The 44,181-nt window shown below is 61.1% G+C and carries 43 protein-coding genes and 2 tRNA genes (1 of these 45 only partly in view); 28 read left to right on the forward strand and 17 right to left on the reverse strand.

Annotated elements, in window-relative coordinates:
• The 3 genes in view from yaaA to PRZ03_RS18970 are tightly spaced (at most 29 nt apart) and all read left to right on the forward strand, a layout consistent with a single transcriptional unit that may run on beyond the window.
• Positions 1-153, forward strand: partial view of a peroxide stress protein YaaA gene (gene yaaA / locus PRZ03_RS18960; RefSeq protein WP_273601825.1) — the 3' end only. The gene continues 642 nt to the left of window position 1, outside the view; only the last 153 of its 795 coding nucleotides appear in the window; its start codon lies beyond the left edge, outside the window; it ends in the stop codon at positions 151-153.
• Positions 150-1,019 carry a 2OG-Fe(II) oxygenase gene (locus PRZ03_RS18965; protein WP_273601826.1) on the forward strand — a complete coding sequence of 290 codons (870 nt, stop codon included), beginning with the start codon at positions 150-152 and terminating at the stop codon, positions 1,017-1,019. Before yaaA ends, PRZ03_RS18965 begins: the two co-directional genes overlap by 4 nt.
• A gap of 29 nt (positions 1,020-1,048) precedes the next feature.
• The gene (locus PRZ03_RS18970) at positions 1,049-1,351 is read left to right on the forward strand and encodes a hypothetical protein (RefSeq protein WP_263532231.1); all 303 of its coding nucleotides are present in this window, start codon (positions 1,049-1,051) and stop codon (positions 1,349-1,351) included.
• A gap of 38 nt (positions 1,352-1,389) precedes the next feature.
• Here PRZ03_RS18970 and PRZ03_RS18975 read toward each other — a convergent pair whose 3' ends face one another.
• A complete protein-coding gene (locus PRZ03_RS18975) occupies positions 1,390-1,851 on the reverse strand; it encodes an Lrp/AsnC family transcriptional regulator (RefSeq protein WP_273601827.1) in 462 nt (153 codons plus the stop codon).
• 99 nt (positions 1,852-1,950) lie between these two features.
• On the opposite strand from PRZ03_RS18975, the gene ilvB reads away from it, so the two are divergent.
• Positions 1,951-3,759, forward strand: a complete 1,809-nt coding sequence (gene ilvB / locus PRZ03_RS18980; protein ID WP_273601828.1) for a biosynthetic-type acetolactate synthase large subunit — start codon at positions 1,951-1,953, stop codon at positions 3,757-3,759.
• Positions 3,760-3,840: 81 nt separating this feature from the next.
• Here ilvB and efp read toward each other — a convergent pair whose 3' ends face one another.
• Both efp and earP read right to left on the reverse strand, forming a co-directional pair.
• Positions 3,841-4,395, reverse strand: coding sequence for an elongation factor P (efp, locus tag PRZ03_RS18985; RefSeq protein ID WP_273601829.1), 555 nt, complete (start codon positions 4,393-4,395; stop codon positions 3,841-3,843).
• Between the two features lie 241 nt (positions 4,396-4,636).
• Positions 4,637-5,707, reverse strand: coding sequence for an elongation factor P maturation arginine rhamnosyltransferase EarP (earP, locus tag PRZ03_RS18990; RefSeq protein WP_273601830.1), 1,071 nt, complete (start codon positions 5,705-5,707; stop codon positions 4,637-4,639).
• Between the two features lie 34 nt (positions 5,708-5,741).
• On the opposite strand from earP, the gene uvrC reads away from it, so the two are divergent.
• From uvrC to PRZ03_RS19025, 7 genes are all read left to right on the forward strand, one after another.
• Positions 5,742-7,802, forward strand: coding sequence for an excinuclease ABC subunit UvrC (gene uvrC / locus PRZ03_RS18995; protein WP_273601831.1), 2,061 nt, complete (start codon positions 5,742-5,744; stop codon positions 7,800-7,802).
• The gene (locus PRZ03_RS19000) at positions 7,789-8,409 is read left to right on the forward strand and encodes a hypothetical protein (protein ID WP_273601832.1); all 621 of its coding nucleotides are present in this window, start codon (positions 7,789-7,791) and stop codon (positions 8,407-8,409) included. The genes uvrC and PRZ03_RS19000 overlap by 14 nt, the downstream gene beginning before the upstream one ends.
• 87 nt (positions 8,410-8,496) lie before the next feature.
• Complete coding sequence (gene pgsA / locus PRZ03_RS19005; RefSeq protein ID WP_273601833.1) at positions 8,497-9,063, forward strand: CDP-diacylglycerol--glycerol-3-phosphate 3-phosphatidyltransferase; 567 nt, start codon at positions 8,497-8,499, stop codon at positions 9,061-9,063.
• Positions 9,064-9,311: 248 nt separating this feature from the next.
• Positions 9,312-9,599: an HU family DNA-binding protein gene (locus PRZ03_RS19010; protein WP_263532307.1), complete on the forward strand. Its 288-nt coding sequence runs from the start codon at positions 9,312-9,314 to the stop codon at positions 9,597-9,599.
• Positions 9,600-9,629: 30 nt separating this feature from the next.
• Positions 9,630-9,705, forward strand: a tRNA-Val gene (locus PRZ03_RS19015).
• A 126-nt stretch (positions 9,706-9,831) separates the two neighbouring features.
• Positions 9,832-11,742 (forward strand): SurA N-terminal domain-containing protein, encoded by a 1,911-nt coding sequence (locus PRZ03_RS19020; protein ID WP_273601834.1) that lies wholly within the window; start codon positions 9,832-9,834, stop codon positions 11,740-11,742.
• Between the two features lie 142 nt (positions 11,743-11,884).
• A tRNA-His gene (locus tag PRZ03_RS19025) sits at positions 11,885-11,960 on the forward strand.
• 118 nt (positions 11,961-12,078) lie between these two features.
• Here PRZ03_RS19025 and PRZ03_RS19030 read toward each other — a convergent pair.
• Positions 12,079-12,540, reverse strand: a complete 462-nt coding sequence (locus PRZ03_RS19030) for a CYTH domain-containing protein (RefSeq protein WP_273601835.1) — start codon at positions 12,538-12,540, stop codon at positions 12,079-12,081.
• A gap of 22 nt (positions 12,541-12,562) precedes the next feature.
• The gene (locus PRZ03_RS19035) at positions 12,563-13,603 is read right to left on the reverse strand and encodes a quinone-dependent dihydroorotate dehydrogenase (RefSeq protein WP_273601836.1); all 1,041 of its coding nucleotides are present in this window, start codon (positions 13,601-13,603) and stop codon (positions 12,563-12,565) included.
• A gap of 83 nt (positions 13,604-13,686) precedes the next feature.
• Here PRZ03_RS19035 and PRZ03_RS19040 point away from each other — a divergent pair, with 83 nt between their 5' ends.
• From PRZ03_RS19040 to PRZ03_RS19050, 3 genes are all read left to right on the forward strand, one after another.
• Entirely contained in the window at positions 13,687-14,811 is a 1,125-nt protein-coding gene (locus tag PRZ03_RS19040; protein WP_263532242.1) for a 3-deoxy-7-phosphoheptulonate synthase, read from the forward strand.
• A gap of 148 nt (positions 14,812-14,959) precedes the next feature.
• Positions 14,960-15,406, forward strand: coding sequence for a DUF2141 domain-containing protein (locus PRZ03_RS19045; protein WP_273601837.1), 447 nt, complete (start codon positions 14,960-14,962; stop codon positions 15,404-15,406).
• 15 nt (positions 15,407-15,421) lie between these two features.
• On the forward strand, positions 15,422-16,975 hold the full coding sequence (locus tag PRZ03_RS19050; protein WP_273601838.1) for a carotenoid oxygenase family protein: 1,554 nt from the start codon (positions 15,422-15,424) through the stop codon (positions 16,973-16,975).
• A 63-nt stretch (positions 16,976-17,038) separates the two neighbouring features.
• On the opposite strand, the gene PRZ03_RS19055 is transcribed toward PRZ03_RS19050, so the two are convergent.
• Positions 17,039-17,284: a hypothetical protein gene (locus PRZ03_RS19055; RefSeq protein ID WP_273601839.1), complete on the reverse strand. Its 246-nt coding sequence runs from the start codon at positions 17,282-17,284 to the stop codon at positions 17,039-17,041.
• A gap of 167 nt (positions 17,285-17,451) precedes the next feature.
• Here PRZ03_RS19055 and rpiA point away from each other — a divergent pair, with 167 nt between their 5' ends.
• Complete coding sequence (gene rpiA / locus PRZ03_RS19060) at positions 17,452-18,114, forward strand: ribose-5-phosphate isomerase RpiA (protein WP_273601840.1); 663 nt, start codon at positions 17,452-17,454, stop codon at positions 18,112-18,114.
• A gap of 29 nt (positions 18,115-18,143) precedes the next feature.
• On the opposite strand, the gene mnmC is transcribed toward rpiA, so the two are convergent.
• The 5 genes from mnmC to PRZ03_RS19085 all read right to left on the reverse strand — a co-directional run bounded on the left by mnmC (position 18,144) and on the right by PRZ03_RS19085 (position 25,186).
• The gene (gene mnmC, locus PRZ03_RS19065; protein WP_273601841.1) at positions 18,144-20,066 is read right to left on the reverse strand and encodes an FAD-dependent 5-carboxymethylaminomethyl-2-thiouridine(34) oxidoreductase MnmC; all 1,923 of its coding nucleotides are present in this window, start codon (positions 20,064-20,066) and stop codon (positions 18,144-18,146) included.
• Positions 20,063-21,316 carry an MgtC/SapB family protein gene (locus PRZ03_RS19070; RefSeq protein WP_273601842.1) on the reverse strand — a complete coding sequence of 418 codons (1,254 nt, stop codon included), beginning with the start codon at positions 21,314-21,316 and terminating at the stop codon, positions 20,063-20,065. Before PRZ03_RS19070 ends, mnmC begins: the two co-directional genes overlap by 4 nt.
• A gap of 41 nt (positions 21,317-21,357) precedes the next feature.
• On the reverse strand, positions 21,358-22,740 hold the full coding sequence (locus PRZ03_RS19075; protein WP_273601843.1) for an MBL fold metallo-hydrolase RNA specificity domain-containing protein: 1,383 nt from the start codon (positions 22,738-22,740) through the stop codon (positions 21,358-21,360).
• A complete protein-coding gene (locus PRZ03_RS19080) occupies positions 22,737-23,423 on the reverse strand; it encodes an NAD(P)H-binding protein (protein WP_273601844.1) in 687 nt (228 codons plus the stop codon). The genes PRZ03_RS19075 and PRZ03_RS19080 overlap by 4 nt, the downstream gene beginning before the upstream one ends.
• Positions 23,424-23,713: 290 nt before the next feature.
• Complete coding sequence (locus PRZ03_RS19085; RefSeq protein WP_273601845.1) at positions 23,714-25,186, reverse strand: DEAD/DEAH box helicase; 1,473 nt, start codon at positions 25,184-25,186, stop codon at positions 23,714-23,716.
• Positions 25,187-25,520: 334 nt separating this feature from the next.
• On the opposite strand from PRZ03_RS19085, the gene ettA reads away from it, so the two are divergent.
• The 4 genes from ettA (at position 25,521) to PRZ03_RS19105 (ending at position 30,139) form a co-directional block, all read left to right on the forward strand.
• Positions 25,521-27,185, forward strand: a complete 1,665-nt coding sequence (gene ettA, locus PRZ03_RS19090) for an energy-dependent translational throttle protein EttA (RefSeq protein ID WP_263532251.1) — start codon at positions 25,521-25,523, stop codon at positions 27,183-27,185.
• 147 nt (positions 27,186-27,332) lie between these two features.
• A complete protein-coding gene (locus PRZ03_RS19095; RefSeq protein WP_273601846.1) occupies positions 27,333-27,896 on the forward strand; it encodes a Spy/CpxP family protein refolding chaperone in 564 nt (187 codons plus the stop codon).
• A 104-nt stretch (positions 27,897-28,000) separates the two neighbouring features.
• Positions 28,001-28,711 carry a response regulator gene (locus PRZ03_RS19100; protein ID WP_263532253.1) on the forward strand — a complete coding sequence of 237 codons (711 nt, stop codon included), beginning with the start codon at positions 28,001-28,003 and terminating at the stop codon, positions 28,709-28,711.
• A 24-nt stretch (positions 28,712-28,735) separates the two neighbouring features.
• Entirely contained in the window at positions 28,736-30,139 is a 1,404-nt protein-coding gene (locus PRZ03_RS19105; RefSeq protein ID WP_273601847.1) for a sensor histidine kinase, read from the forward strand.
• Here PRZ03_RS19105 and PRZ03_RS19110 read toward each other — a convergent pair.
• Both PRZ03_RS19110 and trpS read right to left on the reverse strand, forming a co-directional pair.
• Positions 30,113-30,586 (reverse strand): DUF3717 domain-containing protein, encoded by a 474-nt coding sequence (locus PRZ03_RS19110; protein ID WP_273601848.1) that lies wholly within the window; start codon positions 30,584-30,586, stop codon positions 30,113-30,115. The two genes, PRZ03_RS19105 and PRZ03_RS19110, sit on opposite strands and share 27 nt — an antisense overlap.
• A gap of 97 nt (positions 30,587-30,683) precedes the next feature.
• Positions 30,684-31,727, reverse strand: a complete 1,044-nt coding sequence (gene trpS, locus PRZ03_RS19115; protein WP_273601849.1) for a tryptophan--tRNA ligase — start codon at positions 31,725-31,727, stop codon at positions 30,684-30,686.
• Positions 31,728-31,777: 50 nt separating this feature from the next.
• On the opposite strand from trpS, the gene purN reads away from it, so the two are divergent.
• Positions 31,778-32,404, forward strand: a complete 627-nt coding sequence (gene purN, locus PRZ03_RS19120) for a phosphoribosylglycinamide formyltransferase (protein WP_273601850.1) — start codon at positions 31,778-31,780, stop codon at positions 32,402-32,404.
• On the opposite strand, the gene PRZ03_RS19125 is transcribed toward purN, so the two are convergent.
• Complete coding sequence (locus tag PRZ03_RS19125; protein ID WP_273601851.1) at positions 32,405-32,647, reverse strand: DUF1653 domain-containing protein; 243 nt, start codon at positions 32,645-32,647, stop codon at positions 32,405-32,407. It lies immediately after the preceding gene.
• Between the two features lie 59 nt (positions 32,648-32,706).
• On the opposite strand from PRZ03_RS19125, the gene PRZ03_RS19130 reads away from it, so the two are divergent.
• Together PRZ03_RS19130 and PRZ03_RS19135 are read left to right on the forward strand one after the other, a co-directional pair.
• A complete protein-coding gene (locus PRZ03_RS19130; protein WP_273601852.1) occupies positions 32,707-33,966 on the forward strand; it encodes an RsmB/NOP family class I SAM-dependent RNA methyltransferase in 1,260 nt (419 codons plus the stop codon).
• Between the two features lie 136 nt (positions 33,967-34,102).
• A complete protein-coding gene (locus tag PRZ03_RS19135) occupies positions 34,103-35,314 on the forward strand; it encodes a DesA family fatty acid desaturase (protein WP_263558646.1) in 1,212 nt (403 codons plus the stop codon).
• 257 nt (positions 35,315-35,571) lie between these two features.
• Here the strand turns inward: PRZ03_RS19135 and rpmG are convergent, their stop codons facing one another.
• The 3 genes from rpmG to trxB all read right to left on the reverse strand — a co-directional run bounded on the left by rpmG (position 35,572) and on the right by trxB (position 37,255).
• Complete coding sequence (rpmG, locus tag PRZ03_RS19140; RefSeq protein ID WP_263532261.1) at positions 35,572-35,739, reverse strand: 50S ribosomal protein L33; 168 nt, start codon at positions 35,737-35,739, stop codon at positions 35,572-35,574.
• A 29-nt stretch (positions 35,740-35,768) separates the two neighbouring features.
• Complete coding sequence (gene rpmB, locus PRZ03_RS19145) at positions 35,769-36,002, reverse strand: 50S ribosomal protein L28 (RefSeq protein WP_263532262.1); 234 nt, start codon at positions 36,000-36,002, stop codon at positions 35,769-35,771.
• 293 nt (positions 36,003-36,295) lie between these two features.
• The gene (gene trxB / locus PRZ03_RS19150; protein ID WP_273601853.1) at positions 36,296-37,255 is read right to left on the reverse strand and encodes a thioredoxin-disulfide reductase; all 960 of its coding nucleotides are present in this window, start codon (positions 37,253-37,255) and stop codon (positions 36,296-36,298) included.
• A gap of 169 nt (positions 37,256-37,424) precedes the next feature.
• Between trxB and PRZ03_RS19155 the strand changes: the two genes are divergently transcribed.
• The 6 genes from PRZ03_RS19155 to PRZ03_RS19180 form a co-directional block, all read left to right on the forward strand.
• Positions 37,425-38,090, forward strand: coding sequence for a Crp/Fnr family transcriptional regulator (locus PRZ03_RS19155; RefSeq protein WP_263532264.1), 666 nt, complete (start codon positions 37,425-37,427; stop codon positions 38,088-38,090).
• 119 nt (positions 38,091-38,209) lie between these two features.
• Complete coding sequence (locus PRZ03_RS19160; protein ID WP_273601854.1) at positions 38,210-40,570, forward strand: DNA translocase FtsK; 2,361 nt, start codon at positions 38,210-38,212, stop codon at positions 40,568-40,570.
• Positions 40,570-41,181: an outer membrane lipoprotein chaperone LolA gene (gene lolA, locus PRZ03_RS19165; protein ID WP_273601855.1), complete on the forward strand. Its 612-nt coding sequence runs from the start codon at positions 40,570-40,572 to the stop codon at positions 41,179-41,181. The genes PRZ03_RS19160 and lolA overlap by 1 nt, the downstream gene beginning before the upstream one ends.
• Positions 41,182-41,192: 11 nt before the next feature.
• Positions 41,193-42,524 carry a replication-associated recombination protein A gene (locus tag PRZ03_RS19170; protein WP_273601856.1) on the forward strand — a complete coding sequence of 444 codons (1,332 nt, stop codon included), beginning with the start codon at positions 41,193-41,195 and terminating at the stop codon, positions 42,522-42,524.
• Positions 42,525-42,728: 204 nt separating this feature from the next.
• A complete protein-coding gene (locus PRZ03_RS19175; RefSeq protein WP_263532268.1) occupies positions 42,729-43,652 on the forward strand; it encodes a branched-chain amino acid ABC transporter permease in 924 nt (307 codons plus the stop codon).
• 19 nt (positions 43,653-43,671) lie between these two features.
• Positions 43,672-44,181, forward strand: a 510-nt coding sequence (locus PRZ03_RS19180) for an ABC transporter permease subunit (RefSeq protein ID WP_409993979.1), incomplete at its 3' end; no start/stop codon positions are given.

Here is a 44,181-nt window from a genome sequence, read left to right on the forward strand (position 1 = left end):
CGTGGCCTGATGGCCCGTTACGCCATCACCGAGCGGATTGATACGCCCGCCGGCCTGCAGGATTTTGCGGCCGAGGGTTATGCTTTCCAGTCGGCCCTGTCGGAGCCCGGACGTTTGGTGTTTAGACGCAAGCTGGAGCCATCTAATTTATGAGCGCCCATCAAAACCAATCAATTCAACAGCAAGCAATCAGCCCCGAACTGCGGGTTTGGATTCAAGAGCAATTGGCGCAGGGTTTTACGCGCGCGCAATTGCTGGACGCCATGAAAAGCAGCGGCTGGCAAGAGGACTTGGCCGCCCGGGCGCTGGATGAGTCGCGCACCGACTCCGACGCGCAAACGCCGGCAGAGCTACAAATTGCAAGCAAAGTGCCCGAGCTCGATCTCAGCGGCGGACAGCCCACCTTGTGGATTGATGGGCACGAGGTCAAGGTTTTGATGAGCATCACTCAGCCGCGTGTCGTGGTGCTGGGCGGGCTCTTGTCCGATGCGGAGTGCGATGCCATGGTCGCGGCGGCGAGCGCGCGTTTGGCTCGCTCAGAGACGGTTGCGACTACGCCGGGCGGCAGCGAAATCAACCCTGCGCGCACCAGCGACGGCATGTTTTTCGAGCGCGGCGAGAGTGAGCTGATTCGCACCATCGAGTCGCGCCTGGCCAAGCTATTGAATTGGCCTATCGACCATGGCGAAGGCCTGCAAGTGCTGCGTTACCGCCCCGGTGCGGAGTATCTGCCGCACTATGACTACTTCGATCCGACGATGGACGGCGCGGCGGCCATTTTGAAGCGCGGCGGGCAGCGCGTCGGCACGCTCGTGATGTACCTCAATACGCCGCAGGCCGGCGGCGCGACAATCTTCCCGGACATCAAGCTGGACGTTTCGCCGGTTAAAGGCAATGCGGTCTTCTTCAGCTACGACAGACCGCACCCCCAAACGCAAAGCCTGCACGGCGGTGCGCCGGTGCGCGAGGGAGAAAAGTGGGTGGCAACCAAATGGTTGCGTGCGGGTGTGTTTGTTTAGTTTTTGTCTCAATCGTTGAAAGTTATTCCATGAAGAAAATCATTGCTCTGGCGCTGGCCGGTTTCGTTTCCAGCATGGCCCTGGCGCAGTCGCTGCCGAGCCAGTCCGGTGCGGTGCAAGCGCAGCGTTATGCGGTGCCTGCAGCAAAGGCTTCGACCGGCGGCCACACGGCATCGGCCAAGAAATCAAAGAGCGGCAAGCATGCCGCCAAGAGCACATCCTCTGCCAAGGGCAGCAAGCATGCCAAGAAGACCGGCAAAGGCAAGACCAAGAGCGCTCAGGTCAAGGCCAAGGGCAAGGTCCAGGCCAAGAGCGGACATAAAGTTCACTGAGTGTCTTTGGCGCCTCAGGGTCAGAGCGATGTAAGACCTTAGCGCCTCAGCGGCAATTGGCTTTGCTTCAATTGCCGCAACACAAAGCTTGATTTGCTGTGGCGTATGCCGGGAATCTTGTATAGGCGCTCGCGCAGCAGGCGCTCGTAGTCGCGTGTGTCGGCGACGGCAATGCGGACGTAATAGTCGTAGTCCCCCGAGACCAAAAAAGCCTCCAGCACTTCCGGTATTTGCTCCAAGGCCTGGCCAAACTCGAACAGCGCTTCGTCCGAGTGATTGTCCAAGGTGACTTGCACGATCACCGTGTCGGCCAAGCCAATCTTGGCGGCGTTGACCCGCACCGAGTAGCCCTCGATCACGCCGGCTTCTTCCATGCGCTTGATGCGGCTCCAGCAGGGCGAGCCGGTCAGGCCGACCTTTTGGCTGAGCTCGGCCAAGCTGATGCGCGCATCCTGCTGCAGTGCAGCCAGAATTGAAAAATCGAATTTATCCAGGTTCATGCTGCCGTATTGTAGATTTGCAGCAAGATTTCCTGAATTCCTCCAAGTATCCTGAAAATACAGCAGCCTTTGCTGAGTCTGTTTGGGCAAAGTGTTGATATGGACACCTTGCTTGAAAAAACATTCTCCGCTGCAGCTTGCAATGCAGCGGCCCAGCCGGCTCCTCTGCTCAATGGTGCGCAAACCTTGATTGCGACGCTCTTGAGTCTGGGGGTGGATACCGTCTTCGGCTACCCAGGCGGGGCTGTGCTGCCGCTCTATGACGCTTTGCATGCCGAGCCGCGCCTGCGCCATGTTTTAGTGAGGCATGAGCAGGCGGCAGTCCATGCGGCGGAAGGTTATGCGCGCAGCAGCGGCCGCGTCGGGGTGGTGTTTGTCACTTCGGGGCCGGGCATGAGCAACACCACCACCGGCTTGTTGGATGCCTTGTGTGACTCGGTGCCGGTGTTGTGCATCAGCGGGCAAGTGGCCACTGGCGCAATCGGCACCGATGCGTTTCAGGAGTGCGACGCGCTTGGCATTTCCAAGCCGGTGACCAAATGGAATGTGCAGATCCGCTCGGCCGCCGAGGTGGCGGCGGTCGTTGCCAAAGCCCATGCCTGCGCGGCTGGCGGCCGGCCGGGGCCGGTGTTGGTGGATTTCCCCAAAGACCTGCAGTTGGCCAAGAGCGAAACGCGAAGAGAAGCCGAACCCTATTGCGCAGGAGTAGGTGAACTTGAGTCAGTGGCACTCAAGGCTGAGTGCAATGCCGAAACCTTGAAGCGAGCCATCGCCTTGCTGAGCGAGGCCAAGCGGCCGATTTTTTATGGCGGTGGCGGTTTGATCAATGCCGGTGCTTTGGCCTGCGCTGCGTTCAAACGCCTGGTCCACCTGACCGGGGCGCCTTGCACACTGACCTTGCTGGGTCTGGGCGCCTTGCCGGCCTCCGACGCTCAGTTCCTCGGCATGCTGGGTATGCACGGCACTTTGGAGGCGAATTTGGCCATGCATGAGGCGGATCTGATCGTCTGTGTCGGCGCGCGCTTTGATGACCGCGTGACCGGTCGGCTGGATAGCTTTTGCCCGCATGCGCGGGTGATTCACCTGGATATCGATGCCCGCTCGATCGGCAAAGTGGTGCGAACCGAGCTTGGCTTGCTGGGCGACTGTACGGACAGCCTGCTGGCGCTGGAGCGACTGTGGGCCGAAGGAGGCTGTCGCGCGGTGGATTTGAGCGATTGGTGGCAGCGCATTGAGCGCTGGCGTGCCGAGCGGTCGCTGAGCTTCGTCGATGCCAACGAGGGTCAGATCTTGCCGCAGGCCTTGATGACGCGCTTGCAACAAGCCATAGGTCAACGCGACGCGGTGGTCTCCACCGATGTGGGCCAGCATCAGATGTGGGCCGCGCAATACCTGAAGATTGAGCGACCCGGGCGCTGGCTGACCTCAGGCGGGGCCGGCACCATGGGCTATGGCTTGCCTGCCGCGATCGGCGCGCAAATCGCGCACCCGGACAAACTGGTTGTCTGCGTCAGCGGCGATGCCTCGGTGCTGATGAATATTCAGGAACTGTCGACCGCCGTCCAGCACCGTACCCCGGTCAAATTGGTGCTGTGCAATAACGGCCGCATGGGTATGGTGCGGCAGTGGCAGGAGTTGATCCACGGCGGGCGTTACAGCCACAGCTACAACGAGGCGCTGCCGGACTTTGTGGCGCTGGCCAAGGCCTTCGGCTGGCAGGCGCTAAGGGTCGAGCGGCGCGAGGATCTGGACGCTGCTCTGCTTGAATGCTTGGCGGCGGACGGGCCATTCTTCCTCGATGTGGTGGTGGCGGCCGAGGAAAACTGCTTTCCCATGATCCCGGCCGGCGCCGGCCATCATGAGGTGTGGCTGGGCAAGGGCAGGGGCTACCAGCCCAGCGAGGCTTGAGACAAAGCAAAAAGGCACCCGAGGGTGCCTTTCTTATACCTTGCGCAAACTGCAAGCGCTTGAGTTAAGCGCCAGACAGCATTAGACGCGCTTGCGGTACTCGTGTGTACGCGTGTCGATTTCGATCTTGTCGCCTTGGGCGACGAAGATTGGCACCGAGATTTCGAAACCGGTGGCCAGCTTGGCAGGCTTCAAGACCTTGCCCGATGTGTCGCCCTTGACGGCCGGCTCGGTCCAGATCACTTCGCGCACAACGGAGGTCGGCACTTCAACAGAAATAGCCTTGCCGTCGTAGAACACCACTTCGACGGGCATCGAATCTTCCAGATACTGGATCGCGTCGCCCATGTTCTCGGCCTCGACCTCGAACTGGTTGTATTCCTCGTCCATGAACACATACATCGGGTCAGCGAAGTAGGTGTAGGTGCAGTCCTTCTTTTCCAGCATCACTTGGTCGAGCTTGTCGTCGGCCTTGAACACCACTTCGGTGCCCGAGTTGTTCAGCAGGCTTTTGAGCTTCATGCGCACAGTGGCTGCATTGCGGCCGCCGCGGCTGTATTCGGTCTTCAGCACGACCATGGGGTCCTTGCCGTGCATGATCACGTTACCGGCGCGAAATTCTTGTGCAATCTTCATGAGTGTTCCGATGTTTGGGAAGAAGTTTTTGAGGCAACCTTGCGATTGAAATGCTGGTTTCAGCGCCAGCCTCGAAACCCAGGGTTCAAGGCCGACTGGGCTTCAACCGGAGCAGACATTCAATGCAGAGGGTCTGTCCAAATCAACCTGTGTCGACATGCTCTCGGTGCATGCTCTCAATGCATGCTCGCGCCATCAGTTCCCCTCAAGAGGCGCAAACGACGCAGCAAAGCCGCTGATTTTAGCCTGTTTTGTGAGTCAAGCCGAGGAGCTGGCTGACCAAGTCGGTTTGAGACGTCAAATCTTCACGCCACTTGAGGGCGTGAGCGCGGTCGGCGACTTGGCTCAACAGGCCCGGTTGCCAGGCTTGCAGACCGTTCCAGCTGCGCCAAATTGCGCGGGTTTGCTGGGCGAGATGCGCGTCGCTGCCCCTCAGATACAGGTCCATGAACGCCTCCAGCTTGGCCGCATGCGCTCCGTCGTGCTGGTAGTAGATTTGCCAAACGAAGGGCTTGCCGGCCCATTGGGCGCGCACAAAAGAGTCCTCGCCGCGCACAAAGTTCAAGTCAGAGGCCCAGAGCAAGCGGTCATAGCCGTCCTGGCTCAGATAGGGCAGGGCCTGCCAGCGCAAGCCGGCTGTTGGCAAGGCTTGCTGCGCCTGCAATACAAGCATCTGGGTCTGTGCGGCACCGGGGCAGACCAAAAGCAGGGTCGGCTCGCAAGCCATATCCTCCAACAACTGCGGCAGGGCCGCGTTGGCATAGGCAAACAGGCTGACGATGCGCTCATTGGGCCGCCGCTCCAAGCCCTGGCTTGCCAACCAAGCCTGCGCGTCAAAGTCGATCTGTTTGGCCAGCAGGCCCGTCTCACGCAGCAAACCGCCGGTGCGCGCGCTGAAACCGGGGTAGAAAAACTGTTTGTGCAGGCCACGGCCGGGGCCGCTGAACTGCGGCGAGCTCAGGCCATGGCTGCGTTCGACATAGGGCTCGGCGCTGAGGTATTCGAGGTTGATCCACAGCGGCGGCTTGGCGCGCTCCGCCATGCGGCGAACAAAGGCCTCGGGCAGCTCGCAGCCGAAGGTCTCGATGACCACGTCACCGGCCTCTTGTGCGCTCGAACTTTGATTCCAAGGCAGCACGTTGATGCCGGGTGGAAGGCCGCCAGGAGCCATCCAGGCCAAGGCGCTGGCATCGTCCAGCCATAGCCTGACCGACTGCCCGCGTGCGGCCAAGTCGCGGGCCAGCCGCCAGCTGACGCCGATGTCGCCGTAGTTGTCGATGACGCGGCAGAAAATGTCCCAATGCTGTCCCATGCCGGAATTATCGGCTGCGGCACAATCGCGCCCCATGCAAGCGCCCGATCCCATCAAGCCTGAATTGAGTCCATCCGACCCTGAAAAACTGAGCGCCGCCGAACTTGGCGCGCAAAAACAGGCGCAGTGGACGGCCGAGCGCAAGCTGATCGAGGCTGCCGAAGCTCAACAGGTGACCGTGGCGGAGCAAGCCGCCAGCGATGGTCGCGCCCGCTTGCTGCTGGAGGTGGCAGCTTTACCGGGTTTGCCGGGCGTTTATCGCTATTTCGACGTGCAAGGGCAGGTGCTCTATGTCGGCAAGGCCAAGCACCTGAAAAAGCGTGTCTCCAGCTATTTTCAGAAGGACCATGGCGGTACCCGCATCGGCATGATGGTGGCCCGCATCGCCCGGCTGGAAACAACGGTGGTGCGTACCGAGTCAGAAGCCCTCCTGTTGGAAAACAATCTGATCAAGACCTTGAACCCCAAGTTCAATATCTTGTTCCGGGATGACAAAAGCTACCCCTATCTGAAGCTCAGCGCGCATGAGTTCCCTCGCCTCAGCTATTACCGCGGCGCGGTGGATCGGCGTCACCGCTACTTCGGCCCCTTCCCGAGTGCCTGGGCGGTCAAGGAGTCGATTCAGCTGATTCAAAAAGTCTTCAAGCTGCGCACCTGTGAAGACACCGTTTTCAATAACCGCAGTCGGCCCTGCTTGCTGTATCAAATTCGCCGCTGTTCGGGGCCTTGTGTGCCCGATTTGACCGCTCAAGGCCATGACGGGGATTACGCCCGCAACGTCAGCAATGCAGAGCGGTTTTTGCTTGGAGAAACCGAAGAAGTGATGGACGGCTTGCAGGCGCAGATGATGGCTTTTGCCGAGCGGCTGCAGTTTGAGTCGGCGGCCGAGGTGCGCAACCAGATTTCGGCCTTGGCGCGGGTGTTGCAACAGCAGTCGGTCGACGAGAACAGCGCCACCGGGCGCGACCGCGATGTCGATATTTTGGCCGCCAAGGTCCACGGCGGCCGGGCCTGCGTGAACTTGGCCATGGTGCGCGGTGGCCGCCATCTGGGCGATCGGGCCTTCTTCCCCAAGCATGTTGAAGAGGCGACCGCCGTCTTGCTGTCCGAGGAAGAGCAGGCCGAGAGCGTGTCGGCCGAGCGCTTGGTGCTCGAGGCCTTTATGGCCCAGCATTATCTGGACGCCCATGTGCCATCTTTGATCATCGTGAGCGAGGCGGTCGATGAGTCGCTTGGCATCATCTTGAGCGAGCAGGCTGGTTACAAGGTGACGACGCAGGCGCAGCCCAGGGCGCAGCGGCGGATCTGGCAGGAAATGTGCGTCAAGGGCGCGGAGCTGGCACTCGCGCGTTTGCTGTCCGAAGAGGGCTCGCAGCAAGCGCGCACGCGGGCGCTGGTGGACGCTTTGGATCTGCCTGCGCAGGACTTGGAGAGCTTTCGTATCGAGTGTTTCGATATCAGCCACACCGCGGGTGAGGCGACAGTGGCATCTTGCGTGGTGTTCGAAGTGCATCAAATGCAAAGCGCCCAATACCGGCGCTACAACATCGACGGCATCACTGGCGGCGATGACTATGCAGCGATGCGCCAGGTCTTAACTCGGCGCTACAGCAAAATGGCCGAGGCCGCGCAGATGGGCAACGCGCGGCTGCCCGACCTCGTGCTGGTGGACGGTGGGCGCGGTCAGGTGTCTATGGCCCGAGAGGTTTTCGAAGAGCTTGGCCTGGATCTGAGCCTGATCGTCGGCGTGGAGAAGGGCGAAGGCCGCAAAGTGGGGTTGGAGGAGTTGGTGTTTGCCGATGGTCGGGCCAAGGTATATCTGGGGCGAGATTCGGCGGCGCTGATGTTGGTGGCGCAGATTCGCGACGAGGCGCACCGGTTTGCCATCACCGGCATGCGGGCCAAGCGCGCGGCGGTGCGTACCGGCGGCTCGCGGCTGGAAGACATCGACGGTATAGGCCCGAAAAAGCGCGCGCAGTTGCTGCAGAGATTCGGCGGCGTGCGCGGCGTGACCGAGGCGAGCGTGGATGAAATTGCCACCGTCAAAGGTATTTCGAAAGAACTGGCAGAGGAGATCTATCGTGTCTTGCATTGATAAACCCAAGTTCAACTCGGCTTCAACAGACGCTAGGGGAGCCTCGGGTGGGCAGGGCCGCTCCTTGGCGCGCCCGCTGATGGCTAGCGCCGGTCTCGGCTTGATCGTGCTCATGGCGGGCTGCTCGGACAGTCCGCGCGCGCCGGCTTCGGTGACTACGGTAACCAGTGCCAACACGCCAGCAAGCACGGATGCCCAGCAAAGTTCAACGCCCGCCGGTTCCGGCTCGCAAGCCCCGACGACGGCGCCAAAAGCGGGAGTTGCTTTGGCGCCCCCGAAGCCGCCGCGCAGCCATGATGAGTTGCGTCTGCAGGCGGCTCATCGCTTGGTGGAGGCCAATCCGCAGCAAAGCTACACCGGCAAAGTGCCAGATATTTTGCTGGCGATTCCGGTCCTTGAGGTCACTTTGAACCGGGACGGCTCGATCAAGCGCATCATGGTGCTTCGCAAGCCGCATGCAGAGCCGGGCACCATACAGCTGGCAATAGACGCGCTGCACCGCGCTGCGCCCTATGGCGACCTGTCGCGCCTGCCTTCGCCGTGGAAATTCACCGAGACTTTTTTGTTCAATGACGAGCGACGCTTCAAACCGCGCACGCTGGACTGAGCGCCTGCCCGCGCTGCTTGCGACATTCACGCCACATTGTTCTTGGGCGGGCGCTGGCGCCCGCACTTTGCCGTGCACAATCGCCGCATGTTCCTGACACTGCCAACACTCTTCACCTGGGCTCGCATCGTAGCCATCCCCTTGATCGTCGGGGTGTTCTACCTGGACCTCGCGCCGGCCACCCAAAACCTTTTTGCCACGGTTTTGTTTGTGCTGATGGCACTGACCGATTGGCTGGATGGTTACCTGGCGCGCAAGCTCAATCAGACCTCGGCCTTCGGGGCTTTTTTAGACCCCGTCGCGGACAAAATCCTGGTTTGTGCGGCCTTGCTGGTCTTGCTGGAGCTTGGTCGTGTCAATGCGTTGGTCGCGCTGGTCATCATTGGCCGCGAGTTGGCGATTTCTGCGCTGCGTGAGTGGATGGCGCAGATCGGCGCCTCGGGCAGCGTGGCCGTTCATATGGTGGGGAAGTTGAAAACCACCGTGCAAATGATCGCGATCCCCTTTCTGCTTTTTGACGGCACGCTGTTTGGCCTCTTGCACACCCGGCCATGGGGCACGGGGATGATGTATGTGGCAGTGGTGCTGACCATTTGGTCGATGGTTTACTACCTCAGGAAGGCCTTGCCGGAGATCCGGGCCAAGGCGAAATAAGCCCTTTGATAAGCCCTTTGGATAAGCCCGCGCTGCACGCGTGAGTCGCGCTGTTTGTCTGCGCCTTTCGTATCAGGGCATTCACTTGTCTGGTGCGAAGCAAAAATGCGCATAGAATGCGCTTCCCCGCAAATTTTGACCAAGGGTTCGGCGGCTTGAGCGCTGCAGCGAACTCAAGTTAAGTTGGTCAGAGCTGGGGTCTGTTTTGCTACAGCGTTTTATTGGTTTTGCAAGCGTGCTCAAGATTTTTGAGAGGTAATGAAGTGAACAAGTCCGAACTGATTGAGCACATCGCCACACAGGCTGATATTTCTAAAGCTGCGGCTGGCCGTGCTTTGGAAGCGCTGATCGGTGGCGTCAAGACCACGCTCAAGAAGAATGGTTCGGTTTCTCTGGTAGGCTTCGGCACCTTCAGCGTGACCAAGCGAGCAGCCCGGGCAGGCCGCAACCCTCGCACCGGCGACGCGATCAAGATCAAGTCGGCCAAGGTGCCAAAGTTCCGCCCTGGTAAGGCGCTCAAAGACGCTGTCAACTGAAGGTCTAGATTTCGATTTTTCCGGTTTTCCGGGTGCTTAGCTCAGTTGGTAGAGCATCGCCTTTACACGGCGCAGGTCGGCGGTTCGAGCCCGTCAGCACCCACCAAAATTGCCCTGACCCAGAACAGTTCTGGGCGAGGGCTGTGGCTGAATTGCCATCCCCCGCAAAGGCGAACCCCGGTTCGCCTTTGTCGTGTCTGCCCGTATGCATGCATGTTTGAGGTTTTGACTGATGTTTGAATTTGTCCGTAAGCACACGCGCTTGTTTCAGTTCATCTTGCTGATTCTGATCTTGCCGTCCTTTGTTCTGGTGGGCATGCAGGGCTATACCAGTTTCATGGATGGCTCCAATACGGGCGTGGCGACCGTCAACGGCCGCAAGATCACGCAGGCCGAGGCCGACGCCGCTCACCGTGAGCAGGTGGAACGCATGCGCCGTCAAATGCCCAACCTGGATGCCAAGTTGCTGGACTCGCCCGAAGTGCGGCGCGAATCGCTGGACGGTCTGGTGCGTGAGCGTGTGATGCAGGCCGCCGCAGAGAAGCAACACTTGGTGGTGTCCGACGAGCGTTTGCAGTCGATGTTCTTGAATGACCCGCAGTTCGCCTTTTTGCGCAATGCTGATGGCTCGATCAACAAGAGCGTAATTGCAGCCCAAGGCATGAGCTCGCAAATGTTTGTGGAGCGCTTGCGGCAAGACCTGACCCTGCGTCAAGTTTCCGCCGGCGTGGGCGGCATGACGGTGTCGGCCGAGGCCAACGCCACGGTTGCCTTTGACGCCTTGCTGCAGCAGCGTGAAGTGCAGCTGCAGCGCTTTGATGCCAAGGACTTTGCTGCCCGCATCGAGCCGACAGATGCGCAAATTGAGGCCTTCTACAAGGACCCGACCAATGCCGCGCAGTTCCAAATGGCGGAGAGCGCGCAGATCCAATATCTGGTCTTGGACCTGGAGGTTCTGAAGGCCGGCGTCAGCGTCAACGAAGAAGACTTGCGCAAGTATTTTGAGGAAAACGCCGCGCGCTTTTCGGTCGCCGAAGAGCGCCGCGCCAGCCATATCTTGATCAAGTCTGAGAAGGGCGCCTCCGCCGCCGATCGCGCCAAGGCCAAGGCACAGGCCGAGGAACTGCTGGCGCAAGTGCGCAAGACGCCAGCCTCGTTTGCTGAAGTAGCCAAGAAGAACTCGCAGGATGAGGGCTCCGCGCCCAATGGTGGAGACTTGGACTTCTTCGGGCGCGGCGCCATGGTCAAACCTTTCGAAGATGCCGCTTATGCCTTGAAGAAAGGTGAAATCAGCAATATCGTCGAATCCGATTTCGGCTTCCACGTCATTCAGTTGACCGGTGTTCGCGGCGGCGACAAAAAGAGCTTTGAGTCCGTGCGCGGCGATATTGAGGCCGATGTGCGCAAGCAACTGGCACAAAAACGTTTCTCCGAAGCGGCCGAGCAGTTCAGCAATATGGTTTATGAGCAGTCAGACAGTCTGCAGCCGGCTGCCGACAAGTTCAAGCTGACCCTTTCGACCGCCACCGTGCAGCGCAACCCTGCGCCCGGCGCGACCGGCCCATTGGCTTCAGCCAAATTGCTGGATGCGGTGTTCGGCAATGAAGCCTTGCGCAACAAGCGCAACACCGAGGCGGTGGAAACGGGTTCGAATCAGCTGGCTGCGGCCCGCGTTGTCCAGCACAACCCTTCGCATCTGCAGCCGCTTGCCGACGTCAAGGTGCAGGTGCGTGCGCAGCTGGTGCGCAAGCTCGCGATCGCTGAAGCGGTCAAGGCCGGGGAAGCCCGACTGGCAGCGCTGAAGAAGGATGGCGACTTGGCCGGGCTGAGCGCGCCCGTGATTGTTTCTCGGGCTTTGCCGCGCGATTTGCCGCGCAAAGTCTTGGACGGCATTCTGTCCGTTGATGCGAGCAAGCTGCCCGCAGTGCTTGGCGTCGATGCGGGCGAGGGCGTGTTTGTTGTGGCCAGCCTGAGCAAGGTCTTGCCGCGTGACCCGGCCGTGGTGGATGCCAAGCGTGCAGCGCAGCAATATGCTCAGGCATGGAATGCCGCCGAGTCCGAAGCCTTTTTTGACGCGATGAAGACGCGCTTCAAGGTCAATGTCAAGGCGCCGGCAGCGGCAGCTTCGGGGGCGACACGCTGAACTTAGGGGAGAGGGCGGGCGTTTTTGCCTCGCTAGCCGGCCCGATCTTTGTAGAGTTTCAGTGCAAATCGCCGAATAAAGAAAATTTCAGTAGAACGCTTGCATTCAAACCGAGAATCGTTCTATAATCTTAAGCTCTGCGGTGGTTGTAGCTCAGTTGGTAGAGTCCAGGATTGTGATTCCTGTTGTCGTGGGTTCGAGCCCCATCAGCCACCCCAAAATTATCTAGGTGAGTCAATTACCTAGAAGAAAAGCCACCCTAGCGGTGGCTTTTTGTTTTTCTGCTGCGTTCTTTTGCTTGAGTCGAAGCAGCCCCGTCAGGGCCGGCCGCTGAGATCACCAGCTCGAAAACGGGTGCGTGGCCAACTGCGAGTTGAAGTAACGCGTTTCTTCGGTGACTTCTTGGCCCAACCAGGGCGGCAGATCAAACTGTTGGTCGGGTGAGCTCAGTTCAATCTCGGCCACGACCAAACCAGCGTTGTCACCCAGGAATTCATCCAACTCCCAGTTCATGCCCCCAAAGGGGACTTGGCGACGAATCTTCTCGACGCGAGGGCCGTCGCACAAGGCCAGCATTTGTTCGGCATCGCGCAAGGGCACTTCATACTCAAATTCGGCACGGCTTGCGCCAATACTCTGGCCCTTGACGGTGAGCCAGGCTTGTTCGCCCTTGATCCGAACCCGAACCGTGCGGGCTGGGTCGCGGTTCAGATAGCCCTGGCTGATGTACTCGCCGGCGTCGTGCAGTTTCCAGGCTTCACCAATGACAAGAAATTTGCGCTCGATTTCGATGCCCATGACTGCAGACTCCAGCGGCGACTCAGACGCGCGCCAGCGCAGCCGCGCATTCGCTGACCAGGGCAGGTCCCTTGTAAATCAAGCCTGTATAGAGTTGCACCACGTCGGCGCCGGCTTGAATCTTTGCGCGTGCATCGGCACCGCTCAATACGCCACCGACACCAATGATGGGATAGTTGCTCCCCAGCGCTGAGCGCAAGAGTCGAATCACTCGGTTGCTGGACTCGAACACGGGCCTGCCGGACAAGCCTCCGGCCTCATCGGCATGGGCCAATCCCTTGACCGCATCGCGAGAGATGGTGGTGTTGGTGGCGATGACACCGTCGATGCCGTTGTTTTGCAGGGTTTGGGCAATCACCGCAACTTGTGCTTCGTCCAGGTCGGGTGCGATCTTGACGAACATGGGCACTTTGCGCTTGCCTGCCGCCTCCAACTTCAGCTTTTTTTCTTGCAGCGTGGACAGCAAGGCATCCAGCGCCTCGTCACTTTGCAAGGCCCGCAGGTTTTTGGTGTTAGGACTGGAGATATTGACGGTGATGTAGTCGGCATGAGGGAACACGCCTTCCAATCCGATCAAATAGTCATCGGCCGCGTTCTCGATCGGGGTCGCCGCGTTTTTGCCGATGTTCAAGCCAATCAAGCCGCCAGCGGCGCGAAAGCTGTGAGCACGCTGCACATTGCTTAGAAAGCTGGCCAGGCCTTCGTTGTTGAAGCCAAGGCGGTTGATCAGGGCATCGGCCTGGGGCAGGCGAAACATGCGTGGTTTGTCGTTGCCGGGCTGGCCTTTGGGCGTCACAGTGCCGACCTCAATGAAGCCGAAACCCATGGCGCCGAGCCCGTCGATGCAGCGGCCGTTTTTGTCCAAACCGGCGGCGAGGCCTATGCGATTGGGGAACTTCAGGCCGGCCAGCATCAGCGGGTCTTGCACGCGGGTTTGGGACCATAGGCATTGCGCTGGCGTGTTCTGCATCTTGGCGATGGCGCCGAGGGTGAGTTCATGCGCGTGCTCAGGGTCGAGGCCGAACAGGAAGGGGCGGGTGAGGGCGTAGGGGATCAGAGACATGGGAGGAATTGTCGCATTCCGTGTTGACGGGCTGGCCTTTTTGAGCGGCATAGATAATCGAAACAACTGAAAGGCTGTTGCTGATGAAATTCCTTGATAACCCCGCTCAAGATCGTGAAGTAGGCTCGCGTGATGAGACCCGTGATACCACGCGTACCGACGACACCCGCATCGGTGCAGTGCGCCCATTGATCTCGCCGGCCTTGCTGCTGGATCAGCTGCCGCTGCCCGATGCATCGCTCGAGTTGGTCGAAAAAGCGCGCCAAGACATCAGTGCGATTCTGCATGGGCGCGATGACCGCTTGTTGGTGGTGGTGGGGCCTTGCTCCATCCATGATCATGACCAAGCGATGGACTACGCGCGCCTTCTTAAGAGCCTGAATGATGAGTTGAAGCAGGACTTGCTGATCGTGATGCGGGTCTATTTTGAAAAGCCGCGCACGACGGTTGGGTGGAAGGGCTATATCAATGACCCGCGCCTGGACGGCAGCTTCCACATGAACGAAGGCCTGCGCTTGGCGCGCCAATTGTTGTTGGATGTGACGGCGCTGGGTTTGCCGGCCGGCACAGAATTCTTGGACCTGCTGTCGCCCCAATACATCAGCGACTTGATCGCGTGGGGCGCGATTGGCGCGCGCACGACCGAGAGCCAGAGCCATAGGCAGTTGGCTTCCGGCCTGAGTTGCCCGGTCGGCTTCAAGAATGGCACCGACGGGGGCATCAAGGTGGCCTCGGATGCGGTGTTGGCAGCGTCGGCTGCACATGCATTCATCGGCATGACCAAGATGGGCGCAGCAGCGATTTTTGAAACCCGCGGCAATCAAGACTGCCACATCATTTTGCGCGGCGGCAAGGCGCCCAATTTCGATGCGGCCTCGGTGGCTGCGGCCTGTGAAGCCATGCGCGCGGCAGGCTTGCGCGAGCAGGTGATGGTGGATTTTTCGCATGCCAATTCGAGCAAAAAGTATGAGCGGCAGATTGATGTGGGCCAAGACGTTGCCCAGCAAATTGCCGGCGGCGATGCCCGCATCACCGGCGTGATGATCGAGTCGCATCTGCAGGCAGGCCGGCAAGACCTGGCCCCAGGTCAGAGCTCGGCTGACTTGAAACCGGGCGTGTCGATCACCGATGCTTGCCTGGGGTGGACACAGACCGAGCCGCTCTTGCGTGACCTGAGTAGAGCGGTGAGGCAGCGCCGCGGCCAGTAAATTTCCTGAGCAAGCAGGCGAGCGCGCCACCGTTGGCGCCGGGTATCTGCACTTGGCGCGTCTGCCTAGCCACACATCGCATCCCGCTGTCGGGCGTAATTCAGGGTCCTTAGAGTTCAGTCATCTTCACTGTTCTCAAGGATTCCAGATGAATGCCAGCAAACGCTTTGCAGCCCATAGTGCTGTTTTCTTGATCCTGGCTTGCGCCATGGCAGTTGCCGCGCCGGCGCATGCGGTTGACGTGGAGGTCGAGGTCAGCGGGCTGACTCAGACCGAGGGGCGTGTGATGGTTGGCGTCTTCACCGATGCGGGCACTTGGTTAAAGAAGGCCGCTACCGGCGCGTCCGCCGAGGCGAATCAACAAAAAGACGGCAAGTTGTTGATCAAGCTGCAAAACCTGCCCGAAGGCAGCCTGGCCCTGAGTGTTTTTCATGATGTCAATGGCAATGGCCAGTTAGACAGCAATGCCATGGGCATGCCCAAAGAGCCTTACGGCTTTTCAAACAATGCGGCCGGTATGTTCGGCCCGCCAAAATTTGAGAAAGCAGTGTTTGAAGCCAAGGCCGGCGCGCGCCTCAATGTGCAGTTGAACTGAGGGGAGGGCACCGTGATGCAAAGACGAGATTTCATCAAAAACGGGATGCTGGGACTGGCCGGTGTTGGCAATCTCAGCCTGCTGCAAGAAGCTCTTGCGGTCGGCGCTACGGCGGCCCGATTCTCGACGGCGGCCCCCGAGCTGGCGCCATTTCAGGGCTTCACCGGTAGCGAAGCCTTTGACGCCAGCGATCTGCGCGTTGAAGGCCGCTTGCCAGCCGGCTTGCGTGGTGTCTATTACCGCAACGGGCCCGGCTTGATGGCTCGCGGCGGTGAGCGCTACAGGCATTGGTTTGATGGCGATGGCTTGGTGCAGGCTTGGAGCTTTGGCGAAGCCGGCGTGCAGCACAAAGCTCGCTTTGTAAAGACCCAGAAATTTCGCGCGGAAACTCAAGCAGGGCGTTTTTTGCTGCCGGCCTTTGGCACCAGTTTTGCCGATCAGGAGTCTCGCTTGCCGGTGCGCAGCGCTGATGACGTCAACACCGCCAACACCAGCGTGATGAAGATGGACGATGGCCGGCTCTACGCCTTGTGGGAGGGCGGTAGTGCCTATGAGTTGGACCCGCAAACGCTGACCACAAAAGGCGTGCGGGCCTGGTCCAAGGAACTCGCCGGCATGCCGTTTTCGGCCCACCCCAAGGTCGAGGCGGACGGTACGGTCTGGAATTTCGGCACGCAGTCGGGCCGGATGGTGGTGTATCAGATCTCCCCACAGGGTCAGGTCTTGCGCAGCGAGGTCTTTGCTGCGCCCGGCCCGAGTGCCATGGTGCATGACTTTGCTGTGTCGCAGCGTTACTTGGTGTTTTTGCTGTCGCCCATAGGCATGGACATGAACGCGCTGCGAGGTGGGGAGAGCATGTTGGATGCCATGCGCTGGTTGGGCAATGAATCGACGCTTGTGTTGGTCATAGACAAGGCCGACTTCAAGCGCCGCTGGGTGCTGGAAACGCCGGCCGCGATGGTCTTCCATTTTGGCAATGCCTGGGACGATGGCAAGCAGATTCATCTGGACTATGTCGAGGCGCCTGCGTTGCCGGCCGTCAATGAGAGGCTGCGAATGATCATGGCGGGCCAGCGCCCCCCGGCGCAAAACCACCCGCCCTCAGAGCCACGTTTCATGCGCATTCGCCTGGGCTCCGATGGCGCGGGCGCTGGCGGCCTGGGGCGCGGGCATATCGAGCTGCAGGCGCGTGACGAATCGGTCGAGTTTCCGGTGGTGGACCCGCGTGTGGTCGCGCAGCGCTATCGCCATGTCTATTACCCAACCGCCATCGACCTTGGAGACCGTTGGGGCTTCAATGGCCTGATGCATCTGGATATCGAATCTGGCCGGCGCGAACGCTTCTCTTTTGGCAGCGATGTCGTGGTGGAAGAGCATGTCCTGGTGCCCAAGCCTGGCAGCAGCAAGGAGGGCGAGGGCTGGTTGCTGGGCCTGGGCTATGACTGCAAGGCGCGTCGGTCCTTCGCCTCGGTGTTTGATGCGCAGGCGCTCAGTGCGGGTCCGCTAGCGAGGGTGTGGCTGCCGTACTGGGTGACTTACGGTTTCCACGGCAAGTTCTACGCGGCCTAGGTTTGACTCGACTTGACTTGGCCAACCTTGGCTTCGCCTGGCGCTGCTCTGGGGGCTTGGTGCTCAGAGTTTGCTCGTGTCCAGGCTGGCCACTTGTTCATCAGGCCCGGCGACGGGCTGGCTTGGCGCCGGCCCGGCCGTCTGCCTGTATTGCATGGCCGCGTCGGCCGGGTGGTCTGCCGTCTCCAGGGCACCACTGCTGACGCCCAGCACAGTCAACACCGCCAACATCGAGATCCAGCACTGGGGATCTCGACCCAGATTGAGCAGGGTTTTCAGTGCGTTGGCTAGTTTGTTCGTGCTTGTCATGTTCATCACTCCCGGCAATTCGTCGAAGTGATTTAACTGTATATCTGAACAGCTGTAAATGCAACCAGTTGTTTCGCCTGGCTTGAACGGCAGCCTCACCGAAGGCCTGGCCCGGGCTTGCCCGATAATCCAAGCTCTGCTCCACGAGCTTCAGTTTTCAAATCAGCATGACCCAAGACGAACTCAAAACCCTGGTCGGCCAGGCCGCGCTTCACTATGTCGAGGCTGGCAGCATCGTCGGCGTTGGCACCGGCTCAACGGTCGATAAATTCATTGACGCGCTGGCCGCCAGCGGCATCAAGGTGGCCGGTGCCGTATCCAGCTCGGTGCGCTCAACCGAGCGCATGAAGGGTTTGGGCATCCCGGTGCTGGACGCTGCCGAGGTGCAGCGTTTAGGCGTCTACATCGACGGTGCCGATGAGATCGACCACGGGGGCCACATGATCAAGGGCGGCGGCGCGGCCCTGACGCGCGAGAAGATCGTGGCCGATTTGGCCGAGCGGTTTGTTTGCATCGCCGATGAATCCAAGTTGGTTCAGGCGCTGGGCAAATTCCCCTTGCCGGTGGAAGTGATCCCGATGGCCGCTGCGCAGATCGCTCGGCGCTTTGCGGATATGGGCGGCGTCGCGACCTTGCGCGCTGGCGTGGTGACCGACAACGGCTGCCACATCTTGGATGTGACCGGTCTGCAAATCACCCAGCCGCGCGCTTTCGAGTCCGATGTCAACCAGTGGCCGGGCGTGGTGACGGTCGGCGTGTTCGCTCGCAACCGGGCCAATGTCTGCTTGCTGGGCACCGCTGAAGGCGTCAAGACGCTGCGCTTCGACTAAGGTGTAGGGCAGCGCTGACGCACGGGGTTTCAGCCTTGCTTACGCTGGGCCCTGACTGCGAAGCGGGCTGGGTCGATCGCATCCAGCAGGCTGGCTTCGAGCGGGCAGGGCTCACCGCTGATTTGGGCTGCCAGCACCTGCGCGCACAAGGCTGCCCAGCCAATGCCGCGTGAGCCAAGGCCGGTGCAAATACCCAGCCCGGCCTGACGGGGAATGAAACGCAGCTGCTCGGCCAGCATCGGCTGGCCCTGTGAGTCCAAGTGAGGCAGTCCGCCAACCAAGGGTAAGCGGTCCGGCGTGGCCAGGCGCCAGCCGACTCGCCCGCCACTGACTTGCAACTTCGCGGCCTCGGCCGCGTCCAGATTTGCTAGTCGCGCGAACTGGGCCTGATTGTGCGCATGGTCTTCGTCCAGCAGTTCGGCCCGCAGATCACCGTCTTGGTTGGTGGCGCCGCACCAGAGGCCGGCGCTTTGATCGGCGATCGCGTAGCCCAGGCCCGCCACTGGCAACAAGGGTCTTGTGGCCGAAGCCTCGATATGGCTGATCTGCCCTCGCTGCGCCATCAAGGGCAGGCCGGGGGCCAGGTCTTGCAGCAAGGCTTGACCCTGCTGGCCGCCGGCCAGCACCAAGAGCGGCGCTTCGCCCAGCAATTGGCCGTCACCCGACCATGCCTGCCAAATGCCGCCCTGACTCTTCACGCGCGCGACTTTGCAACCGAACTTTTGCTCCGCGCCGCTGGCCTGTAGCAGGGCAGCGACATAAGCGGCCGGTGGCAGGGCGCCGCCGCCCGGATAGAACCAGGCAGGCCCGCCCAGGCGCAAGCCGCTGCGGGCACTGGCCTCGTCCTGCGGCATTGCCTGCACATAGTCGGGCGGCAGGCCCAAGCGCTCAATCAAAGCTTGCATCTGCGCCAGGTCGCGCGAGGTTTCGACCCGCAGCAAGCCGCGCTGATGCCAAGGCAAGGCGGGCAGGCGCTGCAAGACCCGTTCGGTCTCCAATGCACAGGCGCGATTGAAGCGCGCATGCAGTCCGTCGTCCGGGTTCAAAGTGCCGTGGTAGAGGCCGCCCGGGTTGCCCGAGGCGAGCATGGCCGGCCCGGCCTGGGCGTCCAGCACGGTGCTGCGGATGCCGCGCTCAGCCAGTGCCCAGGCGCAAGCAGCGCCGCCCAGGCCGGCGCCAATGATCAGCGCTTGGCGGGCTTGTGGGGCGAGGGCCAGGCGCGCAGCGGGTTTTTGAATGGCATGCCTGGGTGTGAACCGGGCCACACACATGCCGCCCTTGTTGGCAAAGCCACGTTGGCGTTCGACGCTGAAGCCCGCCGTCGCGAGGCCTTCGCGCAGCTGCGGTGCCACACTCCAAGACGCTGCGCTGGCGCCGGGCGCGGCGAGCCGGGCCAGCCCCTTGAGCAAATGTCTGTCCCACATCTCGGGGTTCTGTTTGGGGTTGAAGCCGTCCAGGTAGAACGCATCCACCTCGGCCACCAATTCGCGCAGCCAGGCTTGCGCGTCGCCCAGGCAGAGCAGCAGTTGGACGCGACCAGCGGCGAACTCTAGTCTGTGCAAATTCGGCGTCAGCGCCGGCCAGGCCTGACACAGCTGCGCCGCCAACTCGGGCAAGGCGCTGTGCAGATGGGCTTGCTGCAGGTCAGCTAGGCGCAGTGGGTGTTTTTCGATGCTGATGAAGCTCAGCGTTTGGCAGCGTTCAGGATCTTGGGCCCAGGCATGCCAAGTGGCCAAAAAGTTGTTGCCCAGGCCGAAGCCGGTTTCCAGAATGACAAAGTTTTGGCGCCCCGCCCAACGCGCCGGCAAATCATTTGCACCCAGGAAAACATGCCGTGCCTGCTCTAGCGCGCCGGCGCGGCTGTGATAAACATCGCCGAAGGCCGGTGCAAAGGGCGCGGCCGGGTCGGTGAAGTCAATTCGGGCGGGAGAGAGGGCTGGCTGGGGCTTCATCTGAGGGTCGGCAGTATGACCCATAGCAAGACCGCAGCCAGTGCCAGTGATGTGGCCAGCCCCGCGCCAATGATGAGGGCAAAGCGGCGCCCGCCGGTCAGCCCCGCAGTGATGGTTCTTGTCACGCTATTGCTGGCGATGGCGATCAACACGCCCTGGCACATCAGGCTGGCGTCTATCTTGTCGGCATGCGCCAGGCCGGCCAGCGATGCGACCGGCGAATGCGCGTCGGCCAAGCCCGCCAGCGCAACGGCAGCCATCAGCCCCGCACTGCCGAACTGCTTTTCAGCCCAGCTGACCAAGACCGCCACGCCACTGAGCAGCAAGGCGATCAACGCGGCTTCCTTCAATCGCAGCGGTCCACCTGTCTGTGGGGCAGCGGGCCCGGCAGTAGCCGAGCTGCGACGCGCCTGCCTGGCCAAGAGCAGGCCCAGACCGCCCGACACCAGCATGCCAGCGGCGCCCAGCGGCAAAAAATGCAGCGCAGCCTGCGGCGCCATCGCCAGCAACATCAGCGAAGCCTGCAACCAGGTGGCGGCAGTGGACATCACCGCGCCCGAGGCACAGGCCAGTTGCAGCTGTGGCTGGCTCCTTGCACGCTGCCCCATGGTGGCGATGGTGGCCGTGCTGGAAACCAGGCCGGACAGCAGACCTGACAGCGCCAAGCCGGTCTGTGCGCCGAGCAAACGTAGCGCCACATAACCGACGGCCTGCAGACCCAAGAGCAGCAGCAAGAGGCCCATCAAAGAATGCGCCTTCATGCCGGCCAGCCAAGGCAGGGGCTCGGTCGGCATCAAGGGCAGCACCACTAGGCCGAGTGCGGCCAGCAGCAGGCCGTCGTGCAGTTCATCCTCGCGCAAAACCCGGGTGGCGAAGCGGTGCAAGCCGGTGCGCGCACTCAGCAAGGCGGTCAGGGCCACGGCGGCCGGCGCGCCCAGGAGGGGGGCGTGCACGCAAAGCACACCGATCAAATAAGTCGCCAACATGGCCATCTCGGTGGTCAAGCCCGGATCTTGTTCGCTGCTGCGAAAGTAGGCCATGGCGGCCAGCACCGTGACCGCCAGTGCACCTACAGCGACGAGACCAGGTACGGCTAAGCCATGGGCCAAAGCACCGGCCAGCGCGGCGATGGTGAAGGTGCGCAGCCCCGCCGGCTCAAGGCTGCGCCCGCCCTTATGACCGCGGCCCTTGTGGCGCTCACGCTCCAGCCCAATCAGCAGGCCGCTGCCCAGTGCGGCCAATAATCCCATCGCAAATGTGCCTTGATCGCCGAAGGCTTGCTCGATCGCATTCACAACTCGACGGTCTCTCCATGTTGCGGCACTCTCACTGGCCATGCCAATTCATCCTGGATGCGGCTGCGCAGCGCGTCGCTGGCGGCCGCCTCGCCGTGGACGACGAAGACTTGGGATGGGGGCTTTTTGAAGCCGCGCAGCCAAGCCATCAAGCCGTCCGCATCGGCGTGGCCCGAGAAGCCCTCCAGGTGGCTGACCTCGGCGTTGACGGCGATGTATTTGCCGTGCAACTTGATCTCGCGCGCTCCGTCCACCATCTTGGCGCCACGGGTGCCGCCCACCTGAAAGCCAGGGAATGCGATGTGGTGGCGGGCCTGTGGGGCCAGGGTTTCGATGTAGTTCAACACGCGCCCGCCGGTGGCCATGCCGCTGGCCGAGATGACGATAGACGGCTGCGCGCGGGGCGAGGCGAGCTGGCCTGCCAACTTCAAGGAATCGGCGCCCTTGGTGATGAGCTTGACCCCGTCGCACAGGCCTGCCGCGTCGGACGCGCCGATGCGCAGCAGCTTTTTGTGCTTGATCGTCAGCTCGGTGGCCTGCAGCGCCATGGGGCTGTCGAGATAGATCGGTATGTTTTGGTCCAACTCTCCTGTTTCGCGCAAGCGCTGCAAGACCAGCAGCAAGGCCTGCGCGCGACCCACGGCGAAGCTGGGCAGCAGCACCGTGCCGCCGCGTTTGAAGGTGTTGCGCAGAATCTGCGCCAAACGGGCCTGCACGTCCTCGGGCGGATGCGAGCGATTGCCATAGGTCGACTCGATCAAGAGATAGTCAGCCTCCTCGACTCGCTGGGGCCCGGGCATCAAAAGATCGTTGTTGCGGCCGACATCGCCTGAGTAGACCAAGGTCTTGCCTTGCGACCTAACGCTGATAGCGCAGGCACCCAAAAGGTGACCGACCGGTGTGAAGCGGACTTCAGCCTGGCTTTGCCCATGACCCAGCTTGATCCGGCCATCACGCGGCAGGCCGACAAAATGCGTCAAGGCCTTCTTGGTGTCGTTGACGGTGTAAAGCGGCAAAGCCTTGGCGTGTTTGCTGCTGCCCTGGCGGTTGGCTCGGCGGGCGTCTTCTTCTTGCAGATGGGCACTGTCCAGCAGCAAGACCTCGCAGAGATCACGGGTGGCTTGTGTTGAGAAGACCTGCCCCTTGAAACCTTGGCTGCGCAGCGCCGGGATATAGCCGCTGTGATCCAGATGGGCGTGTGAGAGCAGCACGGCGTCAATGCTGGCTGCCGCAGCGCCAAGCCCGGCCCAGTTGCGCTCGCGCAGTTGTTTGAAGCCCTGGAACAGGCCGCAATCCAGTAGCAAGCGTTGGCCGCCCAGATCAAGCAGATGGCGCGAGCCGGTCACACAATCGGCGGCGCCGAGGAAGCTGAGTTTCATTGCGCGCCCAAGGTTTGAAGTTGACCTGATTCAAGCAGTTGCAGCGCTGGGCCGTCTTGACCTAGGGCAAGGATCATCGCTCGGGCGAGCACCTCGGCCTGAATCGGCCGCCATTTGGCGGGAATCAGGGCAAGGAATGGCTTGCTCAGGCGCAAGGCCAAGGCCTCGGCGCTGCGCTTGGCTTGGCCCAGTCGCTCCCGCTCGCCGGCCAGCAGCGAGGGCCGGGCGATCACCAAGCGCTCGAACTTCAGCGCGATCAGGGCTTGCTCCATTTCGCCTTTGACGCGGTTGTAGAACACACGGGAAGCCGGGTCCGCACCGAGAGCTGATACCACCGCGCATCGCCTTGCCCCCGCCGCCCGCGCCGCACGGGCTACGTTGACGACCGCGTCAAAGTCGACCGCCCGGAAGGCGGCTTGCGAGCCGGCCACGGCCAGCGTGGTGCCCAAGCAGATGTAGACGGCGTCGGGCTCACCTAAGTTTGCCAAGCTTGCGGCTGCCAGATCGGGCTTGGTGAAATCAAGCAGGTGCTGGTGCAGTCTGGGGCTATGGGGTAAATCCTTGGCCGAGCGGCGCAACAAAGCGTGAATCTGATTGGCCTCAAGCAGCAGTTGCGCCAACAAGGCTCGGCCCACTAGGCCGGTAGCGCCGGCCAGCCATACTTGTTGTTTGATGTGACTCATGTGTAGCTTCGGCTCATTGATGCTTGAACTCTCCTGACAGCAGCTCAGAACCGGCTGGCGTACAAGACGCAGCGTTTGATTCCTCGCCGGAGTCGGTCAAGCTGGCATTGTGGGGTGTGAGTGACGCAACTGCCGCTGATTCGAAGTCTGTTTGGTCCTGAACGTCGCAATAACGCAAAGACTCAGGGTTATGCCGCTTGAAGGAGGCGCCGAGAAAGAAAAAAAAGCCCGGCTGTTTCCAGCTGGGCTTTTTGTACTGCTTGCTGCCGGCGCAGCAAAGGCGCTTCTATTTAGCGCTTGGGCTGAGTCGAGCGGCCACTGAAGTTGCCGCCGCGGCCGCCGCCTCCACCACCAGCAGGTCGGCCACCGCCACCCGTAGCATTTGGACGTCCGCCGCCTGCGCCACCGCCAGCCGCACGCTGGCCCTGTGGTGCGGCTTGACGCGGCGCACCGCCGTCACGCGAACCATGCGGCGCATGCCCGCCCGCACCACGCGGTGCCGATGGACGACCGCCGCCACCGCCACCTGGGCGGCCGCCACGGCCACCACCACCGGAGCGGCTACCGTTGTTGTTCAGAATCATCCGGCCCAGCACGATGGGCTCGGGCTTCTCGCTCGGGTCTGGCGCAAAACCGGGCACGATTTCCTTCGGGATCTCGCGCTTGATCAGCTTCTCGATCTCGCGCAGGAAGCCGTTTTCGTCCACGCAAACCAGCGAGACCGCTTCGCCCAGAGCGCCGGCGCGGCCGGTGCGGCCGATGCGGTGCACATAGTCTTCCGACACATTGGGCAACTCGAAGTTGACCACGTGGGGCAACTGATCAATATCGATACCGCGCGCGGCGATGTCGGTCGCCACCAGCACTTGCAGGTCACCGGTCTTGAACTCGGCCAGCGCCTTGGTGCGCGCACCCTGGCTCTTGTTGCCGTGAATGGCCATGGCGCTGATGCCTTGGTCATTCAGATAGTCGGTCAGGCGGTTGGCGCCATGCTTCATGCGGGTGAAGACCAGCACTTGGTGCCAATTGCCGGTCTTGATCAGGTGCGCCAGCAATTCTTTCTTGCGCTCGCGGCCAACCGGGTGAACCTTTTGCGCAATCGACTCATTGGTCTGGTTGCGGCGCGCGACTTCGATCAGCGCGGGGGCATTCAGCAAGCGGTCGGCCAGGTTCTTGATGTCATCGCTGAAGGTCGCGGAGAACAGCAAGCTTTGCTTCTTGGCCGGCAGCAAGGCCAGCACCTTCTTGATGTCGTGCACAAAGCCCATGTCCAACATGCGGTCGGCTTCGTCCAGAACCAGGATTTGCACCTGGCTCAGGTCCAAGGTGCCTTGCTGCGCGTGGTCGAGCAGGCGGCCGGGCGTGGCGACCAGGATGTCAACGCCGTCACGCAGACGGTTAATCTGCGGTTGCATGCCGACACCGCCGAACATCACCATGCTCTTCAGGGGCAGGTATTTGCCGTAAGTCTTGACGCTTTCCTCGACCTGGGCCGCGAGTTCGCGGGTAGGGGTCAAAACGAGCGCGCGAATGGCCGGCTTGCCGCGCTTGTTGGTGACGGGCTCGCCGGTGCTCAAACGGTGCAGCAAGGGCAAGGTGAAGCCGGCGGTTTTGCCGGTGCCGGTCTGGGCGCCTGCGAGCAAGTCGCCGCCCTGCATGACGGCCGGAATGGCCTGGGCTTGGATGGGAGTAGGGGTGGTATAGCCGGCGTCGGCGATGGCCTTCAGCAAAGGCAGGGCAAGGCCCAGAGATTCAAAGCTCATTGATTTTTTGGTGAGCGCGCATCAAAGGTTGCTGGGCCGCGCTGCAGGGTATGCAACGCCAGTCTTCGAGCCTGCGATAGGAGGCGCACAAGATGACAAAAAAAGAAAACGCCGCGGAAGACTGGTAGCCGCGGCGTTGGGCTGCAGTATAGCTGGCCCTCAGGGAAACCCCGTATCAAAGCGGCTTTTGCTGTCGCAGTGTGTGAACTTGTGACGCTCGCTCTGAAGGCCGTGGACGCGAAGCTGCGACAATCGAGTGCTTCGCGTGCGCCAAAAGCTTTTCGGCGCGCCGCACGAGCAATTCAACAAAACTCCAGGACAGGAACTCCCCGCTATGGCGCAATACGTCTTTTCCATGAACCGCGTCAACAAGACGGTTCCCCCAAAACGCCACATCCTCAAGGACATCTCGCTCTCATTCTTCCCTGGCGCCAAGATCGGCGTGCTGGGTGTGAACGGCTCGGGCAAGTCGACCATCCTGAAGATCATGGCCGGGGTGGATAAAGAGTACGAAGGCGAAGCGATTGCGATGCCCGGCATCAAGATCGGCTATCTGGAGCAGGAGCCGCGCCTGAACGAAACGCAGACCGTGCGTGAAGCGGTCGAAGAGGGCATCGGCGGCGTTCTGGCCGCCAAGAAGCGCCTCGACGAGGTCTATGCGGCCTATGCGGACGAAGACGCCGACTTTGACGCGCTGGCCGCCGAGCAGGGCGAGTTGGAGTCCATCATCGCAGCGGCAGGCTCGGAAAATACCGATCTACAGCTGGAGTTGGCCGCCGACGCGCTGAATCTGCCGCCTTGGGATGCCCAGATCGGCGTGCTGTCCGGTGGCGAGAAGCGCCGCGTCGCTTTGTGCCGCTTGCTGCTGAGCAAGCCCGACATGCTCTTGCTCGACGAGCCGACCAACCACTTGGATGCCGAATCGGTCGAGTGGCTGGAGCAGTTCCTGCAGCGCTTCCCCGGCACCGTGGTCGCGATTACCCACGATCGCTACTTCCTGGACAACGCGGCCGAGTGGATCTTGGAGCTGGACCGTGGCCACGGCATTCCTTGGAAGGGCAACTACTCCGACTGGCTGGACCAGAAGGAAAAGCGTCTGGAAGGCGAGCAGAAGTCCGAAGACGCCCGCATGAAGGCGATGAAGGAAGAGCTGAAATGGGTGCGCTCCAACGCCAAGGGCCGTCAGGCCAAGAGCAAGGCGCGTCTGGCTCGCTTCGAGGAATTGAGTGACGTCGAGTACCAACAGCGCAATGTGACGAACGAGATCTTTATCCCGGTGGCCGAGCGCCTGGGTAATGAAGTGATCGAGTTCGAGAACGTGAGCAAGAGCTTCGGCGACCGCGTCTTGATCGACAACCTGAGTTTCAAGGTGCCGGCCGGCGCGATTGTCGGCATCATCGGCCCGAACGGTGCCGGTAAATCGACGCTGTTCCGTATGTTGCAAGGCACCGAGACGCCGGACAGCGGCACGGTCAAGATCGGCAAGACCGCCAAGATGGCCTTTGTCGACCAGAGCCGCCAAAGCCTGGACGCCGACAAGACCGTCTGGCAAGACGTCTCGGGCGGCCTGGATAACATCACGGTCGGCAAGTTCGTGATGCCTAGCCGCGCCTATTTGGGTCGCTTCAACTTCAAGGGCAATGACCAGCAAAAGCTGGTCGGCAGCCTGTCCGGTGGTGAGCGTGGCCGCTTGCATTTGGCCAAGACGCTGGCACAGGGCGGCAACGTCTTGATGCTTGACGAACCGTCGAACGACTTGGACGTCGAAACCCTGCGTGCGCTGGAAGAAGCGCTGCTGGAGTTTGCCGGTAGCGCGATGGTGATCTCGCATGATCGCTGGTTCCTGGACCGCATCTGTACTCACATCCTGGCCTGCGAAGGCAACTCGCAGTGGTTCTTCTTCGACGGCAACTTCCACGAATACGAAGCCGACAAGAAGAAGCGTCTGGGCGAAGAGGGCGCACGGCCCAAGCGCATGCGTTTCAAGCCGATCAAGTAATCAGCTGGCGCGCCAGTCGAGTATCCAGAAGGGGCCATTGGCCCCTTTTTTTATGCGCTTCACAGATCTTTACCGCCTAGGCATGGATCGCTTACGTCGCTGACAGATGATCACTTCATCGCTTCTCAACCCCTCGGGAGTATTGAAATGAACCTCAGCAACACCAGCAAATTGATCCGCACCGGCAAGACCTTGATGCTCGCATCGGTTTTGGTTTTGAGCAGCCTTGGCTCCATGAATGCGCAGGCTATGGGGCTTATGGGTGGCATGGGTGGCATGGGTGGCATGGGCGGCGGCCGCCCTGGCATGGGCGGGCCAGGCGCAGGCGACATGATGTCGGGTGCCCATATTGAGCACATGCTCGATATGGTGGACGCGAGCGACGCTCAGCGCGCTCAGATCAAGCAAATCATGGACTCAGCCAAGCAAGACATCAAATCCCAACACAGCGGCGGGCGCAGCCTGCATGAACAAGGTTTGGCGCTGTTCAGCGCGCCAAACATCGACGCGGCCGCCATCGAGTCCTTGCGTGTGCAGATGTCGGCCCAGCATGAACTGGTCAGCAAGCGCATGAGCCAGGCGATGGTGGACGTGGCCCGGGTGCTGACGCCCGAGCAGCGCGCCAAGCTGGCTGAGCGCATGAAGAAGATGCATGCCAGGATGCAAGCGGCTCGTGGCGAGCATCAACATGCTGCTGGCAAAGGCAACTGAGCGCTTTGATCGGGACCATGTCGCATATGCTTAGCGTCTCCCATAGACCAGAAGGCCAAAGCCTGTTTGCTCGCAAACTGAGCCAAGGCCCTCTGCACAGACTCATGACGCACAGAATTTTGGTGATTGATGACGATGCCCGCTTGACCGGCATGTTGAGTGACTACCTTGGCGCTGCCGGTTTCGAGGTGCAGGTGGCCGGCTCACTGAGTGCCGGGCGGGAAGCCCTGGCTGGCGCGCCGTTTGACCTCGCCGTGCTGGATCTGATGCTGCCCGATGGTGATGGGCTGGACTTTTGCCGTGAACTGCGCGCCGACCCTCACACGCGCCGCTTGCCGGTGCTGATGTTGTCCGCACGCGGCGAGTCCATGGACCGCATCCTGGGTCTGGAGCTTGGCGCCGATGACTATTTGGCCAAGCCTTTCGAGCCGCGCGAGCTACAGGCGCGCATCAAGGCCTTGCTGCGTCGCTTGGAGCCTGAGGCGGGCGAGGCCGATGTCTTGCGCTTTGGTCGGCTGGAGATTGATCTGGCGTCCCGCATGGCGCGCCTGGACGGACAGCCCTTGGACTTCACCGGTCACCAGTTCGACTTGTTGGTCGTGCTGGCGCAAAGCCCCGGGCGGGTGCTGTCGCGCGACCTGATCATGGACTCCTTGAAGGGCCATCCGCTGGATGCCTTCGATCGCTCGATCGATGTGCATATTTCGCGCATCCGCGCCTTGATTGAAGATGACCCGAAAGCGCCCAGGCGTGTGCTGACCGTGCGAGGGGCAGGTTATGTGTTTGCTCGCAAACAAGACGCTGACCCAAACTGAGCACAGCCTGAGTTCAAGCGTCGGATGAAATCACTCTATCTCCGTATCTACCTGACCTTGGTGGTCTTGCTGCTGGCGTTTGCCTTTGGCTCGACATGGCTGTTTCAGCAGCATCTGGACAAGGAGCGCGGCAGTTTTGAGTCGGTCGCCAATGAGCGGATGACGGCGATGGCGGAGTTGCTGTCGCTGGCCCTGCCCAGTGCCGATGCGCCGACCGAGCAGCAGGCCGAGGTTTTGGAAGACTGGGGGCAGCGCCTGCGTATGCCGGTGGCACTCAATGACGCGCAAGGTCGGCGCATCGCAAGCTCCGAGCTCTTTCTTCGGCGTTTGGACGAGGACAGTGCGACGCCTTCCATCCGGCTGCCGCTCAAAGATGGGCGCAGTCTTGAGTTGATGCGCATGCTGCGCATGCCGCCGGGTTTGCTGCGTATGCAGGGCCCCGGCCGGAATTTTGGGGCCGGACCAGGCATGGGGTCTGGCATGGGGCCAGGGGGCAGGCCCGAGCCGCCCTCGGGTCTTTTACCGCTGCTCGGCCCGCGGCCCGAGCTCAGAGTCTTGTTGGCCTTGCTGCTGCTTTTGTTCCTGGGCGTGGCGATTGGTGCCTACCCGGTCATTCGCCGTTTGACGCGTCGGCTGGAGGCTCTGCGAGCCGGAGTTGAACAGTTTGGCGCGGGGAATCTGACTCACCGCGTCGATGCCGAGGGCAGCGATGAAGTGGCAGTCTTGGCGGCGAGCTTCAACCGTACGGCGGGCCAGATCGAGACCTTGCTGCGCTCGCAGAAGTCCTTGCTCGCCAATGCCAGCCATGAGTTGCGTTCACCCTTGGCGCGCTTGAAGATGGCGTTTTCCATGCTGAGCGAGCCGGATATTGCGCCGGCGCAGCGCGAGCGCCTGAGTCAAGAGATTCACACCAATATCGCTGAGCTGGACTCCTTGGTGGAGGAGGTTTTGTTGGCGAGCCGTCTGGAGGCTGCTAACGCGGTGATGGAGCGCGAACGGGTCGACCTCTTGGGACTGGCGGCTGAGGAGTCGGCCCGTATAGGCGCCGAGTTTGAGCCCGCCGAAGGGCTGGGCAATTTGATGGTGCGGGGCGAAGAACGGTTGCTGCGCCGCGCGCTGCGCAATTTGCTGGAAAACGCTCGCCGTTATGGCGGCACGCAAGTCTTGCTGCAGCTCGGCCGAGGCGCCGCAGGCGCGGCCGAGTTGCGGGTCTGCGACCGGGGGCCGGGCGTGCCTGAGGCCATGCGGGAGCGGATTTTTGAGGCCTTTTTCCGACTGCCCGGGCACGCGGAACAAGCCGGCGGGGTAGGTCTGGGCCTTAATTTGGTCAAGCAGATTGCGCAGGCCCATGGCGGCCATGTGCGCTGTGAGCCGCGTCAGGGCGGCGGCAGCTGCTTTGTGCTAACTTTCCCGCCCGACGGTCAATGATTTGTCAGTCAGCTGACCTTGCTGCGGATGATCTTGGCCCTTGAATTCGTGCGCTCGCTCGGCGTAGCGGTTGAAGCGCCAGGCGGTGCCCTCGGTCGATATGCGCCGCCAGGTGACGCGCTTCTCGGTCGGCGTCATTGACGGCCAATGCTGCACCTCGTCGAAGGTGCGGCCGCAGCCCTTGCACAGCGCGTCGCCTTGGCTGGTGGAGCAGATGGCTATGCAGGGCGCGTCGGGTGTGCTTTCGTACCAAGTAAGCCAAGCGGCTTTTGCTTCGGCCGGCATGCCCAATTCGGCGCATTCGGTCTCGCGGTAATAGACCAGCAGGCCATAGACCTCGGCCAAGGCGCGCACCTCGGCGCAGGCGTTCAGCCCATCCGGTGAGGGCGCACGCTCGCGCCACCAATTGATGGCCGCTTCGATGTCGGTGATGTGGATGCCGGCCAAGATGTCTAGCCCTCGGACGGTGGGTAAGCCGCCCGGTCCCCCAAGGGGGTTGCGGCCCGGCGCTCGGCCCGCCGACGCTGAAGGACAGCGGTAATCATCAGTAGCTCAGTCCGATGGCGGAGCGCACTTCGCGCAAGGTCTTGCGCGCCACCGCGCGCGCACGTTCGGTGCCGACCTCCACAATCCATTGCACCTGCTTGGGGTTGGACAAGTACTCATTGGCGCGCTCGCGCCAGGGCGCTTGCTCTTTTTGAATCGCTTCGATCAAGGGCTGCTTGCAGTCCAGACAGCCGATGCCGGCAGAGCGGCAGCCTTGGTCTGCCCAAGTCAGCACTTCCGCGCTTGAATAGAGCTGGTGAAGGGGCCAGACCGGGCAGCGCTTCGGGTCACCCGCATCGGCACGGCGCACGCGCTGCGGGTCGGTCGGCATGGTGCGGATTTTTTCTTCCACCACTTCCGGTGCATCCCGCATGGCAATGGCATTGCCTGAGCTCTTGCTCATTTTTTGGCCGTCGAGGCCGGTCAGTCGGGCGGTGTCGGTGAGCAGCTCCAAAGGCTCGGGCAAGATCGCTCGGTCGGGGCTGTAAATGCGGTTGAAGCGGCGCGCGACCTCGCGCGTCACTTCCACATGGGCGGTCTGGTCCTCGCCCACGGGAACGAAGGCGGCCTTATAAATCAAGATGTCGGCGGCCTGCAGCAGCGGGTAGCCCAAAAAGCCATAGGTGGCGAGCTCGCGGTTCTTCTCGACTTGATCCTTGTAGCTGGGAATGCGTTCCAGCCAGCTCGACGGTGTGCTCATCGCCAGCAGCGTGAACAGCTCCGCATGCTCGGGCATGCGGCTTTGGATGAACAGCGTGGCTTGCTCGGGGTCGATGCCGGCCGCCAACCAGTCGACCACCATGTCGTAGACATTGCGCTCGATAGACTCTCGGTCCTGGTAATGCGTGGTCAACGCATGCCAATCGGCTACGAAGAAAAAGCAGTCGTAACTGGCCTGCAGCCGCACCCAGTTCTTCAATGCGCCATGGTAATGACCGAGATGCAGGGCGCCGGTCGGGCGCATGCCGGACAGCACCCGCTGGCGCGTGAGGGCTTCTTGGGGTTTGTCTTGGGGCTGAACTTGGGTGCTGGCGGGGCTCATGGCATGGCTCTTCGGGTGGAGCGGCATTGTAGGCAGCTAGACTATTGCCCATGAAAAGCATTGTGATTTTGATCTCAGGGCGCGGCTCCAATATGGAGGCGATCGTGCGTGCCTGTACAACGGAGGCTTGGCCCGCGCGCATTGCCGCCGTCATCAGCAACCGCCCCGGTGCGGCCGGCTTGGACTTTGCCGCGCAACACGGCATTGCGACAGCGGTGGTCGATCACAAGGGTTTTTCCAGCCGCGAGGCCTTTGACGCCGAGTTGCAGCGGGTGATCGACGGCTTTAGCCCGGATTTGCTGGTGCTGGCCGGTTTTATGCGCATCCTGACGCCGGCCTTCACCGCGCATTACGCCCAGCGTATGTTGAATATCCATCCGTCTTTGCTACCTGCCTTTACGGGCCTGCACACGCATGCCAGAGCGCTGGAGATGGGCTGCAAGTTCGTGGGTGCGACGGTGCATTTCGTTACCGCCGAGCTCGATCACGGCGCCATCGTCGCGCAGGCGGTTGTGCCGGTGATCGCAGGCGACGACGAAGCTAGCTTGTCGGCACGGGTGCTCAAGCTGGAGCACCGCATGTATCCGCAAGCGGTGCGCTGGTTTGTCGCAGGCAAACTGGCCGTGAGTGACGGTGTGGTGCGTCACATCGACGGCGAGGCGCAAGCTTTCAGCTGATCAGGCCTTGCTTGAAAGGGCCGTGAAGCGCTGCACCATTTGACCGTCGATCAGCAGCGTGCCGAAGAACATCTCGTGGGGCCGGACCCAAAGCCCCGTGGCGTTGTAGAGCGGGCGGTAGACCACCAAGGGCTCCAATGTTTCACTGTGGCGCGCCGCGCCTATCACCTCGTAGTGACCACCTTTGTAGTGGCGGTAGTGACCGAGCGGTGTGTCGGGTAGGGGAGTGAGGTCGGATGTCATCTTGAGCTAGTTTGTGACGCTTTTAGGAAGCTGCGCTTACGGTGCGGGATAATCTGCAGATGCATCCTAATGCCCTCATCGATATGAGCTGCGAGCTTTTGCGCGCCGTGCTCCAACTGGATACCCCCGCTGATAGCGTTGTGTCCGCCTTTTTTCGTAAACACAAAGGCCTTGGCCAGCGTGAACGCCACGCCTTGGCAGAGACCGCTTACACGGTTTTGCGGCAACGCCCTTTGCTTCAGCATTTGGCACAGTCTGGCAGCGGCCCGACCGAGCGCCGGCTGACGCTGCTGGCTTGGCAGGGCAATGCGGCCTTTTTGCGCGGCGGTTTGAATCAAACCGAACTGCAATGGCTGGAGCAGGTCCAGGCCTTGGATAAGTCCAGCCTGGCTCCCAAGCTGCGCCATAACTTGCCGGAATGGCTGGCCCAGCCGCTCATGGAGCGCCTCGGCGAGGAGCAGTTTTGGCAGTTGGCCGCCAGCATGAATGAGCAGGCTCCGCTGGATTTACGCGTCAACAGCTTGAAAGCCAAGCGCGAGGAAGCGCAGGCTGTGTTGGCCGCCGCTGGCATAGAGGCCACGCCGACGCCGTTTTCACCGCTTGGCCTGCGCATTCATGGCAAACCGGCACTCAGCAAACTCGAGCTGTTCAACAGCGGTGGGATTGAAGTGCAGGACGAAGGCAGCCAATTGTTGGCTTTGCTGCTTGACGCCAAGCGCGGCGAGATGGTGGTTGACTTTTGTGCGGGGGCCGGCGGCAAGACCTTGGCGCTAGGCGCGGCCATGCGCAACACCGGCCGGCTTTATGCTTTTGACACCTCGGGCCATAGGCTTGCCGCCATGAAGCCCCGCTTGGCTCGCAGCGGCTTGTCCAATGTTTACCCGGCGCAAATTGCGCACGAGCGCGAAGACCGCATCAAGCGTCTCGCCGGCAAGATCGACCGCGTCTTGGTTGATGCGCCTTGCTCTGGACTGGGTACCTTGCGTCGCAACCCGGACTTGAAATGGCGTCAATCTTTGTTTGCGATCAAGGAGCTGCAAGCAAAGCAAACCGCCATTTTGGCCGGAGCCGCGCGTTTGCTGAAGCCCGGTGGCCGTTTGGTCTATGCCACTTGCAGCTTGTTGAATGATGAGAACGAAGTGATCGCCGAGGCCTTCAGCGCGGCGAACCCGCAGTTCAAGCCCTTGCCGGCCAATGAAGCCCTGGAGCGCGCTCATGTCGAGCATGCAGATCGTCTGGTCGAGAATGGATATTTGCGACTTTGGCCCCACCTACATCAGACGGATGGCTTCTTTGCAGCTGTTTGGGAGCGCCAGTAGGCTCCAAGTGGCTTGATAGCTTGGCTTGGCCGGACTTAATGCCGCCGAAAATTAGAGTCGCTCGCCTACAATTGGCAAACGTACGTCCATTTTGCTGCTCTCCTAGGGGCAGGGTTAGGAACTAATGAACTTCTTGATGACGATCCATGATGCCTTGGTGCAGTGGTTGGCCAACGGCTTGTTAGACGCATCTGCATGGCAGATCGTTGCTTATACATTGGTGATCACGCACTTTACGATTTTGGGTGTGACGATCTTTTTGCACCGTGCGCAGGCGCACCGGGCTCTGGATCTGGGGCCAATTCCTTCGCATTTCTTCCGGCTTTGCCTGTGGTTGACCACCGGCATGGTGACCAAGGAATTTGTCGCCGTGCACCGCAAGCACCATGCCAAATGCGAGACCGAAGAAGACCCGCACAGCCCGCAGACACGCGGGCTCAAAGCCTTGTTGCTGACCGGCGTCGAGCTTTACCGTGCCGAGGCGAAGAACCCCGAGACGATTGCGAAATACGGGACCGGCACGCCCAATGACTGGATCGAGCGCAATCTGTACACGCGCTTCAGCTGGCAGGGTGTGGGTTTGATGTTGATCATCAACCTGGCCCTGTTCGGCGCGATTGGCGCCACGGTCTGGGCGATTCAGATGGTGTGGATTCCCGTTTGGGCCACCGGCGTGATCAATGGTTTGGGCCACTGGTGGGGTTACCGCAATTTCGAGGCACCCGATGCGTCGACCAATGTTTCGCCTTGGGGCATTTTGATTGGCGGCGAAGAGCTGCATAACAATCACCACACTTATCCGACATCGGCCAAGTTTTCTGTCAAGAAATATGAGTTTGATATCGGCTGGGGCTATATCCGCGCGTTCGAGATGTTGGGTTGGGCCAAGGTTCGCAAGACCGCGCCCAAGCTGCGCCTGGGTGAAATCAAGCCGGCCGACAAAGACACGCTGGAAGCCGTTATCGCTAATCGCTATGAAGTGATGGCCAGTTACGGCCGCGGCTTGAAGGCGGCTTGCGCGGCCGAATTGGCCAAGATGAAGGCCCAAGGCCAGGAGCGCAGTGCGCAGTGGGCGCAGTTCCAGTCGGCTAGCCGCTGGTTGCATCGTGACGAGGCGCGTATCCCCGTTTCCATGTTGGAGCAGATCGCCAGCCTGCGCGCAGCGAGCCCTTCGCTCGACAAACTGGTCACGATGCGCGAAGAGTTGCGTCAACTCTGGACCCGGACCAATGTGTCGGCTGAGCAACTGGTCAGTGATTTGCAGGCCTGGTGCCGTCGCGCCGAAGAGAGCGGCATTGCCGAGCTGCGTAACTTCTCGATGAGCCTGCGTACGGCGCGCGCGCAGTAGTTAGCCGCGCTCCACATGGGCGCCTGTGACTAGGCAGCCTTGGATGTGAAAGAGACGCCCAGGTGGCGTCTCTTTTTTTGTCTGAGTGATCCTGGGATCGGTGCAGATTGCACCGGCGACTGCAGTGACTTTGGATCTGTACATAGCTCAATCATCTGGGTTATTCCGAATCAATGTTGGCCAGTTGGAGCGTAAAAAAACCCCGGCAGCTTGAGCTGGCGGGGTTTTCTGTGTCTGACTGTGAGGTCAGGGCTGACTTATCTCAGCTTGGTTTCTTTGTACAGAACATGCTTACGAGCCTTCGGGTCGAATTTCATGAATTCGAGCTTACCGGTCGTAGTCTTCTTGTTCTTGTCAGTCGTGTAGAAGTGACCCGTACCTGCGGTCGACTCCAGCTTGATTTTTTCGCGTGCGCCTTTGGCCATGATTGTGCTCCTTGATACTCAGTGCTAGATCAGAGCTCGCCTTTGGCGCGCAGATCGGCGACGACTTGGTCGATACCGACCTTGTCGATCAAACGCAAAGCAGCATTGCTGATGCGCAGACGAATCCAACGGTTCTCTGTTTCCAGGAAGAAGCGGCGGTACTGCAGATTCGGCAAGAACCGACGTTTGGTTTTATTGTTGGCATGGGAAACATTGTTCCCAACCATGGGCTTCTTGCCCGTGACTTGACAGACGCGTGCCATGACGCTTCTCCGGTTTGAGTTGTTGACCGGCCAATCCCGCTCAAATACTTGCTATGCAAGTGCAAGGGGTGGCCTCATAACCGCTTTATGCTTTGCTAAACCCGAAGTCTTGGTTTCAAGCTGTTTTGCTAACTTGAAAAAGGCTTCGAGCGCGGTCTATCCAGCAAGCAAGCCTAAGAGTATAGCAGAAAACGGCCTTGCCGGCCCAGTTCTGGATGGCGAAGTCGCGAGCGGCCTAGCGCATGGCCCCATTGGCCCATGCGCTAGGCCTGCAGCGCCTTTTGCCTTTTCGTTCAGCTTTGCTCTTGTTCCAAGAAGCGTTGTGCATCCAGGGCGGCCATGCAGCCGGTGCCGGCGCTGGTGATCGCTTGACGATAGATGTGATCCTGTACGTCACCAGCCGCAAACACGCCGGGCACACTGGTCATGGTCGCGAAACCGTTGGAGCCGCTGCGGGTCAGGATGTAGCCATCCTTCATTTCCAGCTGATTCTTGAAGATGTCGGTGTTCGGCGAGTGACCAATGGCAATGAAGCAGCCGTGCAGGGTCAGGTCTTGCGTGCTGCCGTCCTTGGTGCTCTTGATGCGCACGCCAGTCACGCCGCTTTGCTCCCCCAACACTTCGTCCAGGGTGTTCCACAGATGAAGCACCACATTGCCGCTGGCTGCCTTGGCCATCAGCTTGTCGACCAGGATGGGCTCTGCCTTGAACTTGTCGCGGCGGTGGATGACATGCACCTTGGCGGCAATGTTTGACAGATACAGCGCCTCTTCAACGGCGGTATTGCCGCCGCCCACTACGCAAACTTCTTGGCCACGATAGAAAAAACCATCACAAGTGGCGCAGCCGCTGACGCCTCGGCCCATAAAAGCCTCCTCGGAGGGCAGGCCCAGATATTTGGCCGAAGCGCCGGTGGCGATGATCAAGGCGTCGCAGCTATAGCTATTGCTGTCGCCCTTGAGCTTGAAGGGACGCTGCGACAAATCAACCTCATTGATATGGTCGAACACCATTTGCGTCTCAAAGCGTTCGGCGTGCTTTTGAAAGCGCTCCATCAATTCGGGACCTTGTACGCCCAGCACATCGGCCGGCCAGTTGTCGACCTCAGTGGTCGTCATCAACTGGCCGCCTTGCGCCATGCCGGTCAGCAGCGTGGGCTTCAAATTGGCGCGCGCCGCATAAATGGCAGCGGTGTAGCCGGCCGGGCCTGAGCCCAAAATCAGCAGCGAATGGTGTTGGGTAGCTTGGTTCATGACAGTTATATGAGGTTGCGGGCCGTGCAGACAAGAAGACTAGGCGGTTTTATCCGGCTTTGACCTGATTTGAATGCTTGCGCGAATGTGCACAATTTGCGCATTCTAGGCATGGCCACGCAATCGAGAGGGTCAGCCGGTTTCAATCCTTAGTCAATGGAGGCTGTTTATGGCGATGCTGTCAAATCTGGACCTGATCCGCAGGGTGCCCTTGTTCTCGCTGCTCACCACCGATCAGGCGCAGTCCATCGCGGACAGTGTTGTCAAACGGCGTTTCAAGCGCGGCGAGTTGATCGTCGAGCAAAACACCAAGTCCAATGCCCTGTTCATCTTGCTGAACGGGCGGGCCCGGGTGCTGACCGCCGATACACGAGGCCGAGAGGTGATTCTGGCTGTGTTGCAGCCGGGTCACTATGTCGGCGAGATGAGTCTGATCGACCATGAGCCCCATTCGGCTACCGTGCGCGCCGAGGTGCAAACGGATATGTTGGTGCTGGGGCGCAATGAGTTTGCACGCTGCTTGCCCGATAGCAGCAGTCTGTCCTATGCCATTCTGCGCGGCTTGGTGGCGCGTCTGCGCAATGCCGATCGCCAGATTGAATCGCTGGCCCTGCTGGACGTTTACGGTCGCGTAGCGCGAACCTTGCTAGATATGTCCGAGGAAGAGAAGGGCCTGAAGATCATCCGCGGCAAGGTCTCGCGTCAGGATATGGCCAAGGTTGTCGGTGCCTCGCGGGAGATGGTCAGCCGCGTGATGAAGGATCTGGAAGAGCGCGGCGTGATCGAAACGCTTGAAAACGGCTCGGTAGTGATCAAGCAGCGCTTTCCCGACTGATGCCGCATCAACCGGCGCAGGCCTTGTGCGCAGCGTCGGAGGCTCAAGTTGAAATGCTGGCTTGAGGTTTAGTGAAACTCATGCCCAGGAGCGCTGAGCGCTTAGGTCACAATGGCGGCATGAGTTTTCCCCTGGGTTCCCTGCTGCGCGGCGATGAGGCCGGCGCCAGCGATAAAGTCTATAAGCGCCAAGGCAAAAAGGCGGCTCTTGCCGTGCCGGTGAAGCAAAACACCTTGCGCACGCCGGTGTGGCTCTTGCTCGGCGGCTTGTTGTGGTGTTTGGTGGTGATGGCTTTGCTGTCCTACGACCGCCATGATGCTGCTTTTTCCATCTCAGGCAGCCGCGAGTTGTACGCCAACCGTTTTGGTGCTCTGGGTGCCTGGATTGCCGACCTGCTGCTTTTCAGCTTCGGATTCTCGGCTTGGTGGCTGCTGCTCGTGGGCTTGCGCGCTTGGCTGAGCAGCTTGGCTGGGCTGCTGCGAGCCGAGGCTGAGCCGGCGCCGCAAACAAACTCCTCTACCGGACTGGTGCTTCTTGGCGTCGTGCTGCTGATGTGCGCCAGTTGTTCCCTGGAGTGGACGCGCTTGTATCTGTGGGAGTCCCGGCTGCCCGGTCATGCCGGTGGGGTGTTGGGTTTCGCGCTCGGGCCGTGGAGCATGCGTGCCCTGGGTTTTGCGGGTTCGGGGCTGCTGAGCATCGCCTTGCTCTTGATAGGATCTGGCCTGGCCTTGAATTTCTCTTGGTTGCGCTTGGCCGAACAAGCCGGTCGTCGCCTGGACGACTGGCGTGAACGCTATTTGCAACGGCGTGAGCAAGCCGAGGATCAGCGCTTCGGCGAGCAAGCAGTGCAAGAGCGAGAGCAGGACTTGGTGGTCGAGGTGGAGCGCCAAGTGGTCGCCGAGCATGTGCCCATCGTGATCGAGGCGCCTGTGTTCGAGGTGCCCAAGTCCACGCGTGTGGCCAAGGAGCGCCAGTCGGCGCTGTTTGTCGACGCCAGCGACACCAAGCTGCCGCAGGTTGATTTGTTGGACGCAGCAACGGTGCGGGTGGAGTCGGTGACGCCGGAGTCGCTGGAGATGACCTCGCGCATGATCGAGAAGAAGCTGCGCGACTTTGGGGTCGAGGTGCGCGTCGTCGCCGCCTCGCCGGGGCCGGTGATCACCCGCTATGAGATCGAGCCGGCCACCGGCGTCAAGGGCTCTCAGATCGTGGGCTTGGCCAAGGACTTGTCGCGCAGCCTGAGCCTGGTTTCGATCCGAGTTGTTGAGGTGATTCCGGGCAAAAACTATATGGCCTTGGAGTTGCCCAATGCGCGCCGTCAGACCATACGCCTGTCCGAAATTTTGGGCTCGCAGGTCTATGCTGACGCGCCGTCTCAGCTGACCATGGGCCTAGGTAAAGACATCGTCGGCCTGCCGGTAGTGGCTGACTTGGCCAAGATGCCGCACTGTCTGGTGGCTGGCACGACCGGCTCGGGCAAGTCGGTCGGCATCAACGCGATGATTTTGTCTCTGCTCTACAAGGCCGAGGCGCGCGATGTGCGCTTGATTCTGATCGACCCCAAGATGCTGGAGATGAGTGTCTACGAAGGCATTCCGCATTTGCTCGCACCCGTCGTGACGGACATGAAGCAGGCTTCCAATGCGCTCAACTGGTGTGTTGGCGAGATGGAGCGCCGCTACAAGCTGATGAGCAAGATGGGTGTGCGCAATCTGGCCGGCTACAACAAGAAAATCGACGAAGCCCAGGAGCGCGGCGAAAGCATAGGCAACCCCTTCAGCCTGACGCCGGAGGAGCCCGAACCCTTGGAGCGGCTGCCTTTCATCGTGGTGGTGATCGACGAGTTGGCCGACCTGATGATGGTGGTCGGCAAGAAGATTGAAGAGCTGATTGCCCGCTTAGCGCAAAAGGCACGCGCCGCTGGCATCCACTTGATCCTGGCCACGCAGCGCCCCAGCGTTGATGTCATCACCGGTTTGATCAAGGCGAATATTCCGACCCGCTTGTCCTTCCAGGTCAGTTCCAAGATCGACAGCCGCACCATTCTTGACCAAATGGGCGCCGAGGCGCTGTTGGGCATGGGTGACATGCTTTATATGCCTTCGGGCACAGGTCTGCCGATCCGCGTGCACGGCGCTTTTGTCAGCGATGACGAGGTGCACCGGGTGGTTGAGTATCTGAAGTCTAAGGGCGAGCCCAATTACATCGAGGGCATTCTCGAGGGCGGCGTGCTCGAAGGCGAGGGCGGTGAGAGCGGTGTGCCCGGTGCCGGCGAGGGTGAATCCGATGCGATGTATGACCAGGCAGTGGCCATCGTCTTGCAGCATCGGCGCGCTTCGATTTCGTTGGTGCAGCGCCATCTGCGCATTGGCTACAACCGGGCGGCTCGCTTGTTGGAGCAGATGGAGAAGTCAGGCCTGGTGTCCAGCATGGGCAGCAACGGCAACCGTGATTTGCTTTTGCCCAAACGAGAAGAATGATGCAATTAAACAGATGGTTGGTGGTGCTGCTGCTGAGCTTGAGCACTCAGGCGCGGGCCGATGCGGTGAATGCCTTGAAAGATTTTGTGCGCGAGGTCAAGAGCGGCCGGGCGCAATTCAGCCAAATCGTCACCTCGCCCGACGGCGGGCGCACCAAGACCACCAGCGGCAGCTTCGAGTTCCAGCGCCCCAACCAGTTTCGCTTTGCTTACCTGCCGCCGTCCGAGCAGTTGATCATTGCCGACGGTAAAAAGGTCTGGATGTATGACCCGGGCCTCAAACAGGCCAGCTCTCACCCGATGTCGCAGGCCTTGGGGGCAACGCCTGCGGCTCTGCTTGCCGGCGGCAATCTGGAACGCGACTTCACGCTCAAGGCGCTGCCTTCCAAGGCCGGGCTCGATTGGGTGCAAGCGATGCCTAAGCAGGCCGACAGCGGCTTCCAGTCGCTCAAGGTCGGCTTCAAGGGCCGCGAGTTGGCCGCCTTGGAGATCGTCGACGGTTTTGGCCAAAGTTCGCGCCTGGATTTCACGGCCTTGGCCTTGAACCCGGTTCTGGCAGTCGATAGATTTCGCTTCACGCTGCCGGCCGGCGCTGATTTGCTGGAGCAGTAAAAGGCCTGGCCATGACTGAATCCCTGTTCGCCGATTCGCCCGGTGCGAGCCCAACAGCGCATCTGAACCAGCCCTTGGCCGAGCGCTTGCGGCCTGGCCATCTGGATGAGGTCATCGGCCAGCGTCAACTGCTCGGCCCGGGCATGCCGCTGCGCGTCGCCTTCGAGTCGGGGCGCCTGCACTCGATGATTTTGTGGGGCCCGCCCGGCGTCGGCAAAACTACTTTGGCGCGCCTGATGACGCAGGCCTTTGATGCACAGTTCATCACCATCTCGGCCGTGCTCGGCGGTGTCAAGGAGATCCGCGAGGCGGTGGATCGGGCGCAAGCGGTGGCCGCGCAGGGACGACGCACCGTTGTTTTTGTTGACGAGGTTCACCGCTTCAACAAGTCGCAGCAAGACGCCTTTTTGCCGCATGTTGAGTCGGGCCTGTTTACCTTCATTGGTGCCACCACCGAGAACCCGTCCTTTGAGGTTAACTCGGCGCTTCTGTCGCGCGCCAGCGTCCATGTGCTGAAGTCCTTGGATGAGGCTGAGTTGTTGGCCTTGGTCGAGCGCGCAGTGCAGGTGCTGGCCAGCCCGCCTTTCACCCCAGCCGCCGCCAAGCGTCTGGCCGCCTATGCGGACGGCGATGCCCGGCGCCTGCTGAATGCGGTCGACGCGGCGGCGGCCTTGGCGCCTCCAGCTGCGACCGCGATTGACGAGGCCATGCTGGAGCGTGCCCTAGGTGAGCAGTTGCGCCGTTATGACAAGGGCGGGGAGCAGTTCTATGACGTGATTTCCGCCCTGCACAAGTCGGTGCGCGGCTCTGACCCCGATGCCGCGCTGTATTGGTTCGCCCGCATGCTGGACGGGGGCGTAGACGTGCGATATATCGCGCGGCGTCTGATCCGCATGGCCAGCGAGGACATAGGCCTGGCCGATCCGCGCGCGCTGCGCATCTGCCTTGACGCGGCCGAAACCTATGAGCGCCTGGGCTCGCCCGAGGGCGAGTTGACACTGGCGCAAGCGGTGGTGTTTTTGGCGGTTGCGCCGAAATCGAACGCGGTCTACAGCGCCTACAAGGCGGTGCGAGCCTTGATCAAAACGGACGGTAGCCGAGCCGTGCCGCTGCATCTACGCAACGCTCCAACCCGTTTGATGACCGACCTGGGGTACGGGCGTGACTATCGCTACGCACATGACGAGCCGGGAGGCTTTGCTGCAGGGGTCAGGTATATGCCTGAAGGTCTTGAGGAGCAGCGCTTTTACGAGCCCGTCGGGCGTGGCTTGGAGTTGCGTATTGGTGAGCGCTTGACCGAGTTGCGCCGCCTCAATGCAGCCCACCAGTCCTCCCAGGAATAAGCACGATTTTGCTCGTTAGCGATACGGGTAAACACCCGCGATTCTTGAGCCTTACGCACTCCTACAATCCCGCTCAGCCTGCAGGAATTGATGGCCGATCAAGGCCCGCCGACTTTGCGGCGGGCTTTTTTATTTGCTTGTCTTTCAGCCCAATGAATTAGGCGTTCGGCATACCTTTGTCGGCGCGCGAAACCGGAGACGTCTATGGAAACTTTTTTCCAGCAAATCATCAATGGCTTGGTTCTCGGCAGCATGTATGCCTTGGTGGCGCTGGGCTACACCATGGTGTACGGCATCATCAACCTAATCAATTTCGCCCACGGCGAGATTTTGATGGTTGGTGCGCTGGTCAGCTGGACCGTGGTCAGTGCTTTGGCCGATTCGGGCATGCCGGGCTGGTCCATGATGCTGATCGGCTTGGCCTGCGCCGTCGTCGTCTGCACCACGCTGAACTTCCTGGTCGAGAAGATTGCGTACCGGCCGTTGCGCAATGCGCCGCGCCTGGCACCCTTGATCACCGCGATGGGCATGTCGCTGCTCTTGCAAACGCTGGCGATGATTATCTGGAAGCCGAACCCAAAGCCGTTCCCGCTGCTCTTGCCGACCACGCCGATCGACCTCGGAGGCCCGGTCATCACGGTCACGCAATGCGTGATCCTGGGCAGCACGGTGATGATCCTCGCCACCTTGATGTGGCTGGTCAATCACACCAAGCTGGGCCGCGCTATGCGGGCTACCGCCGAGAATCCACGGGTTGCGGGCCTGATGGGCGTCAAGCCTGACTTCATCATCTCCACCACGTTCGTGATCGGTGCGGCCCTGGCCGCCGTGGCCGGCCTGATGTGGGCCGCTAACTACGGCACTGTGCAGCACACGATGGGCTTTATGCCGGGGCTCAAGGCGTTCACGGCGGCGGTCTTGGGCGGCATCGGCAATCTGGCCGGTGCGATGGTGGGCGGTATCTTGCTGGGGCTGATCGAAGCGATCGGCGCGGGCTATCTGGGTGACCTGACCGGCGGCGTGCTAGGCAGCCATTACGCCGACATCTTCGCCTTCGTGGCGCTGATCCTGGTGCTGACTCTGCGGCCTTCGGGCTTGCTGGGTGAGCGTGTGGCGGACCGTGCCTGATCCGGCTGAGGAGAATTTCATGCAATCAAAACAAAGCAATAAAGTCTTCGTCTTCCTGCTGGCGGCCGTAGGCCTCTTGGTGGTGCCCTTGTTCGCGCAGCAGTTCGGCAATGGCCCGGTGCGCATCATCGATCTGGCCTTGCTCTATGTGCTCTTGGCGCTTGGGCTCAACATCGTGGTCGGCTACGCGGGTCTGCTGGATCTGGGTTATGTGGCCTTCTATGCAGTGGGCTCCTACATGTTCGCGTTGCTGGCCAGCCCGCATCTGAGCGAGAACTTCGAGTCCTTCCGCGCCGCCTTCCCCGACGGCTTGCACTCGCCCTTGTGGCTGATCATCCCGCTGGGGGCTGGCCTGGCGGGCCTCTTCGGCATCTTGCTGGGTGCGCCAACGCTTAAACTGCGCGGCGACTATCTGGCCATCGTGACCTTGGGCTTTGGTGAAATCATCCGGGTCTTCTTGAACAACCTCGAGCACCCCGTCAACATCACCAATGGCCCACGCGGCATCGGGCAGATCGACTCGATCCAC

Origin of the sequence: Roseateles albus (assembly GCF_028595345.1) — a bacterium.
Classification (GTDB): Bacteria; Pseudomonadota; Gammaproteobacteria; order Burkholderiales; family Burkholderiaceae_C; genus Paucibacter_A; species Paucibacter_A albus.

Bases quoted from the DNA above. Each gene is read 5' to 3' on its own strand.
- rpmB (WP_263532262.1), bottom strand. From the start codon at position 36,002: ATGGCACGCGTCTGTCAAGTCACGGGCAAGAAGCCCATGGTTGGGAAC.
- PRZ03_RS18970 (WP_263532231.1), top strand. From the start codon at position 1,049: ATGAAGAAAATCATTGCTCTGGCGCTGGCCGGTTTCGTTTCCAGCATG.
- PRZ03_RS19175 (WP_263532268.1), top strand. From the start codon at position 42,729: ATGGAAACTTTTTTCCAGCAAATCATCAATGGCTTGGTTCTCGGCAGC.
- PRZ03_RS19050 (WP_273601838.1), top strand. From the start codon at position 15,422: ATGCAAAGACGAGATTTCATCAAAAACGGGATGCTGGGACTGGCCGGT.
- PRZ03_RS19135 (WP_263558646.1), top strand. From the start codon at position 34,103: ATGACGATCCATGATGCCTTGGTGCAGTGGTTGGCCAACGGCTTGTTA.
- lolA (WP_273601855.1), top strand. From the start codon at position 40,570: ATGCAATTAAACAGATGGTTGGTGGTGCTGCTGCTGAGCTTGAGCACT.
- PRZ03_RS19105 (WP_273601847.1), top strand. From the start codon at position 28,736: ATGAAATCACTCTATCTCCGTATCTACCTGACCTTGGTGGTCTTGCTG.
- rpmG (WP_263532261.1), bottom strand. From the start codon at position 35,739: ATGGCCAAAGGCGCACGCGAAAAAATCAAGCTGGAGTCGACCGCAGGT.
- PRZ03_RS18975 (WP_273601827.1), bottom strand. From the start codon at position 1,851: ATGAACCTGGATAAATTCGATTTTTCAATTCTGGCTGCACTGCAGCAG.
- earP (WP_273601830.1), bottom strand. From the start codon at position 5,707: ATGGGACAGCATTGGGACATTTTCTGCCGCGTCATCGACAACTACGGC.
- PRZ03_RS19080 (WP_273601844.1), bottom strand. From the start codon at position 23,423: ATGAGTCACATCAAACAACAAGTATGGCTGGCCGGCGCTACCGGCCTA.
- PRZ03_RS19170 (WP_273601856.1), top strand. From the start codon at position 41,193: ATGACTGAATCCCTGTTCGCCGATTCGCCCGGTGCGAGCCCAACAGCG.
- ettA (WP_263532251.1), top strand. From the start codon at position 25,521: ATGGCGCAATACGTCTTTTCCATGAACCGCGTCAACAAGACGGTTCCC.
- PRZ03_RS19070 (WP_273601842.1), bottom strand. From the start codon at position 21,316: ATGGGATTATTGGCCGCACTGGGCAGCGGCCTGCTGATTGGGCTGGAG.
- PRZ03_RS19125 (WP_273601851.1), bottom strand. From the start codon at position 32,647: ATGACATCCGACCTCACTCCCCTACCCGACACACCGCTCGGTCACTAC.
- mnmC (WP_273601841.1), bottom strand. From the start codon at position 20,066: ATGAAGCCCCAGCCAGCCCTCTCTCCCGCCCGAATTGACTTCACCGAC.
- PRZ03_RS19130 (WP_273601852.1), top strand. From the start codon at position 32,707: ATGCATCCTAATGCCCTCATCGATATGAGCTGCGAGCTTTTGCGCGCC.
- efp (WP_273601829.1), bottom strand. From the start codon at position 4,395: ATGAAGATTGCACAAGAATTTCGCGCCGGTAACGTGATCATGCACGGC.
- PRZ03_RS19030 (WP_273601835.1), bottom strand. From the start codon at position 12,540: ATGGGCATCGAAATCGAGCGCAAATTTCTTGTCATTGGTGAAGCCTGG.
- rpiA (WP_273601840.1), top strand. From the start codon at position 17,452: ATGACCCAAGACGAACTCAAAACCCTGGTCGGCCAGGCCGCGCTTCAC.
- PRZ03_RS19155 (WP_263532264.1), top strand. From the start codon at position 37,425: ATGGCGATGCTGTCAAATCTGGACCTGATCCGCAGGGTGCCCTTGTTC.
- PRZ03_RS18965 (WP_273601826.1), top strand. From the start codon at position 150: ATGAGCGCCCATCAAAACCAATCAATTCAACAGCAAGCAATCAGCCCC.
- PRZ03_RS19055 (WP_273601839.1), bottom strand. From the start codon at position 17,284: ATGACAAGCACGAACAAACTAGCCAACGCACTGAAAACCCTGCTCAAT.
- uvrC (WP_273601831.1), top strand. From the start codon at position 5,742: ATGCAAGCGCCCGATCCCATCAAGCCTGAATTGAGTCCATCCGACCCT.
- ilvB (WP_273601828.1), top strand. From the start codon at position 1,951: ATGGACACCTTGCTTGAAAAAACATTCTCCGCTGCAGCTTGCAATGCA.
- pgsA (WP_273601833.1), top strand. From the start codon at position 8,497: ATGTTCCTGACACTGCCAACACTCTTCACCTGGGCTCGCATCGTAGCC.
- PRZ03_RS19075 (WP_273601843.1), bottom strand. From the start codon at position 22,740: ATGAAACTCAGCTTCCTCGGCGCCGCCGATTGTGTGACCGGCTCGCGC.
- PRZ03_RS19095 (WP_273601846.1), top strand. From the start codon at position 27,333: ATGAACCTCAGCAACACCAGCAAATTGATCCGCACCGGCAAGACCTTG.
- trpS (WP_273601849.1), bottom strand. From the start codon at position 31,727: ATGAGCCCCGCCAGCACCCAAGTTCAGCCCCAAGACAAACCCCAAGAA.
- purN (WP_273601850.1), top strand. From the start codon at position 31,778: ATGAAAAGCATTGTGATTTTGATCTCAGGGCGCGGCTCCAATATGGAG.
- trxB (WP_273601853.1), bottom strand. From the start codon at position 37,255: ATGAACCAAGCTACCCAACACCATTCGCTGCTGATTTTGGGCTCAGGC.
- PRZ03_RS19160 (WP_273601854.1), top strand. From the start codon at position 38,210: ATGAGTTTTCCCCTGGGTTCCCTGCTGCGCGGCGATGAGGCCGGCGCC.
- PRZ03_RS19045 (WP_273601837.1), top strand. From the start codon at position 14,960: ATGAATGCCAGCAAACGCTTTGCAGCCCATAGTGCTGTTTTCTTGATC.
- PRZ03_RS19085 (WP_273601845.1), bottom strand. From the start codon at position 25,186: ATGAGCTTTGAATCTCTGGGCCTTGCCCTGCCTTTGCTGAAGGCCATC.
- PRZ03_RS19040 (WP_263532242.1), top strand. From the start codon at position 13,687: ATGAAATTCCTTGATAACCCCGCTCAAGATCGTGAAGTAGGCTCGCGT.
- PRZ03_RS19035 (WP_273601836.1), bottom strand. From the start codon at position 13,603: ATGTCTCTGATCCCCTACGCCCTCACCCGCCCCTTCCTGTTCGGCCTC.
- PRZ03_RS19100 (WP_263532253.1), top strand. From the start codon at position 28,001: ATGACGCACAGAATTTTGGTGATTGATGACGATGCCCGCTTGACCGGC.
- PRZ03_RS19020 (WP_273601834.1), top strand. From the start codon at position 9,832: ATGTTTGAATTTGTCCGTAAGCACACGCGCTTGTTTCAGTTCATCTTG.